A 54,904-nucleotide genomic window follows, 5' to 3' on the forward strand; every position below is an offset into this window, starting at 1 on the left:
TCGAACTCCAGACCTCGCGGACAGACGAGTTCGGGACGCTCTACGACGCCTTCGACAACATGCGGGCGAACCTCCGTGAGCAGATTTCGGAGGCCGAGACGGCCCGCGAGGAGGCCGAACGCGCCAAGCGCGAGGCGGAGGAAGCGAAGACCGAGGTCGAACAGGAGCGCAACGAGATGCAGGCGCTCAGCGGGCACCTCGAACTGAAAGCCGACGAGTACAGCGACGCGTTGGGGGCGGCGGCCGATGGCGACCTCACCGCTCGCGTCGACGAAGAGAGCATGAGCGACGCGATGGCCGACGTCGGGCGTGAAATCAACGCCACCCTCGACGCCCTCGAGGACACCATCGCGGACATGAAGACGTTCGCGGAGAACGTCCTGCAGTCGACCGAGCGGGTGGGGTCGAACGCCGACCGGGTCGACAGGGCGAGTCAGCAGGTATCCTCGTCGATTCAGGAGATATTCGAGGGGACCACCGAGCAGAGCGAACGGTTACAGGAGGCCGCCACCGAGATGGACAACCTCTCGGCGACGGCTGAAGAAGTGGCGGCGTCCGCCCAACAGGTCGCGGACACCTCACAGTCCGCCGCCGATGTGGGCGAGGACGGCCGCGAGGCCGCACAGGCGGCCATCGAGGAGATGGGTGCCATCGAGGCCGAGACGGAGGAGACGGTTGACGAAATAAACGCGCTGGACGAGGAACTGGACGAAATCGGTGAAATCGTCGGCGTCATCACCAACATCGTCGAGCAGACGAACATGTTGGCGCTGAACGCCTCCATCGAGGCCGCTCACGCAGACGGTGACGGGGCCGGTTTCGCCGTCGTCGCCGACGAGATAAAGGGCCTCGCCGAGGAGACCAAGTCCGCCGCCGGCGACATCGAACAGCGCATCGAGCGCCTCCAGGCGCAGGCGGGCGACACCGTCGAGACGATGGAGTCGACGAGCGAGCGCATCACCGAGGGCGTCGAGACGGTCGAGGAGACCGTCGACGCACTGGAGACCATCGTCGAGTACACGGAAGAGGTCGACACCGGTATCCAAGAGATAGACCGTGCGACCGAGGAACAGGCCCGGACCGCACAGGAGGTCATGGGCACCATCGACGACCTCTCGACCATCTCACAGCAGACGGCCACCGAGGCCGACACCGTCGCCGGCGCTGCGGAGGACCAGTCGGCGTCTATCGCTGAGGTGTCCGACTCCGCGGCCGAACTCCGCCAGCGGGCGGACGACCTCGAATCGCTTCTGGACCGCTTCACCGTCGACGCCGGCGCGGACGCCCCCGTCGGCGGTGCGACGGCCGCCACGGACGACTGACAATGGACACGATAACTACCTGGTTCGCGCTGGGACTGTTCGGCGAACTGCTCGGGACGGCCGTGCTGGCCTACGGCTACACGCTCGTCCCCGAAGCGACGCGGAAGCGATACCTGCTGTTGGTGGCGATTCCGGGGGTCGCAATCGTCGCGTACGTCCTGCTGACCCTCGGCGTGGGCAAGGTACAGGCCGCCGGGCACACGGTGTACGTCGTCCGGTACGCTGACTGGCTGGTGACGACGCCCATCAACGTCCTCTATCTGGGACTGCTGGCGCGGGCCGGCAGAGACGACATCACCAAGCTGGTCGGTCTGCAGGCGCTCACCATCGTGTTCGGGTTCGCCGGGACGGTCGTGCCCGACCCGCTGAACTACGGGCTGTTCGCGCTCGGTGCCGCCTGCTTCGGCGGCGTCGTCTACCTCCTGTACGGGACCGTCGGGGACGCCGCCGTCACCGCGCTCTCGGACCTCGAAGTGAGCCTCTACCGGACGCTCAGGAACTTCGTCGTCGTCCTCTGGATGGTGTACCCCGTCGTCTGGCTACTGAATGCCTCGGGTATCGGCCTACTGGACGTCGAGACGGCGTCGCTGGTCATCGTCTACCTCGACGTGGTGACGAAAGTCGGGTTCGGCGTCATCGCGCTCCACGCGTGGACCACGATGAGTGCGGTCACGGTCGGCGACGGCCGCGAGACCGTCACCGCCGACTAGCCGGTCGGCGCGTCGGAAAATCGAGACGGAACGGAGACGGCGCGGGCCTCAGTGGATGCCCATCGCTTCGATTTGCTCTTGATACCGGTTCCGGATGGTGACTTCCGTCACCTGCGCCACGTCGGCTACCTCTCGCTGTGTCTTCTTCTCGTTACAGAGCAGCGAGGCGGCGTAGATGGCGGCGGCGGCGTACCCGGTCGGGGACTTCCCCGAGAGCAGGCCCTGCTCGGCGGTGGTGTCGATTATCTCGTTGGCCTTGGACTGGACCTCCTCCGAGAGGTCGAGTTCGGAGGCGAACCGGGGGACGTACTGCTTGGGGTCCACCGGTTCCATCTTGAGTTCGAGTTCTTGAGCGACGTAGCGGTACGTGCGCCCGATTTCCTTCTGTTCGACACGTGAGACGTCGGACACCTCTTCGAGGCTCCGGGGAATCCCCTCCTGTCGACAGGCGGCGTAGAGACAGGCCGTGGCGACGCCCTCGATGGAGCGGCCGCGGATGAGGTCCTCGTTGAGCGCCCGTCGATAGATGACGGAAGCGACCTCCCGGACCGACCGAGGGACGCCGAGCGCCGAGGCCATCCGGTCGATTTCGGAGAGCGCGAACTGGAGGTTCCGTTCGCCCGCGTCTTTCGTCCGGATTCGTTCCTGCCACTTCCGGAGGCGGTGCATCTGGGAGCGCTTCTCCGAGGAGAGGGACCGACCGTAGGCGTCCTTGTCCTTCCAGTCGATTTGGGTCGTCAACCCCTTGTCGTGCATCGTCTGGGTCGTCGGCGCCCCGACGCGCGACTTCGACTGACGCTCCGAGTGGTTGAACGCCCGCCACTCGGGTCCGCGGTCGATGTTCTCGTCTTCGATGACCAGCCCACAGTCCTCGCAGACGAGTTCCCCCCCGCCGTCACTGGAGATGTTCTCCGACTCACACTCGGGACAGGTCTGCTGGCCTGTGTCCTCGGACTCCTGCTCACGCTCCTGTTGGTCCGTATCCCGCTGGCGCGTCGGCCGTTCCATGTGTTCTTTTACGGAGAAAGGACCATTACGTATAAATGTTTGGGTGGTTGGGACCGCTTACGGGGGGTAAAACCCGCCTACTGGGGTGGAATCGTGGGGCGAGTAAAGCCTTAACCGGGGGCGTGCGGTGGATGTGGCATGGACGTGGCCGTACTTGGGGCCGGCACGCGCGGACGAACGGTAACCTGGCGCTGCGTGCGCGCAGGCCACGCAGTCCGACCGAACGACGACCCCGCGAACGCCGTGATGAACAGCGTCGACGCGGTCTGTCACGGTGGCGTTCAAGCGAGTCTGGGTGACCACGTCGGCGATTCCGACAGCAAATGACCGAGGAAACAGCACCCGAGGAGGGCGACGATGGCATCAAGGAGTTGTTCGACGAACTGGAGGAACTAGAGGCCATCGTCGACTCGCCCGAGGAGCGGAGACAGGTCCGAGAAGCGATGCGGGCGGCCACCGAGGCCCAGGACGCCGACCCGGTGGTCTTCGGCCGGGTCATCTACGGGTTCGACCGCGAGGACCTCGCCGAGTCGGTCCTCGGGTCGCTCCTGTTCGGGATACCGATGGCCGTCGAGAGCGGGACGGTGGACGCAGGCCGCCACGTCGCACAGCACCCGCTGTACCTGCTCGGAACGCTGGTGGCGGCGATACTGACAGTCGTCGGCATCCTCTACGTCGCCGACTTTCAGGACGTCCGCGTCGCCGACCGGATTCTCGGCGTCGTCCCGCGCCGCCTCGCCGGCGTGACGCTGACCGCCTTCTTCGTCTCGATAGCGCTGCTGACTGGATGGGGGGTCGTCGAGTGGTCCGCGGACCCCGCCGTCGTCTGGACATCGTTCTGTGTCTGCAGCGTGGCGTTCGTGCCGATGGCTATCGGCGCGGCACTCGGCGACATCCTGCCGGGGAGCTGAGTGTGTCACACACGCCCACGGAGGCGACGACGTTTGGCAACCGTTAAAAGCCGCGGTCGGATACGGGGAGGTATGAGCGAGAGCCAGCAAAAGCGGACGCAGAAGTGCGTCTCGTGTGGCATCAACATTGCCGGCACGAACGCCGCCGCGTTCAAGTGTCCGGACTGCGGTCACCAGATTTACCGGTGTCCGAACTGCCGGAAGCAGAGTAACCTGTACAAGTGCCCCGACTGCGGATTCACGGGACCGTAACGATGGGAAAGGTAGCCGCCAAAATCAAGATAATGCCGCAGAGCCCGGAAGTCGACCTCGACGAACTGCAGGAGCGTCTCGAGGGGGCACTTCCCGAAGGAGCGAAGATCAAGGGTTTCGAGCGTGACGACGTCGCGTTCGGTCTGGTCGCCCTCCTCCCGACGGTCATCGTCCCCGACGACACCGGTGGGACCGAAGCGGTCGAAGAGGCCTTCGCCGACGTCGACGGCGTCGAGTCCGTCGAAGTCGACACCGTCGGTCGCCTGTAGGTACTGGCTCCCGTTTTCGCGTTCCCCGAACTCGGTAGCGACGGCGCCGCGAGAACCCGTCACGCCCCAATCGTGGAACGCACGTTTTATTAGGGCGACCGGACAAGCGATGAGCAAGAATGCCTAGTTCGAACGGCCCTCTCGAAGGAACTCGTGACAAACTCAAGAACAACCCCCGAGACCGTGGTACTTCGCCGCCCCAGCGCGCCGTCGAGCAGTTCGAAGCCGGCGAGAAGGTCCACCTGAAAATCGACCCCTCGGTACCTGACGGTCGGTTCCACCCCCGATTCAACGGGCAGACCGGGACCGTGCAGGGCGAGCAGGGGTCGGCCTACAAGGTCGAAATCGTCGACGGCGGCAAGCCGAAGACGGTCGTCGTCAAGCCCGCCCACCTGCGCCGGCAAGAGAACTGAGCGATGACCATCTTCAAAGAGAAGGTCGACGAGGAGTATCTGACCCTCGCCGAGACCAAAGACATCCTCGCGGACCTCGAGATGGAGCGGGCGGCCGACGAGGAGCGCGAGATGCGCTACGAACTCAAGCGTGCCATCGAACACGTCAACCGCTTCGCGCTCCTCGACCCAGAGGAGTCGCTGGAGTTCGTCGAGCAACTGCAGGAACTCGAGAAGGTGGACGAGGCGACGGCCTACAAGATTGCGAATCTCCGTCCCCTCGACCGGGACGAACTCCGCGCCGTCTTCGCACAGGAGCGATACTCCCTGTCTGGCGACGAACTCGACGACATTCTCGACGTCGTCAAGCAGTACGCCTGAGTAGTCCGTGACGGCCACCGGGCGTAGCCTGTCTATCCATCGCCATTAAGTGTGTTCTCGTCGTACCGCGGTACATGAGCAGCACGGAGAGCGGTAGTGACGACATGGTCGCGGCAGTGCTCGATGTCCTCCCACACGGGCGGAGCGACGACGACCGACCCCAACACCAGAAAGAACCGCTCGCGTACGCCCTCGGTATCGAGGAGTTCTACATCTACGAACTGACACTCTCGGACGACGCGGACATCGCTTTCGGAGACCGTATCGACCTGACCGAGTTCGGTCGGGTCCGGGAGCGAGAGTTCGACGACCTGCCGAGCGGTGCCCGCTCGGAACTGGAGTACGCCGTCGAAGAGATAGTCGAGGCGGACGAAGAGCGGTTCGTCGACTTCTACAACGACGCTCAGCCCATCACGCTTCGCCTCCACCAGTTGAACCTCCTGCCGGGCATCGGGAAGAAACTCCGCAACACCATCCTCGACGAGCGAAAGCGCAAGCCCTTCGAGAGCTTCGAGGAGTTAGAGGACCGAGTCAGCGGCCTCCACAACCCGAGGGAAGTCCTCGTCGAGCGCATCCTCGAAGAACTTCGCGAGGACGACCTGAAGTATCGGTTGTTCGTTCGCCGGAGCGAGCAAGGCGAGGGTGAGTGACGCGAGGACGACTGCGGGGAGTCCTCGGCCCGTCCGAACGGGGTGCGAAGCGACCCGTGAGTAGAACGGCCCTCGTAGCGACGCGGTCCGAGTAGGCGCGCTTTTCAACCGCCGACCGTCTACGGAGTCACAATGACCGAGACGCCGACAGGGAGTCGCGACCCGGACGCCCTCGTCCGCCGGGCGGGCAAACGGGCCGACACCCGACAGGACCAGCACTTCCTCGTCGACGACCGGGTCCTCGACCGCATCCCGACGTACGCCGTCGACGCGGGGATGGACCTCGCGCACGTCCTCGAAATCGGTGGCGGCCCGGGTGCGCTCACGGACCGTCTGCTACCCGTCGCGGACCGGGTCACCGTCGTCGAACGGGACCCGGACTTCGCGGCGCACTTGCGCGAGGAGTTCGCCGACGAAATCGAGGCGGGTCGCCTGACCGTCGTTCAGGGGGACGCACTCGACGTGGACCTGCCGGAGTTCACGGCGAGCGTCTCGAACCTCCCGTACGGCGCGTCCTCTGAGATAGCGTTCCGACTCCTCCCCGAAGGGCGACCGCTCGTCCTGATGTTCCAGCAGGAGTTCGCCGAACGGATGGCCGCCGACCCCGGAACCGACGACTACGGCAGACTCTCGGTGACCGCGGGCCACTACGCAGACGTCGACGTGGTCGAGACAGTTCCGAAGCAGGCGTTCGACCCCCAGCCACGCGTCACGAGCGCGCTCGTACGGACGACGCCCCGAGAACCGGACTACACCGTGCCGGACGACGACTTCTTCATGGACTTCCTGAAGGCCGTGTTCACCCAGCGCCGGAAGACGATGCGCAACGCCGTCCGGAACACGGCCCACATCTCGGGGCTGGGCGACCCGGACGCCGTCGTCGAGGCCGCCGACGAGGACCTGATGAGCGCCCGGGCCGGGACCCTCACCCCGGCGGACTTCGCCGACCTCGCCACGCTGGCCCACGACGTGGGCGACCCGGAGGAGTGAGCGATGAGCGAGGAGGAGTCGAACGGGTCGGGCCGTCCCGCGCTGGCCGACCGGCGAGGCGTCGAGTCCGTGTATCAACCTGCGGAAGACTCCGCGTTGCTCGCGCGGACGGCGAGCGAACGCGTCGAGGAGGGCGACCGGACGCTGGACGTGGGTACTGGGTCCGGGTTCGTCGCGGCGGCGATGGCCGAGGCGGGTGCGGCCGCCGTCGGCGTGGACGTGAACCCGCTCGCGTGTCGGCAGGCGCGGGGCCGGGGGGTCGCGGCCGTCCGCGGGAACCTCGTGGACCCGTTCCGAGACGACGCCTTCGACGTCGTCGCGTTCAACCCGCCCTACCTCCCGACGCCCGCCGAGAAAGAGTGGGACGACTGGATGGAACACGCCCTCTCGGGCGGCGAGGACGGGCGACGACTCGTCGACCCGTTCCTCGAATCGGTCGGCCGAGTCCTCGCGCCGGACGGCGAGGCGCTCCTTCTCGTCAGCAGCCTCACCGACCCCGAAGCGGTCCGCGAGTACGCCCGCGAGTGTGGGCTAGTCGGCGAGCGTATCGCTAGCGAGAAGCACCCGTACGAACTGCTCGTCGTCCTTCGCTTCGAGCGAGGGTGATTACTGTTAGGCATTTTCTTGAATAGGAAATATTAAAGCCCGTCATTTCGTAGCCGAGTGCAATGACACAGATAGTCGCCACGACACCCGGCCTGTTCCCGCTGCCGGACTGGGCCAAGGACGAACTGTCTGACCTGAAGGGTCACCAGAAGACCGACCTCATCAGCGGTGACGAGGGCGCCGAAATCGTCGACGCCTACGACCGCGCCCGCGAGGAAGTCGTCTCGCTCCAACAGGAGGCCGGCCTCGAGCGCGTCGTCGAGGGGCAACTGCGCTGGGACGACATGCTCGCCCACCCGCTGGCAGTCCACGACAGCGTCGAGACCCGCGGCATCGTCCGGTACTACGACAACAACAACTTCTACCGAGAGCCAGTCGTGCAGGGCGACCTGACGCCGGACGGCGACGTCGCCGCCGAACTCGACGCGGCCGCCGAACTGGTCGACGACGGCCTGCAGGCGGTCCTGCCGGGCCCGTACTCGCTGGCCGACCTCGCGACGGACGAACACTACGGCGACGAGGCCGCGTTCCTCGACGCCATCGCGGAGTTCCTCGCCGGCGAAGTCGACCAGTTCCCCGACGTCGAGACGCTGTTCCTGCTGGAACCGTCGCTCGTCGAGAACGACCCCGATGACGGGACGGACGAACGAGTCAGCGAGGCCATCGACGCCGTCGCCAGCGCCACCGACGCCGACGTCGTCGCCCACACCTACTGGGGCGCAATCGAGGAGAAGACCTACGCGCACCTGATGGACGCGGACGTCGACGCCATCGGCTTCGACCTCGTCTCCGACCACGACAGCAACGTCTACAACGTGCAGGAGTACGGGACGAAGGACGACGTGGCGCTGGGCGTCGTCGACGGCCAGAACACGCTCGTCGAGTCCCCCGAGACCATCCGCGACCGCATCGACTGGTTCGAACAGCAGACCAACACGGTGTACGACACCGTCTACGCCACCGCGAACACCGAACTGTTCTATCTCCCCGTCAACAAGTTCGCGGACAAACTCGAATCGCTTGCGAACGCCGCCGACCTCGAAGAGGTGGAAGCATGACTGGCCCACGAGAGCAGTTCCGACCGGAGAATCACGAGAACGACCACTTCCTGCTGACGACCGTCGTCGGTTCCTACCCCAAACCGAAGTGGCACGACCGCGCCCGCGAGATGTTCGAGGACGAGGACGCCGACTTCGGCGAGAAGGAGTGGGAGGAGTCGAAGGACGACGCCTCGCGACTCATCACCCACGAGCACGAGCGCTGTGGACTGGACGTCATCTGTGACGGCGAGATGCGCCGCAACGAGATGGTCGAGTACTTCGCCCACCGCATCGACGGCTACGAGTTCAACGGCCGCGTGAAGGTGTGGGGTCACAACTACTTCGACAAGCCGTCGGTCGCCGACGAAGTCGAGTACGGCGAACAGTGGCTGGTCGAGGAGTTCGAGTTCACCGACGAGGTGGCCGAACGCCCCGTCAAAGTCCCGATTACCGGCCCGTACACGCTCGCGAACTGGTCGTTCAACGAGGTATACGAGAGCGAGGAGCAACTGGCCTACGAACTGGCCGACCTCGTCAACGAGGAGATAGAGGCGCTGGTCGACGCCGGTGCGCGCTACATCCAGATAGACGAACCGGCGCTGGCGACGACGCCCGACGACCACGCCATCGTCGGGGAGTGTCTCGAACGCATCGTCGACGAGATTCCTGACGACGTCCGTCTCGGCCTCCACGTCTGTTACGGCGACTACTCCCGCATCTACCCCGAGATTCTGGACTACCCCGTCCACGAGTACGACCTCGAACTCGCAAACGGCGACTTCGACCAACTGGACGTGTTCAAGGAACACGAGTTCACGAAGGACTTCGCGATGGGCGTCCTGGACGCCCACACCGCCGAAGTCGAGTCCGTCGAGGAGATAAAGGAGAACATCAAGAAGGGACTCGAAGTCGTCCCGCCGGAGCGACTCACCGTCTCCCCGGACTGCGGCGTGAAACTCCTGCCCCGCGAAGTCGCGTACGGCAAGATGGAGAACATGGTGCAGGCGGCCCGCGAAATCGAAGAGGAACTCGACGCCGGCGAGATAGACGTCGTCGCGAACGGTGCGGAAGCGAGCGCGGACGACTAGCGACGCGATTGCATCGGCCGCGTCGGCGGCAAACCACTAACCGAGCCGGTCCTTTTCCAACCGTCCCGAAGACGAGACGGACAGCGGTCCGTCTCTCCCGAGCCATCGCCGACAACCAGATGATACTCCCCGGTGGTCACACGGGAGAAAATTCGACGTCGGACGAAAGTCCAATCGACCAGCGCAGAAATATTGTTGTTGCTTGTTGTCAATTTAGTCCACAACAGATTTCTCCAAATATACTCTTTGTTGCATTTCTAGGGTCTATACCTCGCAATTCCTTCGTGAAATCATATAGTTGTACGAACACGAGAATCTGGGAAAGAGTTTAGTCACAGTCAGGAGATGGTCACCCTGAGAGCACCATGACAGAGGACACACACCTCCGGGCGGAACTGTATCTTCGCGGAGACACCTACGGTACGTTCGACGCCCAACAGCAGGTGCTGAACCGAGTCAAGCGGCTCGAAGCCAACGGGGTCTTCACCGACTCGATGGTCGCGGGCGAGTGGCAGCGCATCCGGACGATGGCCGAGGACAAACGCTCGGGCGCGCTGGCGACCTACGAGGAGTTCCGCGACTGGGCGGAGCGGAACGGTTCCTCACTGGAACCGGCCTTCGAGCGACGGACGCGCAGTTACGTCGGTCTGGACCGGGTCGACGACGTTGTCGTGTTCCCCGTCGTCTCGCTGGCTATCTACGACGACACGCAGTTGCAGGCCGTCTTCCCCTGTACCGACGGCGACATGACGTACACGGTGGGCGACGCGCTGGAGGCGTTCGAGCGCGGCGACGAGGACTGGCTGGTGCAGTTCGACTCCGTCACCGTCGGCCGCACGGAACCGTGGCTCGAACCCGGCGTCGAGACGACGCCCTAGCCTCGCAGCGCTTCGACCGGTTCTTCACTCGCCGCTTTCCACGCCGGATAGAGGCCGCTGACGATACTGGTCACGACGGCGAACCCGAAGGCGGCGAGCAGGTACCACGCGTTGGCGAGGCGAAACACCGCCGTCGCGTCGTCGACAGTGTAGTGGTTGATTGCCAGTCCGGCACCGAGGCTGAGGACGACGCCGACCAGACCGCCGACGACGCCCAGTAGCGTGGCCTCCGTCAGCATCACCTTCAGCACGTCGCGCTTCTGGTAGCCGACGGCGCGGAGGACGCCGATTTCCTCGCGGCGCTCAACGGTGGACATCAACATCACGTTGAGGATGGAGATGCCGGCCACCAGCAGAGAGATGGAGGCGATACCCACCAGCACGGTGTTGATTATCTGGAACTGCTGTTCGATGGTATCCACGAGCGACCCGAGTTCGTTCACCGTCACCCGTTGCTGTCGGTCGTTGAGCGCGCCCCTGATTGCCATCGCCGTCTCGTTGGCCTGCGTCCCGGAGTCGGCCGTGACGTACACCTGCGCGTAGCCGCGCTCGTCGAAGTGCGAGGCCGGCAGAATGACGCGGTTGTCGGGGTTCAGCTGCGAGAAGGCGTCGCCCGATTCGAGGACCGCCCGGACGCGGACCGTGGTCCCGTTGACGGCGATGGTACTGCCGGGGTGTAAGTCGTGTTCCTCGGCGACGCTCGTGCCGACGAGGACCCCCGAGCGGAACGGTTCCGGGATGCGACCCTCGCTGGCGTTGTACACCTCCGCTGGCTGTTCCAGTCCGTAGACGAACTCCGACGTGTTCCGTTTACGGTCGTACGCGATGGGTTCGATACCCTGTTTGACCGGCGAGACGGTCACGCCCGGGCCGGCGACGCGCCGAATCTCCCGAACGTCGCGCTCTGAGAGGCTGGTGACCCCGGCGTCCTGATTCGGCGACACCGTCACCTGGTTACCGAGGTCACCGAGGTTCTGTGTGAACGAGTACTGCAGGGCGACGCCGAACATCCCCAGCGAGGCGATGGCGATGACCCCGATGACGATGCCAAGCGAGGCCAGTAGCGACCGCATCTTCGTCCGCGTGAGGTTCCGCCGCGCCATCAACACCGCCGGGAAGCGGCGGTACAGCGGGTCAAGCATCGAGTACCTCCTTGCCGACGGTCCCGTCGACGAGGTGGACCGTCCGGTCGACGTACTCGTTGACGAGTTCGTCGTGGGTCACCGCGACGATGGCGACATCCTGTTCGTCGGCGATGCGTCGGAACTCGTCGAGAATCTGGCGACCGGTGTCCCGGTCGAGGCTCCCGGTCGGTTCGTCGGCGAGGACGATGGCCGGGTCGTTGATGAGCGACCGGGCGATGGCGACCCGCTGTTTCTGCCCGCCCGATAGCTCGTCCGGACGGTGGTCGAATCGGTCACCCAATCCCACGCGAGTCAGGAGGTCCTTGGCGCGGGCGGCCCGGTTCGGGTCGCGGTCGAACAGTCGGGGCACCTCGACGTTCTCGACGGCGGACAGCGTCGGCAGGAGGTAGAAGTGCTGGAAGACGAAGCCGATGGTCTGCTTTCGCAGGCGCGTCCGCTTCCGGTCGCCGAGGTCTGTCACGTCCCGTCCGTTCAGGCGGACGCGTCCCTCCGTCGGCGTCGACAGCAGTCCGAGGATGTTCAGGAGGGTCGTCTTGCCGCTCCCGCTCGGTCCCATGATGGAGACGAACTCGCCGGCCGACAGCGAGAAGTCGACGCCGCCGAGGGCCTCCAGCGTCTCGCCGCCGGTCCGGTACCGCTTGACGACGTTCTGGGCGTCGATGACCGTCATATCTCGACGTCGTCTTCGCCGTCGCGCCTGTACCTGCGGACGAGGATGACCGCGACGACGACGAGTGCGAGAGCCCCCACGGCGACGACGGGGAGGAGGCCGCTCCCGCTACTCCGGTCGGTCGGCGTTCGTTCGGCGTCGGCACCGGTCGTGCCGATTGCCACCGGAATCGTCCGGCGCTTGCGGTCGCCGTCCACGAGGTAGGACACCTCGACCGGCACCGACGAGACGTTCCCGTCGGTGCGGGCCGTCAGGTCGAAGGAGACGAAGTCGCTGGCCGGGACGGTGCCGACGAAGTAGTCCCGGTTCGGCTCCGCCGGTTCGACGCCCTCTGTGGGCACGACGCTGAGGACGACGCTGTCGGCCGTCGTCATCCCGACGTTGCTCGCGCTCCCGGTAATCTGGACCACGCCGCCCTGTCTGGCGACCGAGAGGCCGGTCAGTCTGATTGCGCCCGGTACCGACCGGAGTACCGCCGTCGTCGACGCCGTTCGCTGTTCGGTTCCGACCTCGTACCGAGCGTCGACGGAGACGTCGGCCCGCGGTTCGGACATCGTGACGTTCAAGCGCACGCGTTCCGAGGACCCAGCGGGAATCGTCTGGACGATAGCGCGGCGGAACGTCGCGTTCTCGGACGACGCCGTGACGACGACGTTCGCTACCGGAGCGTTCCCCTGATTGAGTACGTCGACGGCCAACGCTCGGTCGTCACCGCTCCCCACGCCCGTCGCGTCGAGGACGACGCCCTCTCTGAGCGGGTCGCTTCGAACCGTCGTCGTCCGGGTCACCGTCCGCTCGGTGTCGTTGGCGACGGTGTAGGAGAGCGTCGCCCGGAGTTCGTGGGGGCCCTCGCTCTCCGGGCGGAATCGGAACGGTGCGGTGGCCGTCTCTCCCTGTGGGAGCGACGCCAGCACGGTCCGCTCTTCGAGCATGGTGACTCCGTCGCCGGAGACGGTCACCTCGACGTTCGAGACGTCGGTGTCGAGGCCGTTAGCGACCGTCACCGTCCCGGAGGACGGGACGCCGGCGACGGAGTCGTTGGCCCGGACGTCCAGTTGGGGGTGGCGCTCGCGGACGGACACCGAGACGGGGTATCGGAGTTGGACCGACTCGTCCGTGTTGGGGTTGTAGGCGTAGACGAAGACGCGCAGGTCCCGCGTCCCTTCGGACTCGAAGGAGTGAGTCAGGGGGACACGTATCTCGGCCCCCGGCGAGAGCGTCCCGACGTTTCGAACCCGGGCGTACTCCGTGACACCGCCCCCGCCGGCCCGACGGAGCGCGACGTCCCGAATCGCCAAGGGGTCGCTGCTGCTCTGGAGGTTCCGTATCGTCGGCGTGAACGTGATGGTCTCGCCGGGAGCGGGGCCGGATGGCGAGACGGCTACTCCGGTGACGGACGCGTTGACGCCAGCGCCGGCCGCGGTCATCGGGACGGCGGTGGCGAGGACGACGAGTGCGAGGAGCGTTACGCGACGCATCGCTCCGCCCGTATCGACCGAACGTTCGTTTGGAAGGCGGCGCGTGGAGAGTGCATTCGACAGGAGGGGACCACTGTCATGCGGGTGAGTGCACGGAGCGGCGAGTTAAACCTGCTGAATCTTGTGGCCGATTCGGCGGCGTATTTTTCTCTGCAAACCCCGGAGTGGGCGTCTAACCGACGCCGGCCGGTTCGAGTGGCGCGACCGAGCGCCGTGCCGACGTTCAGGACGGAATCGCCTCGATGAGGCGCTCGAACTGCTGGCGGTACTGGGCCTCGGCGCGCGCCCGTGCCAGCCCGGACGACTCCGCGAAGGCCGCCTCGAACCCCGCCATCCGCCACAGCAGGGTCGAGAGCTGGTACAGCGGCCGGCGCTCTGCGTACCCGTCCTCGAAGGCCATGTGGCGGTGCGAGCGATAGCCCTCGTGGAACTCTGTGCGGAGCGTCTCGCGTATCTCCGGGTCGCTAAACGAGGAGTCGATAAAGAGGAACTCCGTCTGTGCGAGGTTGTACTCCGGCAGGGCCGCGAGGACGTCCTGCCAGTCCAGCACGGCCGTAATCGGGGCCTCGTCCTCGGCGTCGAACAGGAGGTTCGCCGGGCGGAAGTCGTCGTGGACGAGTCGGGGGACGCCGTCCTCGGGGACGACGTCCAACGCCGGGTCGACGCGGCCCGCCGCCCGGTCCGCGACGTCCTCGAACCGGGTGTCGTCCAGTCGAGCGATGTGGGTTCGGGTGAGCTGTTCGAAGTACTCCCGCCAACTCCCCATCCAGTCGCGGACGATGAGACGGCCGTCGTGGAGGTCCAGTCGACCGAACGCCTCGAATCCGATTTCGGAGTGCATGTCGCCGAGGACGCCGCCGGCCTGCCGCATGACCCGCTGTCGGTGGGCCGTCGAGAGACCGGCGAACTCCTCGGCGAGGTTCTGGCCGTGGACGCGTTCGGTGACGAAGTAGGGGGGCACGTCGACGGCGGGGTCCTGCTTGAACACGAGGATGCGCGGCACGGGCACCTCGGTACGGTTGGCGACGTACTCGTGGAGTTTGGGTTCGACGGCGAAGGGGACGTCACCCGCCGGTTTGAACTTCACCACCACCTCGTACTGCTCGCCGCCGTGGTCGAGCGTCACCAGATACACGTCGCTCTGGTGGCCACCGCCCGGCGTCTCGAAGGAGAACCCGTCGTGGTCGGGCCCGGACTCGTCGAGAACCGCTTCGATGTCCCGTTCCGGCGTCGACACACTCACCGGCTAAGCGGGAGGGCTAAATAAAACTGTCAGTCCACACGGTATCTCATCCGCCGGGTTAGCCACCCCGAACGTTCCACCCAAGGGACCACCGGAAGTGGAGGGACTATGTGCGAGCAGTCCTGAGTCCCGGCTATGCGCACGGTCGACATCGACGGCCTCCCGGTGGGGGACGGCCACCCCACGCGAGTCATGAGCGTGTTGAACATGAGTTCGAACTCGGGGTACGAGCCGAGCGTCTATCTCGACCCGGCCGAGGCCGCCGAGGCCATCGAACAGACCCTCGTCCCCGCGGGGGCGGACATCGTCGACGTCGGCCTCCAGTCGGCCAACCCGAAGTACGAGTCCAAGCCCGTCGAGAAGGAACTGGACAGACTGGCGGAGGTCGCACCGCTCGTGGACGAACTCGACGCCGACGTGCCCCTCTCGCTGGAGACGCGCTACGCCGAGGTGGCCGAGGAGGCTATCGGCTACGGGTTCGACCTCATCAACGACGTCTGTGGCTTCGCGGACCCGGACATGCGGTCGGTCGTCGAGGCCCACGACATGCCGGTCGTGAAGATGGCGAGTCCGCCGGACCTCTCTGCGCCCGGCGCGCTGAAGACGATGGACGAACTGTTCGAGGCCCTGCAACGGGACGGGTTCACCGACCAGACCATCATCGACCCGGCCTTCGGCGGGTGGTACGACGGCAAGGAGTTCGAGGACAACTGGGAGATGTTCCGCCGCCTGCGGGAGTTCCGCGCGTTCGGCCGACCGATGCTCACCGCGACCAACCGCGAGGACTTCCTCGGCGACCTCGCCGGCCGCCCGGAGACGGAGGACCAACTGGCCGTCAGCCTCGCGGCGGCCACGATGGAGGCCGAACGCGGGTCCCACATCATCCGCACCCACGACACGCAGGAGACCCACGACGTGGTCCGGGTGGCCGACGCACTCGGCGACGAACGAACGGTGCGGCCACAGACCGACGCCGGCCCGACCGTCGCCGAACTGACCGACGTGACCCTCAGAGAGGTCGAGCGCAACCAGTCGCTCGGCGAGACGCTGGCCGGCGACACCGAGGATGGGGCGACGCTCACCTTCCTGCTCGGTGACCTCGCCGAGGACGAAGCGGCGAGCGTCCGGGCCGTCGCGGACGTGGTGGACGTGGTGCTGGTAGAGAAGTCGAGCGGCGCCCTGTATCTGGGCGGGTCGGCGGCCGCTACGAAAGTGGTCGCCGACAGCCTCGCCGAGGACGGCCACCGCGAACTGGCCGGCGAGATACGGGCGTCGCTCTCGCGGCGCGTCTGAGCGGCCGCGAACCCCACAGCGTTATTGCGTCGGCGTCGGTGGGCCGGACATGGTCCGGGGAGCGTGGGGGTTGCGCCTGCGGATGGTCGTGATACTCGCCGTTCTCGCCCTCGTTGTGCTCGTAGTGCCCGTGCTCGCGGTGGTGGGCGGTCTACTGATGACGCTTCAGCTACTCCTGTTGGTCGCTATCGCCGTCGAGAACGTGACCACGGTGGCCTCGATACCGCCGGAGTGGCTCGCGGTCACCGTCGTCCTCGGAACTGTCGTAGGGACGGGTGTCATCCTCCGGGACGTGTGGCGACTGTCGGTGAGCGGCGGCGAATCGATACTCGCCGACGTCGAGACGGAGCCCGCGAGTCCGGGCCTGGTCCGGACCGTCGAGCGACTCGCACAGCAGGTCGACTGCCGGCCGCCGACGGTTCGAGTGACCGACGCCGACGTCGGCGGGGCGATGACCGTCGGAACCCGTCCCTCGTCGTCGACGCTCGTCCTCTCCGGCAGGGCGGTCGATAGGTTAGACGACAGGGAACTGCGCGCGGTCGTCGCTCACGAACTCGCGCATCTCTCGAACAGGGACGCCGCAGTCCTGACGCTGGCCTCGAAACCGCTCGTCGTGCAGGCGGACGACGCAGACGATTCGACCCGACTCTGGGGGGCGACGGTCAGCGAACTGCTGGTCGCGTGGCTCTCGCGGACCCGCGAACTCGCGGCCGACCGGGGGGCCGTCGCGGCGACCGGTGACCCGGCGGCGCTGGCCAGCGCACTGGAGGCGCTGGAGGACGGGACCGGAGCGCCGAACGAAGACCTGCGGACGACCACGCACGCGGCGTTCGGCATCGTCCCGCCGGACGACGAGCGGACGGTCGGCTACGACCCGTCGTGGCCCCGGGAACCGCTGTTCTGGTCGGCCCGAAAGCCGATTCGAAAGGCGCGCGCCGCGCTCAGAGCGACCCACCCCCGCACCGAGGACCGCATCGAACGCCTCCGGGAGATGGCCGAGTCCGCCGAGGCGTAGCCGAGTCCCCGCTACGACGCTTCGCTATGCCAGTTCGTCCACGAGGTCGTGGAACGACCCGATGGTCAGGTCGGGGTCGCCGGCGAAGGAGTCCCACGGGCCGTCGTCACGGTTGACCCACACGCCCTGCATCCCGGCGTGCATCGCGCCGTAGACGTCGAAGTAGCCCGCGGTGACGTGCGCGATTTCGTCGATTGGCGTCCCAGTCCGGGCGGCGGCGTGGCGGTACAGTTCGGCCTCGGGCTTGAACGTCGCTATCTCGTCGGCGCTTATCGCGTCCTCGAGGAGGCCGCCGATGCCGGCGTGGTCGACCATCGACTCCAGCATCTCCGGGTTGCCGTTCGAGACGACGTAAAGGTCGTACCCGGCGTCGTGGAGGCGGTCCATCCCGTCGCGCACGTCGTCGAAGACGTCGAGTTCGTGGTAGACGGCCAGAATCTCGTCGCGCTCTTCGGTGGAGACGTCGACGCCGTGGGCGTCCAGCGCGTACTGGAGAGCGTCGCGGTTCATCTCGTAGAACGGCTTGTACGCGTCGACGGCGTTGGCGACGAACGTGTAGGCGAGCGACCGGGAGCGCCAGAGCCGGGACACTGGCCGTGGGTCCGGCACCCGCTCTCGAAGCGCGTTCTCCGCGGCCTCGACGTCGACGATGGTGCTGTACGAGTCGAAGGTTATCGTGGTGACGCGGTCCGGGTCGAACGACATGCCGGCAGGTACGCCCTCCCGACTGAAAAGAACCGTCGGGAGATTGAACTCCGTTTCCACGCCGCGACCCCGACGCGCCTGTGGGTTTATGCCACGCGCGGCCGGAGTGCGGGCCATGCCGGACAGGTTCAGCGTCGAGGGGCCAGCGGTAGTCACCGGCGCGTCGAGAGGTATCGGTCGGGCCGTCGCCGCGACGTTCGCGGCCGACGGAGCGGACGTGGCCATCTGTTCGCGCGACGAGGAAGAGATTACCGAGACGGCGGCGACCCTCTCGGCGGACCACCCGGGAGACGTCATCGGCGTCGAGTGCGACGTCCGCGACCGGGACAGCGTCGAGGCTCTGGTCGAGGCGGCAATCGAGTCGTTCGGCGGCCTCGGCGTGTTGGTGAACAACGCCGGTGCCTCGTTCGTGGCGTCGTTCGAGGACATCTCGCCGAACGGGTGGCAGTCCGTCGTGGACGTCAACCTCACGGGGACGGTCAACTGCGCGCAGGCGGCCAGTGACCATCTGGCCGGCGGCGGCAGCGTCGTCAACGTCGCCAGCGTCGCCGGACGGGACGGCGCGCCGTACATGAGCCACTACGCCGCCTCGAAGGCCGCCGTCGTCAACCTCACGCGCTCGCTGGCCTACGAGTGGGCCGGCGACGACGTGCGCGTGAACTGCGTCGCACCCGGGTACGTCGCGACGCCGGGCCTCGAATCGCAGATGGGCATCAGCGCCGAGGAAATCGACCGCGACGACGTGGACCGCAACGTCGGCGTCAGCGAGGAGATTGCGGACGTGGTCCGGTTTCTCGCCAGCGACGCCGCATCCTTCGTCACCGGCCAGACGCTGTCGCCGCGTGGCGTGCCGCCGATAGAGGAGACCCCAGACCTATGACAGTCAGAGACATCTACCTCCCAGTCGCCGCACAGCCCTCCGTCGAGACGCTCGTCGGGATGAGCCAACTCGCCGAAGACGCCGGCTACGAACGCGTCTGGCTCCCGGAGACGTGGGGCCGGGACGCCGTCACCACCCTGTCGAGCATCGCCGAACACACCGACGACGTGGGCATCGGGACGTCGGTGATGAACGTCTACTCCCGGTCGCCGGCCCTCATCGGCCAGACGGCGGCCACGTTGCAGGAAGTCTCGGAGGGCCGCCTCCGACTGGGCGTCGGCCCGTCCGGCCCCATCGTCGTCGAGGGGTGGCACGGCGTCGATTTCGAGCGACCGCTCCGCCGCACCCGCGAGACCATCGACGTCGTCAAGCAGGTGCTCGCCGGGGAGACGGTGAACTACGACGGCGACGTCTTCCAGCTATCCGGGTTCCGCCTGCGGTGTGACCCGCCGGACCCCGTCCCGCCGGTGGACGCCGGTGGTCTCGGGCCGAAGTCCGTCGAACTCGCCGGCCGGTTCGCCGACGGGTGGCACGCGCTCCTCCTGACCCGGGACGGCCTCGAAGACCGACTGGACGACTTCGAGCGAGGGACGGAACTGGGTGACAGGGACCGCGAGAGTCAGCGAGTGACCCTGTCCCTTCCCTGCTGTGCGCTCGACGACCGGGAGCGAGCACGTGACCTGACGCGCCAGCACGTCGCCTTCTACATCGGCGGGATGGGTACCTACTACCGGGACGCCCTCGCCAGACAGGGCTACGAAGAGACGGCCTACGAGGTGGCCGAGAAGTGGGCCTCCGGCGACCAGGACGGTGCCACCGACGCCATCGGCGACGACCTGTTGGACGCCATCGCCGTCGCGGGGACCCCCGAGGAGTGTCGGGACCAAATCGGTCGGTTCGAGTCGTTGGCCGGCGTCGACGCCATCAACGTCTCGTTCCCGCGGGCGGCCGACCGGGAGGTCATCGACGCGACTATCGACGTGCTGGCACCCTGACCGTCGTCCGGACCCGCACTACCGCGGACTGACGATTGGGTCGATGGCGTCCCGCCGCCCGTCGAGGACCGCGAACCGCTCGCCGCGACGGAGTTCCAGCCAGTACAGGAGTCGTTCGGCCCACGCCAGTTTCCGCCGTTTCTCGGCCCCGAGTGACGAGTCGTCGAAGTCCCACCCGACGAACCGGAGCGAGTCGGCCCCGAAGTGGTCGGCGAAGAACGCCGCCCGGTCGCCGTCGGTGAACCCCCCGAAGTTGTGGACCGTCTCGGTGGGCGCGGCCTGCGTCGTCGGGACGACGAACCCCGCGTCGTACGTCGGGACGTGGTCCTCGACGGCGGGGACGTTGTCCCCGTGGGCGTGGACCAGCACCGGCGTCCCCGACTCGGTGAGTGCCCGGCCGGTCTCGGGGTTCTTGTCGAGGTCGGTCACCATGCAGTCGACGGAGACGCCCGCCTCACGCAGTCGGTCGGCGGCCGTCGAGGCGGCGAGAACCACGTCCGCGTCGGCGGCGCGGTCGGCCTCGGCCTCCAGCGACGGCCCGGCACCGGCGATGGCCACCGTCTTCGACCCGAGAGCGAGGCGTTCCGGTCGGTACGTCTCGCTGTCGGCGAGCAACGCGTCCAGTGTGTCACGGGCCCGTTCGTCGCCGTCCCGACCGTAGCCGAAGTCGGCGAGGATGGCGTCGTAGACGGGCTCCCACGTGTCGAATTCCATAGCTGTCGCTGTGCGGTAAGTTCCAGATAAACCGGGTTGAGCCGAAATGGCACGTCCGTGTACCCCTACCCGGGTGCCCTTTCGGCTTTCAGTCAGGTATTCTGACGCCTCCGGTATAAGCTTTCTCTTACTACCACCTGTATGGCGGCGACTCACCGGTTAGTTACCACGCTCACGACAACCTCAAGGCCCATACGGTCCAACGACACGAGGATGGAAGCGCCGAGTGCCGACACACTCCCGGACTCGCTGGTCGTCGTCTCGAACCGCCAACCCTACAGTCACGAGTGGGTGTCGGACCCCGTAGACGGCCCCGTCGAGGACGTCCGCGTCACCGAGGCCACGGGCGGCGTCACCAGTGCGCTCGACCCCCTGATGCGCGCCCGCGGCGGGACGTGGGTGGCGTGGGCCAGCGGCGACGCCGACATGGCCGTCGCCGACGACGGCGTCGTCGACGTCCCACCCGGCGAGGCGTCCTATCGGCTGAAACGGGTTCCGCTGTCGGACGAGGCCATCGAGGGCTACTACCACGGCTACTCGAATCAGGTCCTCTGGCCGCTCTGTCACGAGGACACCGGACGGATGTGGGGCGAACCCGCCTTCTGGGAGCAGTACCGCGCCGTCAACGACCGGTTCGCCGACGCCGTTCGGAGCGTCACCGACGCCGACGAACTGGTCTGGTTTCAGGACTACCACCTCGCACTGGCCCCCCGTTCGGTGCGGACGGCTCGCCCCGACGCCACCCTGCACCACTTCTGGCACATCCCGTGGCCGGCCCCGTCGGTGTTCAGTCACTGCCCGCACGCCGAACCGATTCTCGACGGCCTGTTGGCCTGCGACGTCGTGGGCTTTCACACGGAGACGTTCGTCACCCGGTTCCTCCGGTGCGTGGCGGCCGTGCTGCCCGACGCGACGGTCGACGAGGACCGAGGCGTGGTCCACTACGACGGTGCGTCTACCCACGTCGTAGCGAACCCCCTCGGAATCGACGTCGAGGGCGTCCGCGGACGGGCCGAAGCGGCCGACCCTGCGGCGGTCCGGCGGCGCGTCCTCGGCGAAACGGTTCCGGACCCGTCGATTCCCCTCGTCCTCGGCGTCGAGCGTCTCGACTACTCGAAGGGGATTCCCGAACGCATCGCCGCACTCGACCACCTCTGGGAACGGCGGCCGGACCTCCGCGGGGCGTTCACCTACGTCCAGAAGGCCAGTCGGACCAGAGAGGGCATCGCCACGTACCGCCGGTATCGACAGGACGTGGTAGCCGAGATTCAGCACGTGAACGACCGCTACGCCACCGACGACTGGCAACCGATAGCCTACACCGAGCGGAAACTCAGCGCCGAGACGCTAGACGGCCTCTACCGCGTCGCGGACGTGGCCCTCGTCACGCCCCACCGCGACGGGATGAACCTCGTCGCCCACGAGTACCCGACGGCCTGCGTCGACGGCGAGGGTGCCCTCGTACTGAGCGAACTCGCCGGGGCCGCGACGCAACTCGACGGAGCCCTGACCGTCAACCCCCACGACATCGCCGGCATCGCCGACACGCTCGAGCGGGCGCTCGAACTCGACCCGTCGGAGCGACGGGAGCGACTCGAACGGTTACAAGAGAGCGTCGCGGCGCTGGACAGTCGGCACTGGGTCGACCGCCAGTTCGCCGCCGGCCCCGAATGAGGGTGTTTGTTTCACTCGACCTTGTGCCGTATCCACACGATAGGGAGTTTCTATATCGAATAATCTGACGTTTCGCTTCCCAAAGTTCGAGAAACACCCCGTAGATATATGTCGTATTAAAGTCTACTATTAGACATGAGTACCAGACAGACACTCCAATCGGAGATACTCGGGCGGCACGTCACATTCGACTACTCGGAGACGTGGGTCGGCTACTCGCTGTTCCTCCTGCGCATCGTGATGGGCTGGACGCTGTTCCAGGGCGGCGTGACGAAACTCATCACGTACCTCGACGGGAACCCGGAGAACAACTGGACGGCGGCCGGCTTCCTCGCCAACGCCATCCCCGAAGGTAACCCCTTCACCGGGATGTTCACGGCGATGGCCGGGAACCCGCTCATCGACTGGTTGAACATGCTGGGCCTGACGCTGGCCGGGTTGGCGCTCCTGCTGGGCGCGCTGGTCCGTTTCGCCGCGTTCTGGGGCGCCGTGATGATGCTGTTCTACTGGCTCGCGTCGCTACAGGGCGGCCTGCTGGCCGGCCTCCCCGTGGCCCACGGCTGGGTCGTCGACGACCACATCGTCTACGCCGCTCTGCTGTTCGGCCTCGGCGCGTTCGGTGCCGGCCGCATCCTCGGCCTCGACAGCTATCTGGAGGACCTCTCGGTCGTCCAGAACAACCGGTGGCTCCGCCTGCTCCTCGGGTAGGCACAACACCGCGCTCTTTTAGTCTCGCTGCCGACTACGGCGGCGTATGGCCAAGGTCAACATCGGACTGCGGGGTTGGCGGTTCGACGAGGACGTGCTGAACGACGAGGGGAAGGTCCGTCCGCTGAAGACGATGGAACCGGAGGTGCGCCAGCGCATCCTCGTGCTGGCAGAACGGGTCGTAGACCCCTGTGACGCCTGTTGGCTCGTCCACGGGGAGGACGACGTCGACCAGTGTAACGTCGCAGAGGTCATCTACGGCGAACCGCGGGGGGAAGTCGTGCTCTGTTCCGCCCACGAACCGGACTTCCTGTACTGGTTCCGAGAGGCGGGCGGCGAGGCGTACGCCGGCGAACTCGAACTCGGTGACGCGTTCCACGCGTGGTTCGACGCGGGCAACCGCGCACCCGAGGACTACGAGGGACTCGAACACGTCGACGAGGACCCCACGGCGCTCCCAGAGGCGCCCGACCGCTCCGAGGCGGTCCCGGGGCTCGAAGAGGAAGTCGAGCAGTTCGACGAGGAGGACCTCGACGCGATTGACGTGGACCTCGGCGACCTCGACGTATGATTACCGTCGCCGTCGTCGACGCCGAGACGCCGGGCAACGTCGGCACCATCGCCCGGTCGATGAAGAACTTCGGTCTCTCGGAGTTACTGCTCGTGGACCCGCCGGAACTGGACCGCGACGGCGAGGCCTACGGATTCGCCGGTCAGGCCCGCGAGGACATCCTGCCCGAGGCACGCGAAGTCACGTTCGACCACCTCGTCGAGAACTACCACACGGTCGCCTGCACCGCGACGACGAACGAGGACCCCTCCAGCCACGTCCGCTATCCGGCGAAGACGCCCGCTGAACTGGCCGACTCGCTGGCCGGCGTCGACAGCGACACGTGCGTCGTCTTCGGTCGGGAACGTGTCGGCCTCACGAACGACGAACTCGCCCGTCTCGACGAGGTCTGCTCGATTCCGGCGAGCGCAGACTACCCCGTGTTGAACCTCGGACAGGCCGCCACCATCGTCCTGTACGAGCTCCGCACGGTGACCGTAGAGCGCGACCAACACCCCGAGGAACTCCACGCCAGAGCGGACGAGCGGTCGGTCGAAGGGCTACACGGCGAGTTTGAGCGGTTCCTCGAAACTATCGGTCATCCGGCGGAGAAGCGGCCGAAGACCCAGCGGATGTTCCGCCGGGTGCTGGGGCGGGCCCACCCGACCGGTCGGGAGACGCGGACGCTCAGAGGGCTGTTCCGACGGGCACGACAGCGAATCGACCGGACAGGAGGCGAGACAGACGCAGACGGAGACGCTGGCGGTCCGACCTAATCAGTCGGTCGCCGGTTCTCGGCCGCGGGTGCCGTCCGAGGCGGCGTACGTCTCCGCGAGGTACGCGTCGAGTCGCCGGACGATGTCCCGGTCGTAGGTCCAGAGCCCCTCGAACTCGCTGCTCTCCCCCCGTTCGACGGCGAGCAACGCCGCCGGTCGTCCGGCGTCGCCAGCGCCGTCGAAGACCACGAACCACGATTCGGTCAGTTCGGTGTCGTCCCCGGCGTGGACGGTGACGCCCGGGAGCGTCGCGTCGACGTCGCCCTCCCCGTAGACGTGCACGTCGATGCCGCTGTCGGCCAGTCGTTCGTAGATGCGGGCGCTCTGCGGGTCGTCGACCAAGCGCGATAGCTGTTGGAATCCCGCGTGTAGCCGTCCCGACCCGACGCGGTTCGCGAGGAGTTCGATGGTGTGGCTCACGTCGAGGAGCAGGGACGTATCCGCCGAAGCGGCCCCGAACACCGAGCGGTCCAACTGCGTCAGCAGGTCGCTGGTCCGACGCCTCGCGAAGGGGTCGTCGGCGTCCTCCCCTTCGATGTCGATGGCCGCCGCCAACGACGGTACCGTCTCGCTCGCGAGGAGGTCGTCCCCGTGGTGGAGGAGTGCGATAGAGCTGGGTTCGGCCACGTCCAGCGACGCCTCGCGGACGGCCACCCCGTGCCGGTCGAAGTAGCGTTCGACCACTGCGAGCGTCTCCGGAGGGCCGTCGTAGTTACACACCGTCAGTGTCGGCGAGTCCCGTCGCACCGACTCCAGCACCGACCGGAGCGAGTCGGGGACCGTGACGTCGGCAGTCGAAACCGGACCCGGTTTCTCGGGGGGAGCGACCTCACCGCCCGTCGGGTCGAAGGCGGCCCACTCGGTCGTCCCAGAGTCGATGCCCCGGACGCGCAGTTCTGTGCGGCCCTCGGCCTCCCTGACCTCGACGACGCCGTCGACGAACGACCGGAGGCGCTGGAGGTGTTCGGGGTCCATCGTGTTGGAGTGAGCGACGACGAACCCGACGCCGTCGGCGTCGCTGATACGGTTGGTGACGACGTGGAGGAATCTGACCACCTGTTCCGGGGAGGCGTACAGCGACATCGTCGTCAGCGAGAAGAGTCCGAAGCGAATCCGCGTCGAGTGGTCGGTGTAGAGGGTTTCGAGCAGACGAGTCAGTTCCATCCCGATGCCCGTCAGGTCTGCGGGAGAACTCACGCGACTGTCCAGCGGCCCCAGTCCGACGTCCCCGTGAGCGTCGCCGACGCAGTCGACGACGCCGAGCGGCAGGTCATCGGTCGGCCGACCCGCGGACTCGCTCAGCGAGTCCCGCACCTCGTCAGCGCTCGTGTCCGTCGAGACGACGGCGACGGCTTCCCCGTCTTCGAAGCCGCGCGCGAGCAGTCGCGTCGTGAGGGTCCGCTTCCCGGTCATCGGCGGGCCGACCACCAGCACCGTCGACCCGGGGTCGAGAGTATCGACCGGGAGGAGACCCCCAATATCGTACATACCGCAGGTACGTGCGGCGGGGATAGAAGTGTACCGGCTCGAACTGTCTTCGAGCGTGTATTTCAGGCCCGCTTCTGTATCTCCTCGCGGAGGACGTCGCTGACCGTGTCGCCGTCGGCCTTCCCACGGAGCGCGCCCATGCACTCGCCCATGAGCGCCGAGAACGCGCCCATCCCCTCCTCGGCGACCTGTCCCTCGTGACGCTCGACGACGTCGACGACGGCCTCGCGGACCTCGTCCTCGCCGACCCCGCCGAGGTCCTCCTGCTCGACGGCCTCCTCGGCCGTGAGCGAGGGGGTCTCCGCCAGCGCCGTCAGCAACTCCTCGATACCTTCGCGCGGTACCTCCCCGCTGTCGACGAGCGCCAGCGTCTCGCGGAGGTGGTCGTCGGAGAGGGCCCCGACCGGCACGTCGTCGCGACGCAGTTCCGTCAGCGTCGATTCGAGGGTGCCCGCCGCGAGCGTCGCGTCGACGCCGTCGGCGACGACGGCCTCGAACAGCGGCCAGCGCTGGCCGTACGCCACCTGCTCTGCCAGCCCCGAATCGAGGCCGAACTCGTCCTCGTATCGGGCGACCTTCTCGGTGAGCAGTTCCGGCGTCTCGACCTCGCTCACGTCGGGTTCGACCGGCGGCACGTCCGTCTCGGGGTACATCCGGGCCGCGCCGGGGAGCGGCCGGAGGTAGCGAGAAGTCCCGTCTTCGAGGGCGTCCCGGGTCTCCTCGGGGACGCCCTCGAGTGCCGTCTCCGCCCGTTCGACGACGGCTTCGATGGCGAGTTCGGCCGTCTCCGGGTCGTCGGCGACGAGGGCGACGGCGTCCTCGGGGCCTGCGCCGACCGCCTCTCGGAGCGCCTCGACTTCGGCCTCGGTGACGCCGTAGGCCGGCAGTTCGTCCGTGTGGAAGATGCCGCCCGCACCGTGGCGCTTGGCGTGGTCGGAGAACTCCGTCCCGAGGCGGCGGTCCGGCTGAATCTCCCGGCCGACGAGGCCGTCGAACCCGGAGAGCAGGACCGCCTGCACGCGTCCGCCGCTGTCGAGAGCGCCGCCGATGACGCTCGACTCGGTGCCCTCGAACGTCTCGGTCACGTCCTGCGGGTCGCCGACGGCCGCGCCGCGGGCCTGCAGTTCCTCGGCGACGTCGAGGAGTTCGACCTGCCGGCGGACCTCGTTGCGGACGAGGTCGTCGATGTCGTCCAGACTCTGGACACCCTTGAGTTCGATGCGTGCGCCCTCGGCGATGGAGACGTTGACGTCCTGCCGGATGGTGCCGAGGCCGCGCTTGACCTTCCCCGTCGAGCGCAGCAACATCCCGATTCGTTCGGCGGCCTCGCGGGCCTGTTCGGGCGAGCGGATGTCCGGCTTGGTGCCGATTTCGACCAGCGGGATGCCGAGGCGGTCCAGCGAGAAGCGCACGCCCTCGTCCGTCTCCTCGACGCGCTGGCAGGACTCCTCCTCCAGTAGCATGTCCTCGATGCCGACCGGCCCGTCGCTCGTCTCGATTTCGCCGTCGTTGGCGACCAGCATGGAGCGCTGGAACCCGGTGGTGTTCGACCCGTCGACGACGATTTTCCGCATGACGTTGACCTGGTCGACAACGTGCATGTCCATGAGTTGGCCTATCTCCATGGCCGTCTCCATGGCCTCGCGGTCGACCCGGTGGGGGGGTTCGTCGTCCTCCTCGACCAGACAGGTGGTGTCGTAGGCGAGGTACTCGAACTCCCGGTCGACCATGCTCTCCTCTAAGGCCGCGTCGTCTATCTCGCCGAGTTCGCTCTTGGTCGGGTGGAGGTACCGCGTGAACGAGCGCTCGGACGCCTCCGGTTCCCGCAGTTCCGTCGGGCAGTTACAGAACAGTTTGGTGGCCGTGTCGAGTTGCTGGTGTATCTCCAGCCCGGCCACGAGCCCCAAATCCTCGTAGTCGAAGTCGGCAGCAGTCATTGTCAGCGTGTCCGTGACCGGGGGCCAAAAAACGCTCCCTTCCGCCCCTCGGACTTTTGCCCGCTCCGCCCCATCCTGTCGTGTGCCTCGACACCTCGCACTCCTCGCGGGTCTGCTCGTGGTTACGGCGGGGTGTAGCGGCCTCGCCGACCTCGGCGAGGGAGCGGACCGGTCGTCGACCGTCACGCCAGCGCCCGTTCCCGCGTCGCCGACGCCGACACCCACGGAGCCGCCGGCAGGCATCGGCACGGACGGTGTCCTGCGAGTCCAGACGCTGGCGGCGGACCACCGGACGGCGCTGTGGAACCGTTCGTACACGTTCTACGAACGGTTCGAGCGGACGGGCGAGACGCCGAACGGCACCGTCACCGTCGTCCGGAACGAGGCCACGCGGGTCGCCGGCCCGCGGCGGTATCTCCACCGCCTGCACCGCCAGCGGTATCGCCACAACGAGACGCTCGAACAGTACGAGCAGACGACGTTCGCCGACGGGGAGCAGTGGTACGAGCGCCGGGCCGGCGACAGCGTCACCGAGACGTCGGGGACGCTCCGGTTCACGAAGGACCAGTTCGCCTACGAGTCGACGTTCTACATAGAGCGCTACGTTACAGTTCGGGAGAGTCGGACCCGACGAGTACAACGTGACGGCGACGTGTTCTTCCGCGTGACCGGATGGAACGGGACGCCGCCCTCCGGCGAGGAGGTCCAGTCGTACACCGTCTCGTTCCTCGTCGACCCCGAAGGACTCGTCCACCGCTTCGAGGTGCGCTACCGGACGGACACCGAGACGGTCAGCTACGGGTTCTGGTACCGGAACATCGGCGAAACCGGCGTCTCGCCGCCGTGGTGGCTGACGGTCGACGACGGCTGAACGGGGCGGCGGTCAGGCCGGGTCTAACCGGACCAGTGCTCGGTCGCCCCCGCCCGAGTCTCGCCGGGAACCGTGCCGCGTCGAGGGCCGTTCCGTACAGATGCGCCCCTCGCTACTCTCGCGGTTCACTTCGTTCACCGCGTCGCTTTTTCGAGGGCCTTCACCCCGTTCGGGCCCTCGCTGCTCACGGCTCGCTGTCGCTCGCCGTTTGCGCTTTCCGGAGAAACCGAACGGGGTTCGGTTTCTCCCTACTCGTCCCCGAGGATGCCGCGCTCGGTCATCTTCGCCGGGTCCAGCACCTCGTCGACCTCGTCCTCGTCGAGGTACCCCTCTTCGAGGACGACTTCCCGGATGGTCTTGTCCTCGGCGAGGGCCTTCTTCGCCACCTTGCTGGCCTTGTCGTAGCCGATGGCCGGGTTGAGCGCCGTCGCCAGCGCCATGCTCTGCTCGACGCGCTCTGCGCAGTACTCCTCGTCGGCTTCGAGTTTGGCGACGAACTTCTCGGCGAACACCTCGCTCCCGTTGGCGATGATGCGGGCCGACTGGAGGAAGTTCGAGGCCAGCACCGGCTTGTAGAGGTTGAGGTCTATCTGGCCCTCGGCGGCGCCGGCGGAGACGGCGGCGTCGTTGCCGACGACCTGCTTGTGGACCTGATTGACCGCTTCGGCGACGACCGGGTTTATCTTGCCGGGCATGATGGACGACCCGGGCTGGTTCTCCGGTTGGTCGAGTTCGCCGAGGCCGTTGCGCGGCCCGGAGGCGAGCAGTCGGAGGTCGTTGGCAATCTTGTTCAGCGACCCGGCGACGGTCCGCAGGGCCCCGTGGGCCTCCGACATCGCGTCGTGGGCGGCTTGGGCCTCGAAGTGGTTGTCGGCCTCGCGGAACTCGAGGTCAGTCTCCTGACTGATGTACTCGGCGGCCTTCGCGGGGAACTCGGGGTGGGTGTTGAGTCCCGTCCCGACGGCCGTCCCGCCGAGGGCGAGTTCCGAGAGGCGACTGCGCGTGTCTTGCACGCGCGAGATGCCCTTCTCGACCTGTGTGCGGTACCCCGAGAACTCCTGTCCGAGCATGATGGGCGTCGCGTCCTGCAGGTGGGTCCGCCCGGTCTTGACGACGTTCTCGAACTCGTCTTCCTTCGCGGCGAGTGCGTCGCGCAGGCTCTTCAGCGCGGGCACCACGTCCTTCTCGACGGCCTCCAGCGAGGCGACGTGCATCGCCGTGGGGACGACGTCGTTCGAGGACTGCCCGAAGTTGACGTGGTCGTTCGGGTGAATCTCGCGCGTCCCGATTTCGCCGCCGTACAGTTCCGTGGCACGGTTCGAGATGACCTCGTTGGCGTTCATGTTCGAGGATGTCCCCGACCCGGTCTGGAACACGTCGACGGGGAACTGGTCGTCGTGGTCGCCCGCGATGACCTCGTCGGCGGCCTCGATGATACACTCGGCCTTGTCCTCGGGAACCGTCCCGAGGTCGCGGTTGGCCTGCGCGGCGGCCTTCTTGACGACGCCGAGGGCCCGGACGAACCGACGGCCGAAAGTGACCTGACTGATGGGGAAGTTCTGTATCGCTCGCTGGGTCTGTGCCCCCCAGTAGGCGTCGGCCGGAACTTCCATCTCACCGAGACTGTCCCGTTCGGTCCTGAACTCGTCGCTCATACGTACGGGGAGTCGAACGCCCGCGCGTAAAACCCACCGGTCCGCCGCCCATCGACCCGCCGAGTCTGCGCCCGCGGAAATTTGTTACGTACTACTACATCATGTCCTATCCCGCTCCAGTCGAAACCGAGGTCGTCGAACGACAGTCTCGACCACCTCCTCATCGAGACAGTCACTCGATATCGAGTTAATAATTCTCACCTGCGATACCGACGTATAATCCCGTTAGAGCGGCCAGCAAGTGTGAAATCCATATAGTGACACAAACTAACACACCAACATTTATTGCATTTTCTTACCCACACCAAATAAGCCCGAGAACGCCGAATTCGGGCGTTTCAGGCCCCGAGTGACATGCATGAATATTCGGAACCATTAAGTGTTACGTGTATCCACTTAGGATGAGTTCGACTCCACGGTGACGACCATGACTGACGACCCCGTTTCACGCCCGTCGCGTTCTCGCACTGTCGGTGCGGGAGCGGTGGCTGGCGTGTTCACCTTCGCCGGGGACGACGGGCACGCGGCGGCGCCGCGTCGCCGTCCCGGCGGAGCGAGGACGGGTGACAGTGGTACACCAGCGGCTAAGACGGCAGGCACGTGCGTTCACTGGTGGGTGAACGACGCGACGACGAGGGGAGCGCGGCCCGCGCGACGGCGGGCCGACCCGCCTTCGTTCGTCGCAGCCTCGTTCCCGTCGGGGCGGCGACACATCCCGACGATACCGCCCGTGACAGGGCGTCGTTCCGCGGACGGACTGCGGGACGCCCGCGCCGCCGAGACGGTGTACGACGAACTCACGTCCGCGTACGACTGACACAACTATGCGCGAGATACTCAATAGACTCAGAACTGCCGGAGATACACTCCGGTCGGTGGTATCGAGAGACGAATCGGACGGGAACGAACTGGCGACAGACGGGGGAACCCAGACGGCGGTGGGGGAGCGACGACGCGACGTCCTGCGGAACACGCTCCCCGTCGAGTGGGAACTCGTCGAATCGGCACCGTTCTGGCTCCCGCCAGTGTTGCTTGCGGCGTTCTTCGTCTACGGCGCTATCGCTTGGAACGCCGTCCTCTCGCTGACGGACTTCCAAGGCCTCGGTGAGCCCAGTTACGGCCAACTGGACTTCAGCATGTATACCCAGATGGCGACGGACGGCGCGTTCTGGCAGGCCACGCAGAACACCCTCGTTTTGCTGGTGGTGTTCACGATACTCTGCCTGGCGCTCGGGCTACTGGTCGCCATCCTCGTCGACCAGAATATCCGGTTCGAGAACACCTTCCGAACCATCTACCTGCTCCCGATGGCCCTATCGTTCGTCGTGACTGCGACGATGTGGTCGTGGGTGTACAACGCCAAGAACGGTGTGTTCAACCAGCTCCTTCGACTGTTCAACCTCGAAGGGGTCGCCATGACGGTCCTGAGGCCCGCGACTGTGAACGCCGAAGTGGTTCAGTGGCTATCGTGGCACACGACGGCACTGGCGGCAGTCATTTTCGCGCTCATCTGGCAGTTCAGCGGCTACGCGATGGTCGTGTTCCTCGCTGGATTGCGCGCGATTCCGACCGAACACTACGAGGCCGCACGCGTCGACGGCGCATCGACGGTGCGGATGTACATGCGCGTCATCATCCCGCAACTGCGGGCGTCGGCCGTCTCGGCGTCCGTCGTCCTGATGGTGTTCGCGCTGAAGGCGTTCGACTTCATCTACGCGCTCCGTGGCTCTCAGCCGGGTGCGAACATGGACATCCTCGCGACGATGATGTACCGCGTGGCGTTCGACAGCCTCCGATGGGCGTACGGGTCGGCCATCGCTATCGTGCTGTTCCTGCTCGCCCTGCTGGTCATCGGACCGTATCTCTACAGCGAATACCGCCGAGGTGAACTATGAGTACCGAGAGTCGTAACCCCCTGTCGAAGTTACAGGAGATGGAGAAGAGTCGCATCGGGCTGTACGTCGTCTTGCTGTTCGGTCTCGTCTTCTACCTCTTCCCGGTGGAGACGGCTGTGATGACGATGTTCAAGACGCAGCAGTCGTTCATCCAGACGGTCCCGTTCGCCCCACCGGGCCCCGACGGCTTCACGCTCGACGCCCTCACGACGGCGTGGAACACCCTCCGGCCAGGCCTCGTCAACTCGATGGTGATGGCCATCCCGGCGACCATTCTCTCGGCGCTGTTCGGCAGTCTCACTGCCTACGGCCTGACGACGATTAGCTGGCGGGGACAGGTCGGCGTCGTCGTGTTCATCATCGCCGGCATCTTCATCCCATATCAGGCGGTGCTGGTGCCGCTCGCACAGTTCTGGTACCAGATTCTGCCGGACCTGCTCAACGGCTTCGTCAACACCGTCTTCGGCTTCGTGACCGGCGGTAACTGGCAGTACCCTACCCGTAACGGGTATCTGCAGTTGTTCCAGCTCTCGGTGACCCACGCGGCTTACGGTATCCCCATCTGTACGCTTCTGTTCCGGTCGTACTACCAGAGCATCTCCGACGAGATGATAGAGGCCGCGCGTCTCGACGGCGCGACGGCGTTCAGCATCTACAAGAACATCATCCTGCCGCTGTCGCTCCCGATGTTCGCCGTGACCCTCATCTACCAGTTCACGCAGGTCTACAACGACCTGCTGTTCGCGCTGGTGCTGGTCAACGAGCCCTCGTCGCAGGTGGCGACCCAGCGACTAGCCGCGCTGACCGGCGGCGTCGTCCAGTCGTTCAACACCACGATGGCCGGTGCCATCGTCGCAGCACTCCCGACGCTGCTCGTGTACATCGTCTTCGGTGAGCAGTTCGCGAAGGGTGTCGCAGGAGAGACGTAACGGAGGAATACACAATGGCACAACTCACACTCGACGACGTAACGAAAATCTTCCACGACGACGAGGGCGAAATCGTCGCCGTCGACAACGTCTCCGTCGACATCGAGGACGGCGAGTTCCTCTGTGTCGTCGGGCCGTCCGGTTGCGGGAAGTCGACCACCCTGCGGATGATTGCCGGCCTCGAAGACATCAGCTCCGGCGAGATTCGACTGGGCAGTCAGGTCATCAACGACCAACCCCCCGCGCGGCGTGACGTGGCGATGGTGTTCCAGTCCTACGCGCTGTACCCGCACATGACCGTGCAGGAGAACATGGCGTTCGGACTGGAGCAGTCCACGAACATGTCCGACGCGGAAATCGACGAGCGGGTACAGGAGGCGACCGACCTGCTGGGCATCGACGACCTCATCGACCGGAAACCCGGCGAACTCTCCGGTGGCCAGCAACAGCGCGTGGCGCTGGGCCGGGCTATCGTCCGTGACCCCGAGGTGTTCCTGATGGACGAACCGCTGGCGAATCTGGACGCCAAACTGCGGGCGGAGATGCGGACGGAGCTCCAGCATCTACAGGAGCGACTCGACGTCACTACCGTCTACGTCACTCACGACCAGACGGAGGCGATGACGATGTCCGACCGCATCGCCATCCTCAACGACGGGAAACTCCAGCAGGCCGCCTCGCCGCTGGAGTGTTACCACGAACCGAACAACCTGTTCGTCGCCGGGTTCATCGGCGAACCGTCGATGAACTTCTTCCCGGTCGAACGACAGGGGACCACCCTCGTCGCCGACGACTTCGAGTACGACCTCTCGGAGTCGACCGCCCGCGAACTCGGCGACCGAACTGACCTCACGCTCGGCATCCGTCCGGAGGACATCGAAGTCGTCGACTCCGGGACCGGCCCCCACGCCTACGAGGGTGTCGTCGACGTGGTCGAACCGCGGGGGAGCGAGAACACGGTCCACATGACGTTCGATTCGAGCGACAGCGCGAACTTCGTCGCCACCGTCGACGGGATGCGCGACATCGACAGGGGACAGCACGTCACCGTCCAGTTCCCCGAGGACGCCATCCACGTCTTCGACGCGACGACCGGCGAAGCCGTCCGGAACCGCGAACTCGACTCCGTCGAGAAGGTCGAGTCGGTCGTCTGAGGCCGCCGTCGATTCGACGGGCCTAGGTCCAGCGGTCCAACCCCGTCTGCACCACCGATTCTTCGATGCGCTCGAACCCGCGAGCGACTTCTTCGGGGTCGACTTCCCACTCCTCCGTGACGAACCGTCGCGCGGCGTCTACGTCGGGGTCGAGGTCGGTCGAGACGTCGTAGTCGTCGGTGACCGCTGGGTCGAGGAACAGGGAGCGAATCCGGTCGGCGTGGTCGATGTGCTCGCCGCGGGCCTCCAGGACCCCGTAGAGGTCGCCGTGTTCGTGAATCGCTTTGACGGCCGTCTTCGGACCGATGCCGGAGATGCCCTCGTTGAAGTCCGTGCCCATGAGGATGGCCGCGTCGACGAGTTGCTCCCACGTCAGGTCGTGGCTCTCCAGCGTCGCCTCGAAGTCCATCAGTTCGGGGTCCCCGCTGGAGGTGAGTTGTCGGAGCGTGTATGGTGCCCCGAACAGGAGCGCGTCGTAGTCCTCGGTGCCGACGTAGTCGGCGTCGCCCTGCCGAGCCATGTACGCGGCCTGTCCCTCACCTTCGGCCGGTGCGTCGACGACGGGTACGTCCAGCAGTCCGAGCAGTTCGCGGGTCGTCTCGACGATGGTGTCCGTGAGTCGCTGGGTGCGCGAGTCGAGCGTCGCGACGCGCGTGGCGTCGCCCGCCTCGCGGGCCGCTTCGAGTTCTGCCTCGTAGCGCTCGCGCTGTTCGCGCCGTTTCTCCACTTCGTCGTCCTTGAGTTCGGTGACCGCGCCGTCGAAGACGAACACCGGCGTCAGGCCGTGCTCGAAGAACTTCGGGAGGCCCTGCACGACGCCGATGAGGTTCGCCACCTCCTCGCCGTCGGCCGTGGTGTACTTCGCGTCGCTCGTGAACTTCACCGTCGTCGTCAGATAGCGATAGAGCCAGTTGTGGGCGTCGACGGCGACGACGCTCCCGTCGAGGTCCTCGAACGACACGTCCTCGATGGCCGCCAGCGAGCGGAGGTCTGCGTTTCCCATTGGCGTTCGTTGGGCGGACAGCGGTTTGAATCTCCCGGGACGAGCAAGATTCAACTGGACTGCGAGCGCATTGCTACGGGATGACAGTACTGGACCGACTGCGACGGCCGGAGTACACCGGGGAGAATCGGTGTGTCCCGTGTACGGTCCTCAACGGCCTCGTCACTGTGTCGCTTGCGGGCCTCGCGGCCAGCATCGCGCTCTGGGTCGACCTGCCGTCGCTGGCGGTGCTCGCCGCACTCGCCGTCGCCCTGCCGTCGGCGGCCGCCATCTACCTTCGCGGGTACCTCGTCCCCGGCACGCCGACGCTGACCAAGCGGTACCTCCCCGCGTCGGTGCTGGCGCTGTTCGGCAAGGGGCCGGTGGCGACGACCGACGACGCAGGCGACCGAGCCGAATTCGACGTCGAGTCGGTTCTGCTGGCGGTCGGTGCGCTCGAACCCTGCGGGGACGACCTCTGCCTCACGGAGTGGTACAGCGAGGCGTGGCGCGACGCTCTCGCTGCCACCGACGCCGACCGCGAGGCGTTGCTCGCGCAACTGGACGCGGACGCGTCGGCCGTCGAGTTCGAGGAGTACGGCGACGCGTTCCGGGCCCGCGTCCCGGAGGGGTACGTCGGGACGTGGGAGTCACGGCCCGCCTTCGAGGCCGACGTCGCCGCCGCGACGGTGCTATCAGAGGCCTACGACGACTGGGACCGGCTCTCGGTTCCCCAGCGCGGACAACTGCTCAACGGTCTCAGATTGTTCGTCGAGACGTGTCCGCGCTGTGGCGGAACGCCGACGTTCGGGACCGAGACGGTCGAGTCGTGCTGTCACGAACACGACGTGGCCGCCGTCACCTGCGAGAACTGCGAGGCGCGCCTGTTCGAGTCCGAACCCCTCTAGACCGGTGCTGTGACGACCTCCGGGGGGTCGACGCCTCGTTTCGCTTCGAGGAAGGACGTCTCCTCGGGCGAGAGGTCCCGCTCTCGGAACGCGTCGAGGCCGGCCTGATACCGGTCGGTGCTTCGGTCGCCCGGCCACTCGAGGGCCAGTTCGCCGAGACCCTGCTCGGTGCCGGTGAAACAGAACCCTGCCCGGTAGGCCGCCTGATACGAGAAGGGGTTGTTGACGCCGATGGTCACGCGCTCGTAGCCGCGCTCGCTCGCCCGGTCGCGGACGAACCGGAGCAGGCGCGACCCGAGGCGGTCGCCCTGTCGGTCGACTCTGACGGTGACGTACCGGATGCAGAGGGTGTCGTCGTCCGTCCGGTCCGCGTCGAACGCCGCGGCCGCCACCACGCCGTCGTCCCCGACGACGGCCTTCCCCGTCGAGGTCATCACGAACTTCCCGGCGTAGGCGAACCGTTCGTGGTCGAGGCGGAGTCGGTGGCCGTCCTCGGGCCATCCCAGCAGGGCGAACTCCATACGTGGACACGTACGTCCCGGCGGGTTGTAAGCACCGGCGCCCGAGCGACTTAGTGGTCGGTCGCTCAAGCGAGTGGCATGCACGGCGACGTCGGCCCGTTCGACCGCTTCGCGCCCCTGTACGACCTCGTGATGCCACCGGCGCGAGCGAGCAAACTCCGCAGTGGGCTGGCTCTCGCGACCCGAGACGTCGAACGGGTCGTAGACGTGGGCGGGGGGCCTGGTCGAGCAGTCAGACGGCTCGACCTGCCCGAGCGAGTCGTCGTCGACGCCGCATCCGGGATGCGCAGACAGGCGCGCAGTCACGGCCTCGACGCCGTCGCCGGCGACGCGGGGCGGCTTCCGTTGGCGACGGGGAGCGTCGACGCGTTGCTCGTCGTCGACGCGCTCCACCACATGGCGGCCGTCGACGACGTGCTGGCAGAGGCCAGACGGGTCCTGCGCCCCGGCGGCGTCCTCGTCGTCCGCGAGTTCGACCCGTCCACTCTCCGCGGGCGTGGGCTAGCCGCCGCAGAGCACCTCGTCGGGTTCGACTCTGTGTTCTTCACGCCGGACGAACTGGCGACGCGGATAGCGGCGACGGGCCTGACCCCGACAGTCCTCGAACGGGGCTTCGGGTACACCGTCGCGGCCGTGGCGGAAAACGGGACTGAGAAGTGACCGGGGGTCGAACGGGAGGGCATGAGCCTCTCGACGATGGACCGCGAGCGCATCGACCTCTCTGGGACGACGGCCGTGCTGGCGGTCGGTGACGTCGCCGCGATACTGCTGTTCGTCGGGGTCGGAGAGTTCACCCACGGGTACAACCCGTTCGTCTACGTGGGTCGCTTCGTCGGAACCGCTGTCCCGTTCCTCGTCGGGTGGGGCCTCGTCGCCGGACTGAGCGGCGCCTACGCCCGCGACGCGACGGCGAGTCTCAAGCGGAACCTGAGCGTGACGGCCGTGAGTTGGGTGCTGGCCGTTGTCGTCGCACAGGCGCTCCGCGCGACGGCGTACTTCCACGGGGACGCCGCGCTCACGTTCGCGCTCGTCTCGGTGTTCGTCGGCGGTGGACTGCTGTGTCTGTGGCGCACGGCGGCGACGCTGGTCCGCGGGTAGCGAGGAAAAATCGGGAGACGAGTAGCGGTGGCAGTGTCAGTTGCCGTCGTCAGCCGACGTGCCCGCGGCGGGCGGGCGAGGTGCCACGGTCACCGAAGTTCGTCTACGTCGAGCGACACTGTCGACTGAATCCACGCCTGATGGTTCTCTCGGTCGTAGATGACGAACTCTTCGTCACCGATGTTCAGCTCGGCGTATCGCCGTGCCGATTCGTCCGTCGCGGCGTCACTCGTGTTGTCCGTGGCGTTCGTACTCATGGTCCTGAGGGTAGTGGGCAACGCGGCCTCTCTGCCCCTCCATAACGACCTATTTTACCGTAGTTAATAAGCACTCTCCCCCAGTTATCACTCCAGAAAATCGAGGAGGCACCGCTTAACGAGTCGGAAAATTCGTTCTCAATAACTGAAAACCGGACGAAGACGACGGTCGCCCGCGCGTCGTGTGTGCTGTGTCGTGCCCGCGCGGCCAGACCCCCACTCGGGGTGCCGTTCGCAGAGGCATCCGACCAGCGTGTCAGACGTGGTGAGATAGTGGGTTTGACGCCGGCCCGTACGACCGATGAACGGTGCTCTAAACCCCCTCTAACGGACCATTAACGTTGATATTCGGGAGGCGAGTGGATTCATAAGTTATGGAAATTATTTCTCAATCCACTCCACTGAGTACCGAGTGCCTACATAGAATACTATCCAAGGTTTACGGGAAACACTTATGTACCCATACCACGAAGTATAATTCACACTTATGACGGGTTACTACGACGTTGTTCTCGGACTCATTCCGCTCGCAATGGCTGGAATCACCGGCGTCCTCACGGTCGCTGGCTTCGCCCTGACGACGGCGATTCCGATGGCGTCGGTCGTCGCCGTCGGCCTCATCGGCCACGCGATGTTCGTCCGCGCCCCAGTCGACCCGGTGCCGGTCGAGACCGGCCCCAAGACGGACCCCGTCCAGACTGCGGACTGAGAGCACACACCCCGTCAATCCTTCTCTGCTGTCCACGTCGCCACCGAGGTTAAGACCCGGACGCCCGAACACCGGGACATGTCGACCGACGCGACAGCGCTGTTCCTCACGAGCGACGAGATAGCTGACCTCGCCGACCCGGCGGAGTACGTCGACCCCGTCCGGGAGGGGTACCGAGAGCGGGGCAACGGGGCCCCCGCAGAACCTCGGACGACACTGTTCAACGACGCACCGGCGGGGATGCTCACGGGCTACCTCGCCATTCTCCCGGAGACCGGTGCGATGGGAGGATATACGTACGCCGCCGGTTTCGAGGGCCGGGACGCACACTTCGCGCTCCCAATCTTCGACGCTGACTCGGGAGCACCGCTCGCCTTGCTCGACGGCGCCAGCATGAATCCACTGAAGACCGGGGCCGCGGGTGCCGTCGGCGTCGACGCGCTTGCACGGGCCGACGTGAGCGACCTCGCTATCATCGGAAGCGGGACGCAGGCACGCGGACAGGTGCGCGCGGCGGCGTCTGTTCGGGACTTCGACCGCGTGGAGGTGTACTCGCCGACGCAGGAGCACCGGCAGTCCTTCGCCGCCGAGATGAACGAGACGCTCGACGCCACCGTCGCCGCCGTCGCGTCCTCGGCCGCGGCCGTGGAGGGCGCGGACGTGGTCATCACGGCGACGAACGCGAGCGACCCGGTCTTCGACGGCGAGGTGCTCGAACCCGGGACCCACGTCACCGCGATGGGGCAGTACAACCCCGCGAAACGCGAACTCGACACGACGACCATCGAGCGCGCCACGTACGTCCCGGACCTGCGCGCCCGCGTGACGCAGGACGCGGGGTCGTTCATCCACGCGATGGAGGAGGGCGTCGTCGACGAGGACCACGTCCACGCAGAACTGGGCGAGGTGTTGGTCGGCGACGCACCCGGTCGGGAGTCCCCGGAGGACGTCACCATCTTCGACTCCGGCGGTACCGCCATCGAGACGGTGGCGGCGGGGAAGATGCTGTACGACCGCGCCCGCGAGGCCGGCGTCGGCGAGGAGATTCCGTTCGCGCCCGCGAGCAGGGCGATGGACTAGAGGTACGGGGCGAGACCCAGCGCCTCGACGAGTTCGATACCCACGGCGAGCGACCCGACGAGGTACCCCGCTATCGTCCCGCCGTTGAGGAGGGGGAGGCCGGCGTGGGCGCGCCCTTTGAGGACCATCCACAGGAGAACCACGAGGCCGGCGAAGGTGCCGACCATCGCGGTCAGGGCCGGCACCGGGACGCCGAAGACGCTCTCGACAGTCTCCGGCGCGAAGAACGCGGCGCTCGCCACGAGTACCGTGGGGATGACGGCGTCCCCGAGGCCGATGAACAGCGCGTCACGTTCGAGGGGACCGGCGCCGACGTCCTCGGCGTCCACACCCGAGTCCTCGTCTGTGGCCCCGTCACCGCCGTCCGGGGCGGCGTCGCTGTCGCTCGTCGGGTCCGGCGTCGTCGCGTCGAGGAACGAGTACGACAGCGAGAGCGGGATGACGAGGACGACGGGCACCTTGAGGTCCATCACGCCCGAGGCCAGCGTCAGCATGTGTTCGGTGCCGTAGACGCTGATGGCGTCGTAGACGGCCAGCACCGTCAGCAGGACGAGCGCGGGGAGGACGCCGAAACTGATTCCGAAGAGGCCGGCGCCGGCGGCGCCCATCACGGCCCCGGCGGCGTCGATGACGTACCACTCCGGGTGGACGAGCAGACCGAGACCCAGCAGGGCGGCCAGACCGACCGCGAGGACGTTCACGCCGCCGTAGACGACGACCGGTGGAACCAGCACGCGGAACACGTACAGCGAGAGCCACGCCCCGGAGAAGACGATGAGCCCCCGAATCAGTTGGTCGGCGTCGTAGCGGAACGCGAGCAACATCACGGCCGTCGCCACGAGGATGCCGGCGATGTAGAGGAGGCTGTTGGTGGGGTCCGAGGGGTCCTCGACGGCCTGATACCCCGCCGATTTGAACGGTTCGACCAGTGCCAGCGCACCGACCTGCACGAAGAGGAAGATGAGTGCGATGAGCCCACAACCCGCGACAGCACGCCAGCGCCTATCCATGCGGACACGTCCGACAGGACCGGGTTTGAGCGTTACGGAGGCGCCCGGGCGGTCAGCGAGCGTACAGCGCCGCCCCGACGAGCGACGGGAGGTGGACCCCGTCGGCCGGCGAGACGGCGACGTACGGGCGCTCTACGGGCCCGAACACGTCGACGACGTCGCCGACGGACTCCAGTTGCTCGTCGACGAGCGGCGTCCCGATGCCGGGGTGGCTCTCGTCGGGCGACCGGACGACCGCCAACCCCTGTGCGGTCCTGACGACGGAGCCGACTCGCTTCATTCGCGGAGCGCCTGCATGTACGCGGCCACGGCCCCGAGCAGGTCCGTCTTCGTCGCGTCGTCGGCGTTCTTGACGAGGACGCGCCCGCGCGTCTCGTACTCACGCGGGTACGCCTTGTCCCGTTCGATGACCGCGTCGTAGCCCACCTGCTGGACGGCCTTGGCTATCTCGTCCACCGTCGGTTCCTCGACGGCAAGGTCACGGGGCACGCGACGCCCCTCGCTCCGTGAGCACTCCGAGTCGAACGCTGCCGGCCAGATGACGTTCTCGACCATACCGAGAGTGGCCCCCGCGGGCTTATGTGCCTTTCCGACGGAGGGTCGCAGGACGGAGTAGGGGGAAACTTACATTACCAAATGGGAAGTGAATGAGATACGATGGTCAACAAAACGATGGTGGGTATCTCGGTCGTCGTCGTCGTCGCCGCACTGAGCGTCGGCGTCGTCGTCGGGATGCAACTCGGCGGCCAACCGGCGGCCCCCCAAGAGGACCCCGGTGGCCAGACCGATTCTGGCGCGGACAGCGGCGGAGAGACCGGAGAGGAGGCGACCGCGACGCCGACGAACGAGTCGGCGCCGAACGCCACGAAGACGGACACCGGAACGCAGACGCCGGTGCCGACGGAGACGGCGACGCCGGAGTCGACCGAACGCGAGCCCTACGTGCCCGCGAACTACTACGACGAGACGAAGATAGCCCAGTACGTGGTCGAGTTCATCAACGAGGAGCGCGCCGACCGCGGACTCGACCCGATGTCCGCACAGGGCCGCACCGCGGAGCAAATCGCCGTGATGGCGGGCGGACACAGCGTCGAGATGGCGCAGACCGGCGACGTCCTCCACGAGATAGACGGGGTCGACAGCGCCGACCGGTACCGCCGGAACGACCTCTACGAGACGTGTAAGTTCCAAGCCGCCGGGAAGTCGTACATCCGGCGTCCGGACGGTAACAACTTCGAGGCTATCGGCCGCACTGTCGCCGGCAGAACGTACACCGAAGACGGACAGGAACGGTTCAACGCGGGCAACCGCGAGGTGGCCCGGGCCCTCGTGGACGACTGGTTCGAGACGCGGACGTACCGCGAACGCCTGACGTACCGCAACGCGGCCCGGATGGGCGTCGGCGTCAACGTCACCGACCAAGGGCGTGTCTACGCGACCGCCAACGTCTGCGGATAACGGCGGTCTCTTTCTCCGGTTCGTCGGTAGGTTTAAGTTCTACCGGACGGACAACCATGTTACACGGTACCATGCAACAACCAAACGCCGAGCCGCCGACCCCAGTAGACCGGGTACTGCTCGGGACGCTCGCCGAGAGCGGCCCGAACGCACCGACCGTCCTCGCGGAGCGAAGTCCCGTCACAGTCGACGCGCCGCGGACTCGGTGCGACCGACTCGCACGAGCGGGGCTCGTAGAACGGGTCACCGCCGAACCGGTTTACCGACTCACCGCAGACGGCCGGCAGGAACTCGCAGTCGCCGACCCGACAGCGCAGTCGGTGACCGGCGACTAGCGGCGCCGCCAGAGGACCTGACCGACCATCGACAGCACCGTCTCGCCCGCGTCGGTGGTGGTGGTGATTTCCGTCGCCACCCGCCCACGGTCCTCGTCCCACACCTCTTTCTCGACGACCTCGGTCCTGACCGAGAGCGTATCGCCCGGACGGACCGGAGTCGGCCACCGCAGGGAATCGACGCCGAGTGCACCCATCGCCCCCGAGTCGGATAGCTGGTTGTCCACCAGCATCCGCATCGTCATCGCCGCCGTGTGCCACCCGCTGGCGACCAGTCCGCCGAACATCGAGTCCGCGGCCGCCGCCTCGTCCGTGTGGAAGGGCTGGGGGTCGTACTGTCCGGCGAAGGTCGTTATCTCCTCGCGCGTCACCTCGTACGCGCCGAAGGTCGTCGAGTCGCCCACCGAGAGGTCCTCGAAATACTCCATAGCGGACGCACTCGGCCGCGACGCCTAACAGTTGCGGCGAGAGAGCCGGCGAAAATCAGTTACTCGTCTCGTTCTGCTGGGACCCGTTCTGCGAACCGCCGCTCTGTTGGCTCTGGTTCGACACCCACTGGTCGTACTCGTCCTGGGGCATCACCTGCACTGTGCCGAGCATCTTCGAGTGGCCCGAGCCACAGTACTCGGCGCAGTAGAGCTGGTAGCTACCGGTTTCGGTCGGGACCGTCCGGAGGCGGTTGTACTGTCCGGGGAACGCGTCGGCTTTCAGGCCGAGGCTGGGGACGTGGAAGGCGTGGAGCCAGTCCTCAGACGTCACTCGCAACACCACGGGTTTGTCCGCGGGTAGTCTGAGCGTCCCGGTCGACGTCGTCTGGGCGGAGTCGCTGAAACTCGACCCGTTGTAGTAGAACGTCCAGCCGTAGCGGTAGGCGTGGACCTCGATGTGTTCGGGGTTCTCCTCCTGCAGGTCGGCTTGGTCGGCGGCCTCGGCGGTGACGTACGGACTCGCCATCACCTGATAGGAGGCGACGCCGACGAACAGCAGGATGATGGCCGTCGCGATGGTCCACGTGATTTCGAGGCGACGGTTCTCCATCGTCGGGAGTGGCTCCTCCTGATTGCGGAAGCGCCAGACCGTGTAGATGAGAATCCCCTCGACGAGGACGGTAATCGGGATGGCGACGTACAGCAGGTTCAGGTTGAGTTCCCAAATCTGCTCTACGGTCGTCGAGGCGGACGGCTGTGCTGCGACCGGTTCGGCGGCGAGCGCGAGTAACGCAGCGCCGAACAGAGCGACCAGACCGGCGCGTCTCCGGGTCATGTGCGCGGCTTAGGATTTCGGGGATAAATAACTGCTGTCTTGGCCCTCAACCGCCCTCCGTCACCGACTCGCTGGCCGGCGCTGTGTCCGCCGGTTCGACCGCGAGCGTCTGCTCTGGCGGGGTTCGGAACCCTTCGCCGGCGGGGGCGAAAAGCGAGGAGTCTAAGTGCCCGCCGCCGAACGCTACACTAATGGCAGAGAGCAGGACGTTCTCGGGACTACTGGCCGCCACGGCCGTCGGCGTCTATCTGTTGGTCATCGCCGGCGCGACGGCCGCCATCACCGACGCGGTGGCGGCCTGTACGACGTGGCCGCTGTGTCAGGGACCGGTCACACTCGAGGACCCGTCCCTGCTCGTCGCTCGCGGGCACCGACTGACGGCCGCGGCCGTCGGCCTCCTCACGGTCGGCACCGTCGCGCTCGGACTCAGGACGGCGACTCGTCGCCGTGTCAAGGCGGCGCTGGTGGTCGGCCTCGCGCTGTACCCGGTGCAGGTCGCACTCGGTGCGTTCGTCGCCACGACGGGGGCCGCTGGCCAACTCCCCAGCGCCCATCTGGCGACGGGGATGGCGATATTCACCGCGTTCACGCTCGCGCTCGCGTGGCACCTCGAAGCGGAGACTGGGAGCGACGACGAAGAGCGCGTGGCGAACCCCTCGCCCGACCCGATGCCGGAGACGGCCGAGGAACCCACGCCGCGGGCCGCGCTCTCGACCCGGGAGCGCCTCGTCGCCACCGCCGGCGCGTACTTCCGTCTGACGAAACCGCGCTTGATGTGGCTCCTGTGTCTGGTCGCCGCCGCCGGGATGGCGCTCAAAGCCGGCCCGTCCCTCAGCGTTCGGACGGTGGTGCTGACGCTGGGCGGCGGCGTCCTCGCAATCGGCGCGTCCGGCACGTTCAACCACGTCCTCGAACGCGACATCGACAAGCGGATGGACCGGACCTCCGACCGCCCGATAGCGACCCACCAGATTCCGGTCCGGAACGCGCTGGCGTTCGGCGTCGCCCTCGCGCTGGCCGCGATGGCGCTGTTCTGGCAGGTCAACGTCCTCGCCGCCGCCCTCGGACTGGCGGCCATCCTCTTCTACAGCGTCGTCTACACGCTCCTCCTGAAGCCCAACACCGTCCAGAACACGGTCATCGGCGGGGCGGCGGGCGCGCTCCCGGCGCTCATCGGGTGGGCCGCCGTCGACGGGACCATCGGCCTCCCGGGACTGGCGCTGGCCGGTGTCATCTTCCTCTGGACGCCGGCGCACTTCTACAACCTCGCGCTCGCGTACAAGGACGACTACCAGTCCGGCGGGTTCCCGATGATGCCCGTCGTCCGCGGAGAGACCGAGACCCGAAAGCACATCGTCTACTACCTCGGGGCGACGCTCGTCGCCTCCGGCGTGCTGGCGTCGCTCACCTCGCTCGGGGCGCTGTACGCCCTCACGTCGGCGGCCCTCGGCGGCGTCTTCCTCTGGGCGGTCGTTCGGCTCCACCGGGAACAGACCGAGTCGGCCGCCTTCCGCGCGTTCCACGCTTCCAACGCCTACCTCGGGGCGCTGTTGCTCGCCATCGTCGTCGACGCCCTCGTCCTATGAGCACACTCACCCACCGACCCGACATGTCGTTCGACCGCGGGACCATGCTGTACGCGGCGCTCGTGTTGAACACGGAGTTGCTACTGGTCACGCTCCACGTCTTCTTCGGCGGCACCGACGCTACCTCGTGGCAGGGGGTCTTCCAGTACGTCTACCCGCTGGTCTGGATAAACGCCGGGTTGCTGGCGGTCCTGAAGGCGAAGACGCCGCCCGTGTCCGCGAAACAGCGCCGTCGGGCGCTCGTCGTCGGGGTGCTGTACTTCCTCGTGCTGGCGGCCATCGGCGGCATCGTCCGTCCGGGGTCGCCAGAGATACAGTCGTACGTCCAGTTCAACCTCCTCTACCTCCCGCCCGGGTGGAACCCCATGCTGGCGTACTTCGGGCAGATAGTGTCGGTGACGCTCATCCCCTACAAACTCGTGGGGTACGGGGCGCTGTCGTACCTCGTCTACGTGATGGTGCTCGACACCTCCGGCATCTCGCTCGGGAGCCTCACGGGCCTGTTCTCCTGTGTCTCCTGTGTCCTCGGGATACTCGTCCCCACGGTGTCGAGCGTCCTCGGCGGGACGGCCGCCGTCGTCGGTCAGTTGGTCCCGCAGTCCTACGGCGCGGCGACCGTGGTGTACCTCGTCTCGCTGGGCCTGCTGTACTGGCGTCCTATCAGACGGTGAAGCACGGAGTTTTACCCGAGGCCGGTCAAGACCCGGGTATGTCCGAAGTCGAAATCGAGTACTGCGTCCCGTGTGGGTTCCGCGAACGAGCGCTGGACGTCGAGCGAGCCATCCTGAACGGCGTCGAAGGAGACTTGGACAGGATGTCCCTCGTCATGGGCGCTCACGGCGTGTTCCGCGTGGACGTCGACGGCGAGACGGTGTACGACAAGGACGAACACGACTACGACGTAGACGCCATCGTCCGACGGGTCCGCGACCGACTCTGACCGGCGGGAGAGCGGAACGGCTTTCGGCGGCGATGCCCGACGGTGAGATATGGACGAGGTACTCGTCGCGGAGGATGTCCGCCGGACCTACGGCGACACCGTCGCGCTCGACGGGGTGTCGCTGTCGGCGACGGCGGGAGAGGTGTTGGCGCTGGTGGGGCCGAACGGGGCGGGGAAGACGACGCTCGTGCGGGCCCTGACGGGGACCACCGACGCGGAGGGACGCGTCGAGTTGTTCGGTGAGTCGCCGACCGCGGTCGACCGCGACCGCATCGGCCTCTTGCCACAGTCGTTTGCCCCCCACGAGCGATTGACCGCCCGCGAACTCGTCGCGTACTACGCCGGCCTGTACGACGAGACGCGCGACGTGGACCGGGTCCTCGCGGACGTGGGCCTCGCCGACACCGCCGACACCACCTACGAGAACCTCTCGGGCGGCCAACAGCGCCGGACCTGCGTGGCGACGGCGCTCATCAACGACCCGGACCTCCTCTTTCTCGACGAACCGACGACGGGCATCGACCCCGCCGGGCGACAGGCCCTCTGGGACCTGTTGGAGGGCCTCGTCGACCGGGGGGTCACCATCGTCGTCACGACCCACTACATGGAGGAGGCCCGCCGACTCGCCGACAGAGTCGGCCTGCTCTCGGAGGGCCGACTCGTGGCGCTGGACCGCCCCGAGGCGCTGATAGCGGCCCACGGCGGCGACAGCCAACTCCTCGTCGAGGGGACGTTCGACGAGACGACGCTAGAGGACGTCGACTACCCGGCCCGGACGGCGCTTCGGAACGGGACGCTGGTCGTCTACGGGGTCAGGCCCGAGTCCATCGGGAACGTCGTCGACGAACTCGACGCCGCCGGCGTCGGCTACGACAGTCTGACGTGGACCGAACCGGACCTCGAAGCCGTCTACCTCGAACTGACCGGGACGGGCGTGGGGCAGAGCGGCGACCCGAAACCGGACGAGGCGACGACGGGGGGTGTCCGATGAGCCGTCTCGGACGACTTCGCTCGGAGTCTCGCGCGGCCGCCCTCGCCTTCCTCCGGCGACGGACCGCCGTCTTCTTCACGTTCTTCTTCCCGCTCATCATCGTCGTCATCTTCGGCGTCCTCGTCCAGACGCGCCCGGGCGGCGGCGGCCTGTTCACGGAATCGCCGGCGTACTACTCGCCGGGCTATCTGGCCGTCGTCGTCCTGTTCACGCCGCTCTCGCGGGTGGGGAGCGAAGTCGCGCGCCACCGCGACGGCAACCGCTTCGAGAAACTGGCGACGACGCCGCTGACCCGGCCAGAGTGGCTGTTGGCCCAGACGCTGGTGAACGTCGTCATCATCGGCCTCGCCGGCATCGTCCTCCTCGGGTTGATGGTCGTGCTCACGGGCGCACAGATAGCGTTCTCGCCGCTGTTGCTCCCGTTCGTCGTCCTCGGCGTGGCGCTGTTCTGCGGCGTCGGCGCGATGCTCGGAAGTCTGGCCGACTCGCAGGACGGCGTCATCTCCGCGAGCAACGGCATCGCACTGCCTCTCCTGTTCCTCTCGGAGACGTTCGTCCCGCCGACGCTCCTGCCGGGGTGGCTCCCGACGTGGCTCTCGCCGCTGACGTACTTCTCCCGGGGCGTGCGTGCCGTGACGACGGGAAGCGGCGACCCACTGGTCCCTCTCGCCGTGCTGACCGTCTGTGCCGTCGTCGGGTTCCTCGTCGGCGCCCGACTCCTTCCCCGGACGGACTGACTCGGCGTCACGCAGGCCGGGACCGCCCCCCGAACGTCGGTGTATCGGTCGTGTCGCGCGAGCCTCACTCGGTCGCGCCATCACTATATTCGGTGGTCCGTGTCCGTGATTTAATGTATTCATCCGGGAGCGAAAAATACGTCGAAAGCCTGACAACAAAGCTACCGAGCGCCTAGAGAGTTCACATGTGCCGATTCTGCCGGCTCCAGAAAAACATATCCCCTAATACACAAATTATTGATGGGTTCTGCCTGTAACGTTTTGGGAAAGATTTACTATTATAATTGTTGTTCGCTTCAATCGGCATGGTAGACTGGCACAGTCACGGTGCGGACAGCGCGGTAGACAGGCGAGATTTCCTCGGTGGGCTAACGGGGCTGCTGGCGGCGGCGTACTCGCTCGAAGTGCCGGACGAGGTGGCGGCACAGGTGACGTCCGGGGACGACTCCGACACACAGACGGTGACGTCGCCGGACGGCAGTATCGAGGTGACGGTGGACGTCTCGACAGGCGTCCCAGAGTACAGCGTCGCCTACGGTGGAACGACCTACATCGACCCGTCGCCCATCGGGTTCAACTTCGCGGGGCAGGACGCCTTCGGGACGGCCATCAGCGGGTCCGGGCCCGACATCACGGTGACCGGCAGCGAGAGTGGGACGACCACGGAGACGTGGGAACCCGAGTGGGGAGACTTCGCCTCCGTCTCGGAGGACTACGACTACCTCCGACTCGGCCTCGAAGAGACGAGCAGTCCGGGCCGGTCCGCGAACCTCGAGGTCAGGGTGTTCGACGACGGCCTCGGGTTCCGGGTGGTGTTCGACGACGACTTCGGCGACTTCACCATCGACTCGGAGAACACGGAGTTCAACTTCAGCGGGGACTACACGTCGTGGTGGATAGAGAACGAGTGGGTCAACCCACGCTTCGAGCAGGAGTACACCGAGTCGAGCCTGAGCGACATCCCCTCGGGCGACGGGACGACGCGACCCAACGACAACTACGTCCGGAAAGGTGCACACACGCCGCTGACGATGGAGACTGGTGATGGGACGTATCTCAGCGTCCACGAGTCGAACCTCGACGACTACTCGACGCTCTCGCTGGCCTCCCAAGCCGACAGCGGGAGCCGCAAGTTCGCGGCCGAACTCGCGCCGCTCCCGGACGGCTCCTCGGTGCAGGCGACGGCACCGCACGTGACGCCGTGGCGCACCGTCCAAATCGGCGACAGCCCCGGTGACTTGGTGGAGTCACAGCTCGTTCCGCTGCTCGCCGACCCACTGGACGAGTCGGCGTTCCCGACCACCTCCGACGGTTCGGTGGACACCTCGTGGCTGGAGAACGGGCGCAAGTACGTGGGCATCTGGTGGACGATGATTGCCGGCAGCGCGAAGTGGGAGTACAAGTCCGACGCCGAAATCTCGAACGACGGCAACGACCCCTCCTCCTACATCCACGGTGCGCGCACCGAGCGGATGAAGCGGTACATGAAGTTCGCCAGCGAGCACAGCATCGACAGCGTGCTGGTTGAGGGCTGGAATCGGGGCTGGGACACGTACCCCGGCGACGGCACCGGGTTCGAGATGGGAGTGAACGACTCCTACCCGGACTTCGACGTGCCGACGGTCACCGACTACGGGGCGAACCTCTCGACCCCCGTGGAGATGACCATCCACAACGAGACGGCCGGCAACGTCGTCGTCTACGAGGACGAGATACAGAACCAGAACATCTTCCCGGGCTACGAGAACGAGGGCATCCGCTCCATCAAGAACGGCTACGTCAAAGACCCCGGACTGGGCTTCGAGGGCGACGGCTCCGCGGCGAGTCACACCCAGCACTGTCAGCGGTCGGTGAACCACCACCGGATGGTCATCAAGAACGCCGCCGCGAACCGGCAGATGCTGGAGATTCACGAGGGCATCAAACCGACCGGCGAGATTCGGACCTACCCGAACGTCGCCGCCCGCGAGGTCGTCAAGGCACAGGAGTACGACGGCTTCGGCGAACTCGGGGCCGACGTGGGTCGGGACCACCACGTGAAACTGCCGTTCACCCGGATGCTCGCCGGACCCACGAGCTACCAGCCCGGTATCTTCGACATCACCTTCAACGACAACGACGCCGGGCAGATTCAGACCACACGGGCCAAGCAACTCGCCATGTACCCGGCCTACCTCGGCGGCCTCCAGATGGCGGCCGACCGCATTGAGGCCTACGTCGACAACACGCTCGAAGTCGGCGAGTTCGTGCAGGCCCAGTCGGGCGACCTCGACGGGATGATTACCGCCGACAAGTGGCGCAACAGCTACGGCGGGCACTACGTCCCCGTCGACGCCAACCGCGAACTGGACGGGGCGACGGCGACGTTCAGGGTCAGGAACGTCCCGAGTGAGGGCACCTACGACCTGCACCTCCGGTACGCCAGCGACTCCAGCGAGAACGCACAGGCCGTCGTCGACAACGGCAACCCCGAACTGACGCTGGTGGTCAACGGGAGCGAACGCCAACTCACGCCGTCGTTCACCGACTACTGGGACGACTGGGACGTCCACACCGTCTCGGTCGACCTCGAATCGGGCGACAACACCGTCGCGCTCAAACTGGGCTCGAACGACGTCGGCGGTCTGAACGTCAACACCGTCGCCGTCAGCCAGGCCGGCGCTGGCTCACCCGTCGCCGCGAACTACGCCGACGTCGACCCGAGCAAGGAGAACTTCGACACGGAACCGGAGTTCGACTTCATCGAGAACGTCCCGGTCAGTTGGGATGAGACCGTCGTCGTCGACGCCGCCGTCGGCGAGTACATCGTCGTCGCGAAGCGCAGCGGCGACGAGTGGTACCTCGGCGCGATGACCGACGGCAACGCCCGCGACCTCACGGTGCCGCTCGACTTCCTCTCCAGCCAGTCCGACGGCTGGGCGGTCACGGAGTACGCCGACGCGGACGGTACCGACGTGGACACCAACCCCACGGAAGTCGAAATCAGCGACTACCGCGTCTCCGCGGGCGACTCGGTCGCCATCTCGATGGGTGCCAGCGGTGGGACGGCCATGTGCATCCGGCCCGCGAGTTCGGCGGGCGTGACCGTCGCCAGCCTCTCGGACGACGCCGGCGACGACGCCGGGCCCGGACCGTACACGTACCCGACAGACAGTTCCTTCGAGGACGGGGCCTTCGACCTACTGTCCTTCGACGTCGTCGAGTACGACGCCAGCTACGAGTTCACCTTCGAGGTGGCCAACCTCTACGACGCCTACGACTCCGGGAACTTCTCGCCGCACTTCGTCACGGTGTGGCTGCGCGACCCGTCGAAGTCCGGCGGGTCCACGACGGAGAACGGCGACCTCTCGGTCAGCGCGGCGTTCGCCGACGCGTGGCACTACCGCGTCGCCGCCAGCGGCTACGACCAAGGAGTTATCGACGCGGCCGGCAACAGCCTCAGCACGCCCAACATGACCGTCGACCTCAGCGCGAACACGGTGACCCTCACCGTGAGCAAGAGCACCATCGACATCGACATCAGCAACACCGAGGTGGTGCCGGTCGTCGGGTCCGAGGACTACGGTGCGTTCCGTGAGGTCCGAGAGAGCGCGACGCAGTGGAAGTTCGGCGGGGCGAAGTCCGGTGCGGTCGACAACGCGCCCAGCGTCGTCGATCTGCTCACCCCCGACGGCGTGAGCCAGTCCGACGCGCTGGCCTACGACGGCACCACGCTGGCCCAGCTACCGTTCGTCCGACTGTAACGGCCGCTCGACTGCCCGTTTTCGGCACCGAGAGTCGCGCTTCTGAACAATCGAGTTTCTCACCATGGTCCGTCGATTCCCGGTTCTATACCGTCCTGTGCGATTTGAACCGTTGCTATACAGGCATTGTCATTAATGTCTATAACCGTTGGATTTATGTTGTACAACTTGTCTTACTGAGATGGAAATGGTTGGTAGACAATCTCAACAATCATCCAACGGGCTCGCCCGTCGGGAGTTCCTCGGCGGCGTGGCGTCGTTGCTCGCCGCGGCGGCGTACACGCAAGACGTGCCCGAAGAAGTGGCCGCACAGGTCACAGGTGGGGACGACAGTGACACGCAGACAGTCACGTCACCCGACGGTAGCATCGGGGTAACCGTCGACGTGTCGGGGGGGACGCCGGCGTACAGCGTCGCGTTCAACGACACGACGTACGTACGCTCGTCGAGCCTCGGATTCGACTTCCAGAATCAGGCGACGTTCGGCGCTGGTTCCGACGGTGGCACCGGTACCAGCATCACCGTCACGGGCAGCGAGAGCGGGACCGAGACGGAGAACTGGACACCGGAGTGGGACCAGTACGACAGCGTCTCGCAGGACTACAACTACCTGCGACTCGGATTGGAGGAAGCGGGTAGTCCCGGCCGGTCCGGAAATCTGGAGGTCCGCGTCTTCAACGACGGCCTCGGGTTCCGCTTCGTCTTCGACGAGGACTTCGCCGCCAACAGCGGGAACCTCGTCGTCAGTTCCGAGAACACGGAGTTCAACTTCGCCGGAGACTACACGGCGTGGTGGATCAAGAACGAGTTCGTCAACCCCCGCTTCGAACAGGAGTACACGGAGTCGAGTCTCAGCGAAATCGACGCGGGGACGCGGACCATCCGCCCGAACGACAACGAGATTCGGACGGGTGCACACACGCCGCTGACCATCAAGGCGGGTCAGAACGCGTACATGAGCGTTCACGAGGCCGACCTAGACGACTACTCGACGGCCTCGATAGTCGCCCAGTCCGACAGCGGCGGGACGGAGTTCACGACGCAACTCGCGCCCCTCCCGGACGGCACGAAAGCGTCCTTGCAGGCCCCGAACGCGACGCCGTGGCGGACCATCCAGTTCGCCACGAGCCCCGGAAAACTCGTCGAATCCTCGGTCGTTCCGCTGTTGAACGAAGACCGGGACGACGCCGCACTACCGGCCGACGGCAACGGCGGCGTCGACACGAGTTGGTTGGCGCCCCGGAAGTACATCGGCATCTGGTGGACGATGATTGCCGGGAACGCGAAGTGGCCCTACGACGCCAACGGCGGACCGGGGTACATCCACGGTGCGCGCACCGAGCGGATGAAGCGGTACATGAACTTCGCCAGCCAGAACGGTATCGACAGCGTCCTCGCCGAGGGGTGGAATCAGGGCTGGGACTCCTACGGGTCCGACGCCAGCGACACCGGCGCCTCGCTGGAGATGGGCGTCGCCGACTCCTACCCGGACTTCGACGTTACAGAAATCACGGACTACGGGGCGACCCTCTCGAATCCCGTCGAGTTCACCGTCCACAACGAGACGTCCGGAAACCTGCCGAACTACGAGAACGAGATACTGAGCGACGGCATCTTCTCGGAGTACGACGACGCTGGAATCCGTTCTATCAAGAACGGCTACGTCTCCGACCCCGGCCTGTTCGGTGACAACCAGTCCAGTCCGAGTCACAACCAGCACTGTCAACTGGCGGTCAACCACCACCGGACCGTCATCGAGGAGGCCGCCGGGGAACGCCAGATGCTGGAGATTCACGAGGGCATCAAACCGACCGGTGAGCGCCGAACCTACCCGAACGTCGCCGCCCGCGAAGTCGTCAAGGCGCAGGAGTACGACGGCTTCGGTGCGCTGGGGTCGAACGTCGGCCGCGACCACCACGTCACGCTTCCGTTCACGCGGATGCTCGCCGGACCGACGAGCTATCAGCCCGGCATCTTCGACATCACGTTCAACGACGACACCGGCGACCAGATTCAGACGACCCGGGCCAAGCAACTCGCGATGTACCCGAGTTACAACGCAGGTATCCAGATGGCCGCCGACCGAGTCGAGGCGTACATCAACGAGGAGATGGAAGTCGGTCAGTACGTACAGGCCCCGTCGGGCGAACTCGACGGGATGATTACGAGCGACGACTGGCGCGACGCTTTCGGCACGCACTACGTCCCTGTCGACCCGAACCGCGAAGCGTCCGGGTCGACGGTGTCGTTCACAGTCACGAACGTCCCGAGCGACGGGACGTACACGCTTCACCTACGCTACGCCTGCGACGAGGAGGAGAACGCCTCTCGCGTCACGAACAACGGCGAAGGGCAGGCGACGCTCAAGGTCGACGGCTCACCGTACGACGGTAAACAGGGCAAGATTACCCCCCAGTTCACGAACTACTGGGACGACTGGCAGATTCACGCGGTGGACGTCCCGCTGACGCAGGGGGACAACACCGTCATCATCGAACTGAACTACACGACCGACAGCGACGGGAACTGGACCGGCGGCGACGTCGGTGGGTTCAACGTCAACACGGTCGGCGTCACCGCACAGGGCGACAGCGCACCGTTCCCGGCAGACTACACGGCGCTCACCGACGAACAGGTCGCCAACGAGAACGTCGACGCTAAGGCCGACTTCGAGTACGTCGAACAGGTTCCGGCCGGTGGCTGGGACGACACCGTCGTCGTCGACGCCGCCATCGGCGAGTACGTCGTCACCGCCCGTCGCAAGGGCGATGAGTGGTACGTCGGCGCGATGACCGACGGGAGCGGACGGGCCATCGAGGCGACGCTCGACTTCCTCGCGAGTAAGTCCAACGGCTGGAAGATGGAGATGTACACCGACGCCGCCGGGACGGACGTCGACACCGAACCGACCGAGGTTCGTCGGAGCGAGTCAGTCGTCAATTCGGGCGACACCGTGCTGGCGACGATGGGGCGTAGCGGCGGGGTCGCTCTCAGACTGACGCCGGCGACGTCGA

General features: G+C 66.5%; 58 protein-coding genes (2 of these 58 only partly in view). 40 read left to right on the forward strand and 18 right to left on the reverse strand.

All coding sequences use genetic code 11. The features are described 5' to 3' along the window. Both Hhyl6_RS01930 and Hhyl6_RS01935 read left to right on the forward strand, forming a co-directional pair. Positions 1-1,322, forward strand: the 3' portion of a protein-coding gene (locus Hhyl6_RS01930) for a methyl-accepting chemotaxis protein (protein ID WP_483737535.1). It extends 1,000 nt beyond the left edge of the window; 1,322 of the gene's 2,322 nt are visible here — the last part of the coding sequence; its start codon lies off the left edge, out of view; its stop codon occupies positions 1,320-1,322. A gap of 2 nt (positions 1,323-1,324) precedes the next feature. Continuing rightward, on the forward strand, positions 1,325-2,032 hold the full coding sequence (locus Hhyl6_RS01935) for a bacteriorhodopsin (RefSeq protein ID WP_483737536.1): 708 nt from the start codon (positions 1,325-1,327) through the stop codon (positions 2,030-2,032). A 48-nt stretch (positions 2,033-2,080) separates the two neighbouring features. On the opposite strand, the gene Hhyl6_RS01940 is transcribed toward Hhyl6_RS01935, so the two are convergent. Beyond that, positions 2,081-3,040 (reverse strand): transcription initiation factor IIB, encoded by a 960-nt coding sequence (locus Hhyl6_RS01940; RefSeq protein WP_483737537.1) that lies wholly within the window; start codon positions 3,038-3,040, stop codon positions 2,081-2,083. 323 nt (positions 3,041-3,363) lie between these two features. On the opposite strand from Hhyl6_RS01940, the gene Hhyl6_RS01945 reads away from it, so the two are divergent. The 11 genes from Hhyl6_RS01945 (at position 3,364) to Hhyl6_RS01995 (ending at position 10,497) form a co-directional block, all read left to right on the forward strand. Further along, positions 3,364-3,951 (forward strand): DUF2391 domain-containing protein, encoded by a 588-nt coding sequence (locus Hhyl6_RS01945; RefSeq protein WP_483737538.1) that lies wholly within the window; start codon positions 3,364-3,366, stop codon positions 3,949-3,951. 72 nt (positions 3,952-4,023) lie between these two features. Then, complete coding sequence (locus Hhyl6_RS01950; protein ID WP_483737539.1) at positions 4,024-4,203, forward strand: HVO_2753 family zinc finger protein; 180 nt, start codon at positions 4,024-4,026, stop codon at positions 4,201-4,203. Between the two features lie 2 nt (positions 4,204-4,205). Next, positions 4,206-4,472 carry an elongation factor 1-beta gene (locus Hhyl6_RS01955; protein ID WP_483737540.1) on the forward strand — a complete coding sequence of 89 codons (267 nt, stop codon included), beginning with the start codon at positions 4,206-4,208 and terminating at the stop codon, positions 4,470-4,472. A 119-nt stretch (positions 4,473-4,591) separates the two neighbouring features. After that, complete coding sequence (locus tag Hhyl6_RS01960) at positions 4,592-4,885, forward strand: 50S ribosomal protein L21e (protein ID WP_483737541.1); 294 nt, start codon at positions 4,592-4,594, stop codon at positions 4,883-4,885. A 3-nt stretch (positions 4,886-4,888) separates the two neighbouring features. Further along, a complete protein-coding gene (locus Hhyl6_RS01965) occupies positions 4,889-5,245 on the forward strand; it encodes an RNA polymerase Rpb4 family protein (RefSeq protein ID WP_483737542.1) in 357 nt (118 codons plus the stop codon). A 74-nt stretch (positions 5,246-5,319) separates the two neighbouring features. Next, positions 5,320-5,895 carry a DUF655 domain-containing protein gene (locus Hhyl6_RS01970; protein WP_483737543.1) on the forward strand — a complete coding sequence of 192 codons (576 nt, stop codon included), beginning with the start codon at positions 5,320-5,322 and terminating at the stop codon, positions 5,893-5,895. Positions 5,896-6,027: 132 nt separating this feature from the next. After that, complete coding sequence (locus tag Hhyl6_RS01975) at positions 6,028-6,885, forward strand: 16S ribosomal RNA methyltransferase A (protein WP_483737544.1); 858 nt, start codon at positions 6,028-6,030, stop codon at positions 6,883-6,885. 3 nt (positions 6,886-6,888) lie between these two features. Continuing rightward, positions 6,889-7,491, forward strand: coding sequence for a HemK2/MTQ2 family protein methyltransferase (locus Hhyl6_RS01980; RefSeq protein ID WP_483737545.1), 603 nt, complete (start codon positions 6,889-6,891; stop codon positions 7,489-7,491). A gap of 62 nt (positions 7,492-7,553) precedes the next feature. Continuing rightward, a complete protein-coding gene (locus tag Hhyl6_RS01985; protein ID WP_483737546.1) occupies positions 7,554-8,549 on the forward strand; it encodes a 5-methyltetrahydropteroyltriglutamate--homocysteine methyltransferase in 996 nt (331 codons plus the stop codon). After that, positions 8,546-9,619, forward strand: coding sequence for a methionine synthase (locus Hhyl6_RS01990; protein WP_483737547.1), 1,074 nt, complete (start codon positions 8,546-8,548; stop codon positions 9,617-9,619). The genes Hhyl6_RS01985 and Hhyl6_RS01990 overlap by 4 nt, the downstream gene beginning before the upstream one ends. A gap of 365 nt (positions 9,620-9,984) precedes the next feature. After that, positions 9,985-10,497, forward strand: coding sequence for an HTH domain-containing protein (locus tag Hhyl6_RS01995; protein ID WP_483737548.1), 513 nt, complete (start codon positions 9,985-9,987; stop codon positions 10,495-10,497). Here Hhyl6_RS01995 and Hhyl6_RS02000 read toward each other — a convergent pair. The 4 genes from Hhyl6_RS02000 to Hhyl6_RS02015 all read right to left on the reverse strand — a co-directional run bounded on the left by Hhyl6_RS02000 (position 10,494) and on the right by Hhyl6_RS02015 (position 15,027). Continuing rightward, a complete protein-coding gene (locus Hhyl6_RS02000; RefSeq protein WP_483737549.1) occupies positions 10,494-11,639 on the reverse strand; it encodes an ABC transporter permease in 1,146 nt (381 codons plus the stop codon). The genes Hhyl6_RS01995 and Hhyl6_RS02000 overlap by 4 nt on opposite strands. Beyond that, on the reverse strand, positions 11,632-12,312 hold the full coding sequence (locus Hhyl6_RS02005) for an ABC transporter ATP-binding protein (protein ID WP_483737550.1): 681 nt from the start codon (positions 12,310-12,312) through the stop codon (positions 11,632-11,634). The genes Hhyl6_RS02000 and Hhyl6_RS02005 overlap by 8 nt, the downstream gene beginning before the upstream one ends. After that, positions 12,309-13,790, reverse strand: a complete 1,482-nt coding sequence (locus Hhyl6_RS02010; protein ID WP_483737551.1) for a COG1361 family protein — start codon at positions 13,788-13,790, stop codon at positions 12,309-12,311. Before Hhyl6_RS02010 ends, Hhyl6_RS02005 begins: the two co-directional genes overlap by 4 nt. A 223-nt stretch (positions 13,791-14,013) precedes the next feature. After that, entirely contained in the window at positions 14,014-15,027 is a 1,014-nt protein-coding gene (locus tag Hhyl6_RS02015; RefSeq protein WP_483737552.1) for a phosphotransferase family protein, read from the reverse strand. 141 nt (positions 15,028-15,168) lie between these two features. On the opposite strand from Hhyl6_RS02015, the gene Hhyl6_RS02020 reads away from it, so the two are divergent. Both Hhyl6_RS02020 and Hhyl6_RS02025 read left to right on the forward strand, forming a co-directional pair. Further along, a complete protein-coding gene (locus tag Hhyl6_RS02020) occupies positions 15,169-16,326 on the forward strand; it encodes a dihydropteroate synthase (protein ID WP_483737553.1) in 1,158 nt (385 codons plus the stop codon). 49 nt (positions 16,327-16,375) lie between these two features. Next, complete coding sequence (locus Hhyl6_RS02025; protein ID WP_483737554.1) at positions 16,376-17,341, forward strand: M48 family metallopeptidase; 966 nt, start codon at positions 16,376-16,378, stop codon at positions 17,339-17,341. Positions 17,342-17,365: 24 nt separating this feature from the next. Here the strand turns inward: Hhyl6_RS02025 and Hhyl6_RS02030 are convergent, their stop codons facing one another. Then, positions 17,366-18,046, reverse strand: coding sequence for a haloacid dehalogenase type II (locus Hhyl6_RS02030; protein WP_483737555.1), 681 nt, complete (start codon positions 18,044-18,046; stop codon positions 17,366-17,368). Between the two features lie 115 nt (positions 18,047-18,161). On the opposite strand from Hhyl6_RS02030, the gene Hhyl6_RS02035 reads away from it, so the two are divergent. Together Hhyl6_RS02035 and Hhyl6_RS02040 are read left to right on the forward strand one after the other, a co-directional pair. Next, positions 18,162-18,926: an SDR family NAD(P)-dependent oxidoreductase gene (locus Hhyl6_RS02035; RefSeq protein ID WP_483737556.1), complete on the forward strand. Its 765-nt coding sequence runs from the start codon at positions 18,162-18,164 to the stop codon at positions 18,924-18,926. Then, positions 18,923-19,921: a TIGR04024 family LLM class F420-dependent oxidoreductase gene (locus tag Hhyl6_RS02040; protein ID WP_483737557.1), complete on the forward strand. Its 999-nt coding sequence runs from the start codon at positions 18,923-18,925 to the stop codon at positions 19,919-19,921. Before Hhyl6_RS02035 ends, Hhyl6_RS02040 begins: the two co-directional genes overlap by 4 nt. 18 nt (positions 19,922-19,939) lie before the next feature. Here the strand turns inward: Hhyl6_RS02040 and Hhyl6_RS02045 are convergent, their stop codons facing one another. Next, positions 19,940-20,635, reverse strand: a complete 696-nt coding sequence (locus Hhyl6_RS02045) for a 6-hydroxymethylpterin diphosphokinase MptE-like protein (RefSeq protein WP_483737558.1) — start codon at positions 20,633-20,635, stop codon at positions 19,940-19,942. 213 nt (positions 20,636-20,848) lie between these two features. On the opposite strand from Hhyl6_RS02045, the gene Hhyl6_RS02050 reads away from it, so the two are divergent. The 4 genes from Hhyl6_RS02050 to Hhyl6_RS02065 all read left to right on the forward strand — a co-directional run bounded on the left by Hhyl6_RS02050 (position 20,849) and on the right by Hhyl6_RS02065 (position 24,343). After that, entirely contained in the window at positions 20,849-22,309 is a 1,461-nt protein-coding gene (locus Hhyl6_RS02050) for an alpha,alpha-trehalose-phosphate synthase (UDP-forming) (RefSeq protein WP_483737559.1), read from the forward strand. A gap of 135 nt (positions 22,310-22,444) precedes the next feature. Further along, a complete protein-coding gene (locus Hhyl6_RS02055) occupies positions 22,445-23,017 on the forward strand; it encodes a DoxX family membrane protein (RefSeq protein WP_483737560.1) in 573 nt (190 codons plus the stop codon). Between the two features lie 46 nt (positions 23,018-23,063). Then, entirely contained in the window at positions 23,064-23,588 is a 525-nt protein-coding gene (locus Hhyl6_RS02060) for a DUF8114 family protein (RefSeq protein ID WP_483737561.1), read from the forward strand. Then, a complete protein-coding gene (locus Hhyl6_RS02065; RefSeq protein WP_483737562.1) occupies positions 23,585-24,343 on the forward strand; it encodes an RNA methyltransferase in 759 nt (252 codons plus the stop codon). Before Hhyl6_RS02060 ends, Hhyl6_RS02065 begins: the two co-directional genes overlap by 4 nt. Here Hhyl6_RS02065 and Hhyl6_RS02070 read toward each other — a convergent pair whose 3' ends face one another. Both Hhyl6_RS02070 and gatE read right to left on the reverse strand, forming a co-directional pair. Next, positions 24,344-25,831, reverse strand: coding sequence for a DUF7504 family protein (locus Hhyl6_RS02070; RefSeq protein ID WP_483737563.1), 1,488 nt, complete (start codon positions 25,829-25,831; stop codon positions 24,344-24,346). A 62-nt stretch (positions 25,832-25,893) separates the two neighbouring features. Beyond that, positions 25,894-27,768, reverse strand: a complete 1,875-nt coding sequence (gene gatE, locus Hhyl6_RS02075) for a Glu-tRNA(Gln) amidotransferase subunit GatE (RefSeq protein WP_483737564.1) — start codon at positions 27,766-27,768, stop codon at positions 25,894-25,896. A gap of 82 nt (positions 27,769-27,850) precedes the next feature. Between gatE and Hhyl6_RS02080 the strand changes: the two genes are divergently transcribed. Further along, on the forward strand, positions 27,851-28,639 hold the full coding sequence (locus Hhyl6_RS02080; RefSeq protein ID WP_483737565.1) for a DUF7537 family lipoprotein: 789 nt from the start codon (positions 27,851-27,853) through the stop codon (positions 28,637-28,639). Between the two features lie 248 nt (positions 28,640-28,887). Here the strand turns inward: Hhyl6_RS02080 and Hhyl6_RS02085 are convergent, their stop codons facing one another. Further along, positions 28,888-30,294 carry a class II fumarate hydratase gene (locus tag Hhyl6_RS02085; protein ID WP_483737566.1) on the reverse strand — a complete coding sequence of 469 codons (1,407 nt, stop codon included), beginning with the start codon at positions 30,292-30,294 and terminating at the stop codon, positions 28,888-28,890. A 616-nt stretch (positions 30,295-30,910) separates the two neighbouring features. On the opposite strand from Hhyl6_RS02085, the gene Hhyl6_RS02090 reads away from it, so the two are divergent. From Hhyl6_RS02090 to Hhyl6_RS02105, 4 genes are read left to right on the forward strand one after another with little or no spacing between them, the layout of a single operon-like run. Further along, positions 30,911-31,111, forward strand: a complete 201-nt coding sequence (locus Hhyl6_RS02090) for a hypothetical protein (RefSeq protein ID WP_483737567.1) — start codon at positions 30,911-30,913, stop codon at positions 31,109-31,111. A 7-nt stretch (positions 31,112-31,118) separates the two neighbouring features. Beyond that, the gene (locus Hhyl6_RS02095; protein ID WP_483737568.1) at positions 31,119-32,189 is read left to right on the forward strand and encodes a carbohydrate ABC transporter permease; all 1,071 of its coding nucleotides are present in this window, start codon (positions 31,119-31,121) and stop codon (positions 32,187-32,189) included. Beyond that, a complete protein-coding gene (locus Hhyl6_RS02100) occupies positions 32,186-33,118 on the forward strand; it encodes a carbohydrate ABC transporter permease (RefSeq protein WP_483737569.1) in 933 nt (310 codons plus the stop codon). Before Hhyl6_RS02095 ends, Hhyl6_RS02100 begins: the two co-directional genes overlap by 4 nt. A gap of 14 nt (positions 33,119-33,132) precedes the next feature. Continuing rightward, the gene (locus Hhyl6_RS02105; protein ID WP_483737570.1) at positions 33,133-34,272 is read left to right on the forward strand and encodes an ABC transporter ATP-binding protein; all 1,140 of its coding nucleotides are present in this window, start codon (positions 33,133-33,135) and stop codon (positions 34,270-34,272) included. Between the two features lie 22 nt (positions 34,273-34,294). Here the strand turns inward: Hhyl6_RS02105 and fen are convergent, their stop codons facing one another. Continuing rightward, positions 34,295-35,275, reverse strand: a complete 981-nt coding sequence (gene fen / locus Hhyl6_RS02110) for a flap endonuclease-1 (RefSeq protein WP_483737571.1) — start codon at positions 35,273-35,275, stop codon at positions 34,295-34,297. An 80-nt stretch (positions 35,276-35,355) separates the two neighbouring features. Between fen and Hhyl6_RS02115 the strand changes: the two genes are divergently transcribed. Next, on the forward strand, positions 35,356-36,162 hold the full coding sequence (locus tag Hhyl6_RS02115; RefSeq protein ID WP_483737572.1) for a DUF8054 domain-containing protein: 807 nt from the start codon (positions 35,356-35,358) through the stop codon (positions 36,160-36,162). On the opposite strand, the gene Hhyl6_RS02120 is transcribed toward Hhyl6_RS02115, so the two are convergent. Next, entirely contained in the window at positions 36,159-36,683 is a 525-nt protein-coding gene (locus Hhyl6_RS02120) for a GNAT family N-acetyltransferase (RefSeq protein WP_483737573.1), read from the reverse strand. The two genes, Hhyl6_RS02115 and Hhyl6_RS02120, sit on opposite strands and share 4 nt — an antisense overlap. A gap of 78 nt (positions 36,684-36,761) precedes the next feature. Between Hhyl6_RS02120 and Hhyl6_RS02125 the strand changes: the two genes are divergently transcribed. After that, positions 36,762-37,343, forward strand: coding sequence for a class I SAM-dependent methyltransferase (locus Hhyl6_RS02125; protein WP_483737574.1), 582 nt, complete (start codon positions 36,762-36,764; stop codon positions 37,341-37,343). 21 nt (positions 37,344-37,364) lie between these two features. Beyond that, a complete protein-coding gene (locus Hhyl6_RS02130; RefSeq protein WP_483737575.1) occupies positions 37,365-37,781 on the forward strand; it encodes a DUF3054 domain-containing protein in 417 nt (138 codons plus the stop codon). A gap of 89 nt (positions 37,782-37,870) precedes the next feature. Here Hhyl6_RS02130 and Hhyl6_RS02135 read toward each other — a convergent pair whose 3' ends face one another. Next, entirely contained in the window at positions 37,871-38,038 is a 168-nt protein-coding gene (locus Hhyl6_RS02135; RefSeq protein WP_483737576.1) for a DUF7331 family protein, read from the reverse strand. A gap of 487 nt (positions 38,039-38,525) precedes the next feature. Here Hhyl6_RS02135 and Hhyl6_RS02140 point away from each other — a divergent pair, with 487 nt between their 5' ends. After that, positions 38,526-38,747, forward strand: a complete 222-nt coding sequence (locus tag Hhyl6_RS02140) for a DUF8015 family protein (RefSeq protein WP_483737577.1) — start codon at positions 38,526-38,528, stop codon at positions 38,745-38,747. Positions 38,748-38,825: 78 nt separating this feature from the next. After that, a complete protein-coding gene (locus Hhyl6_RS02145; RefSeq protein WP_483737578.1) occupies positions 38,826-39,827 on the forward strand; it encodes an ornithine cyclodeaminase family protein in 1,002 nt (333 codons plus the stop codon). Here Hhyl6_RS02145 and Hhyl6_RS02150 read toward each other — a convergent pair. The 3 genes from Hhyl6_RS02150 to srp19 are packed head-to-tail and all read right to left on the reverse strand — an operon-like array spanning position 39,824 to position 41,392. Continuing rightward, positions 39,824-40,837 (reverse strand): presenilin family intramembrane aspartyl protease PSH, encoded by a 1,014-nt coding sequence (locus Hhyl6_RS02150; protein ID WP_483737579.1) that lies wholly within the window; start codon positions 40,835-40,837, stop codon positions 39,824-39,826. The two genes, Hhyl6_RS02145 and Hhyl6_RS02150, sit on opposite strands and share 4 nt — an antisense overlap. Before the next feature lie 52 nt (positions 40,838-40,889). Beyond that, positions 40,890-41,117, reverse strand: a complete 228-nt coding sequence (locus Hhyl6_RS02155) for an H/ACA ribonucleoprotein complex subunit GAR1 (protein WP_483737580.1) — start codon at positions 41,115-41,117, stop codon at positions 40,890-40,892. Further along, a complete protein-coding gene (srp19, locus tag Hhyl6_RS02160) occupies positions 41,114-41,392 on the reverse strand; it encodes a signal recognition particle subunit SRP19 (RefSeq protein WP_483737581.1) in 279 nt (92 codons plus the stop codon). Before srp19 ends, Hhyl6_RS02155 begins: the two co-directional genes overlap by 4 nt. Positions 41,393-41,494: 102 nt before the next feature. On the opposite strand from srp19, the gene Hhyl6_RS02165 reads away from it, so the two are divergent. Further along, complete coding sequence (locus Hhyl6_RS02165) at positions 41,495-42,295, forward strand: CAP domain-containing protein (RefSeq protein ID WP_483737582.1); 801 nt, start codon at positions 41,495-41,497, stop codon at positions 42,293-42,295. Positions 42,296-42,366: 71 nt separating this feature from the next. Continuing rightward, positions 42,367-42,630 (forward strand): winged helix-turn-helix domain-containing protein, encoded by a 264-nt coding sequence (locus tag Hhyl6_RS02170; RefSeq protein ID WP_483737583.1) that lies wholly within the window; start codon positions 42,367-42,369, stop codon positions 42,628-42,630. Here Hhyl6_RS02170 and Hhyl6_RS02175 read toward each other — a convergent pair. Beyond that, on the reverse strand, positions 42,627-43,058 hold the full coding sequence (locus Hhyl6_RS02175) for a MaoC family dehydratase (protein ID WP_483737584.1): 432 nt from the start codon (positions 43,056-43,058) through the stop codon (positions 42,627-42,629). The two genes, Hhyl6_RS02170 and Hhyl6_RS02175, sit on opposite strands and share 4 nt — an antisense overlap. A gap of 55 nt (positions 43,059-43,113) precedes the next feature. Next, complete coding sequence (coxB, locus tag Hhyl6_RS02180; protein ID WP_483737585.1) at positions 43,114-43,893, reverse strand: cytochrome c oxidase subunit II; 780 nt, start codon at positions 43,891-43,893, stop codon at positions 43,114-43,116. Positions 43,894-44,084: 191 nt separating this feature from the next. Between coxB and Hhyl6_RS02185 the strand changes: the two genes are divergently transcribed. From Hhyl6_RS02185 to Hhyl6_RS02215, 7 genes are all read left to right on the forward strand, one after another. Next, the gene (locus Hhyl6_RS02185) at positions 44,085-45,479 is read left to right on the forward strand and encodes a heme o synthase (protein ID WP_483737586.1); all 1,395 of its coding nucleotides are present in this window, start codon (positions 44,085-44,087) and stop codon (positions 45,477-45,479) included. Next, on the forward strand, positions 45,476-46,150 hold the full coding sequence (locus tag Hhyl6_RS02190) for a DUF7546 family protein (RefSeq protein ID WP_483737587.1): 675 nt from the start codon (positions 45,476-45,478) through the stop codon (positions 46,148-46,150). The genes Hhyl6_RS02185 and Hhyl6_RS02190 overlap by 4 nt, the downstream gene beginning before the upstream one ends. A gap of 38 nt (positions 46,151-46,188) precedes the next feature. Further along, positions 46,189-46,419 carry an Rdx family protein gene (locus tag Hhyl6_RS02195; RefSeq protein ID WP_483737588.1) on the forward strand — a complete coding sequence of 77 codons (231 nt, stop codon included), beginning with the start codon at positions 46,189-46,191 and terminating at the stop codon, positions 46,417-46,419. A gap of 49 nt (positions 46,420-46,468) precedes the next feature. Further along, a complete protein-coding gene (locus tag Hhyl6_RS02200; protein WP_483737589.1) occupies positions 46,469-47,410 on the forward strand; it encodes an ABC transporter ATP-binding protein in 942 nt (313 codons plus the stop codon). Further along, positions 47,407-48,147 (forward strand): ABC transporter permease, encoded by a 741-nt coding sequence (locus Hhyl6_RS02205; protein WP_483737590.1) that lies wholly within the window; start codon positions 47,407-47,409, stop codon positions 48,145-48,147. The genes Hhyl6_RS02200 and Hhyl6_RS02205 overlap by 4 nt, the downstream gene beginning before the upstream one ends. A gap of 305 nt (positions 48,148-48,452) precedes the next feature. Further along, complete coding sequence (locus tag Hhyl6_RS02210) at positions 48,453-51,890, forward strand: glycoside hydrolase family 97 N-terminal domain-containing protein (RefSeq protein ID WP_483737591.1); 3,438 nt, start codon at positions 48,453-48,455, stop codon at positions 51,888-51,890. 187 nt (positions 51,891-52,077) lie between these two features. Continuing rightward, positions 52,078-54,904: the 5' portion of a glucodextranase DOMON-like domain-containing protein gene (locus Hhyl6_RS02215; RefSeq protein WP_483737592.1), read on the forward strand. It continues 2,012 nt past the right edge of the window; the window shows 2,827 of its 4,839 coding nt (coding positions 1-2,827); its start codon is at positions 52,078-52,080; its stop codon lies beyond the right edge, outside the window.

The organism is Haloarcula sp. H-hyl6 (genome assembly GCF_056934455.1).

Coding starts and splice junctions, on each gene's coding strand:
- Hhyl6_RS02070 (WP_483737563.1), bottom strand. CDS start 25,831: ATGTACGATATTGGGGGTCTCCTCCCGGTCGATACTCTCGACCCCGGG.
- gatE (WP_483737564.1), bottom strand. CDS start 27,768: ATGACTGCTGCCGACTTCGACTACGAGGATTTGGGGCTCGTGGCCGGG.
- Hhyl6_RS02050 (WP_483737559.1), top strand. CDS start 20,849: ATGGAAGCGCCGAGTGCCGACACACTCCCGGACTCGCTGGTCGTCGTC.
- Hhyl6_RS02135 (WP_483737576.1), bottom strand. CDS start 38,038: ATGAGTACGAACGCCACGGACAACACGAGTGACGCCGCGACGGACGAA.
- Hhyl6_RS02030 (WP_483737555.1), bottom strand. CDS start 18,046: ATGTCGTTCGACCCGGACCGCGTCACCACGATAACCTTCGACTCGTAC.
- Hhyl6_RS02100 (WP_483737569.1), top strand. CDS start 32,186: ATGAGTACCGAGAGTCGTAACCCCCTGTCGAAGTTACAGGAGATGGAG.
- Hhyl6_RS02035 (WP_483737556.1), top strand. CDS start 18,162: ATGCCGGACAGGTTCAGCGTCGAGGGGCCAGCGGTAGTCACCGGCGCG.
- Hhyl6_RS01945 (WP_483737538.1), top strand. CDS start 3,364: ATGACCGAGGAAACAGCACCCGAGGAGGGCGACGATGGCATCAAGGAG.
- Hhyl6_RS02190 (WP_483737587.1), top strand. CDS start 45,476: ATGAGCACACTCACCCACCGACCCGACATGTCGTTCGACCGCGGGACC.
- Hhyl6_RS02165 (WP_483737582.1), top strand. CDS start 41,495: ATGGTCAACAAAACGATGGTGGGTATCTCGGTCGTCGTCGTCGTCGCC.
- fen (WP_483737571.1), bottom strand. CDS start 35,275: ATGGGAAACGCAGACCTCCGCTCGCTGGCGGCCATCGAGGACGTGTCG.
- Hhyl6_RS02150 (WP_483737579.1), bottom strand. CDS start 40,837: ATGGATAGGCGCTGGCGTGCTGTCGCGGGTTGTGGGCTCATCGCACTC.
- Hhyl6_RS01985 (WP_483737546.1), top strand. CDS start 7,554: ATGACACAGATAGTCGCCACGACACCCGGCCTGTTCCCGCTGCCGGAC.
- Hhyl6_RS01935 (WP_483737536.1), top strand. CDS start 1,325: ATGGACACGATAACTACCTGGTTCGCGCTGGGACTGTTCGGCGAACTG.
- Hhyl6_RS01950 (WP_483737539.1), top strand. CDS start 4,024: ATGAGCGAGAGCCAGCAAAAGCGGACGCAGAAGTGCGTCTCGTGTGGC.
- Hhyl6_RS02210 (WP_483737591.1), top strand. CDS start 48,453: ATGGTAGACTGGCACAGTCACGGTGCGGACAGCGCGGTAGACAGGCGA.
- Hhyl6_RS02140 (WP_483737577.1), top strand. CDS start 38,526: ATGACGGGTTACTACGACGTTGTTCTCGGACTCATTCCGCTCGCAATG.
- Hhyl6_RS01960 (WP_483737541.1), top strand. CDS start 4,592: ATGCCTAGTTCGAACGGCCCTCTCGAAGGAACTCGTGACAAACTCAAG.
- Hhyl6_RS02095 (WP_483737568.1), top strand. CDS start 31,119: ATGCGCGAGATACTCAATAGACTCAGAACTGCCGGAGATACACTCCGG.
- Hhyl6_RS02055 (WP_483737560.1), top strand. CDS start 22,445: ATGAGTACCAGACAGACACTCCAATCGGAGATACTCGGGCGGCACGTC.
- Hhyl6_RS02185 (WP_483737586.1), top strand. CDS start 44,085: ATGGCAGAGAGCAGGACGTTCTCGGGACTACTGGCCGCCACGGCCGTC.
- Hhyl6_RS01990 (WP_483737547.1), top strand. CDS start 8,546: ATGACTGGCCCACGAGAGCAGTTCCGACCGGAGAATCACGAGAACGAC.
- Hhyl6_RS02045 (WP_483737558.1), bottom strand. CDS start 20,635: ATGGAATTCGACACGTGGGAGCCCGTCTACGACGCCATCCTCGCCGAC.
- Hhyl6_RS01970 (WP_483737543.1), top strand. CDS start 5,320: ATGAGCAGCACGGAGAGCGGTAGTGACGACATGGTCGCGGCAGTGCTC.
- Hhyl6_RS02085 (WP_483737566.1), bottom strand. CDS start 30,294: ATGAGCGACGAGTTCAGGACCGAACGGGACAGTCTCGGTGAGATGGAA.
- Hhyl6_RS02155 (WP_483737580.1), bottom strand. CDS start 41,117: ATGAAGCGAGTCGGCTCCGTCGTCAGGACCGCACAGGGGTTGGCGGTC.
- Hhyl6_RS02205 (WP_483737590.1), top strand. CDS start 47,407: ATGAGCCGTCTCGGACGACTTCGCTCGGAGTCTCGCGCGGCCGCCCTC.
- Hhyl6_RS02025 (WP_483737554.1), top strand. CDS start 16,376: ATGGTCCGGGGAGCGTGGGGGTTGCGCCTGCGGATGGTCGTGATACTC.
- Hhyl6_RS02040 (WP_483737557.1), top strand. CDS start 18,923: ATGACAGTCAGAGACATCTACCTCCCAGTCGCCGCACAGCCCTCCGTC.
- Hhyl6_RS02175 (WP_483737584.1), bottom strand. CDS start 43,058: ATGGAGTATTTCGAGGACCTCTCGGTGGGCGACTCGACGACCTTCGGC.
- Hhyl6_RS02005 (WP_483737550.1), bottom strand. CDS start 12,312: ATGACGGTCATCGACGCCCAGAACGTCGTCAAGCGGTACCGGACCGGC.
- Hhyl6_RS02060 (WP_483737561.1), top strand. CDS start 23,064: ATGGCCAAGGTCAACATCGGACTGCGGGGTTGGCGGTTCGACGAGGAC.
- Hhyl6_RS01980 (WP_483737545.1), top strand. CDS start 6,889: ATGAGCGAGGAGGAGTCGAACGGGTCGGGCCGTCCCGCGCTGGCCGAC.
- Hhyl6_RS01955 (WP_483737540.1), top strand. CDS start 4,206: ATGGGAAAGGTAGCCGCCAAAATCAAGATAATGCCGCAGAGCCCGGAA.
- Hhyl6_RS02010 (WP_483737551.1), bottom strand. CDS start 13,790: ATGCGTCGCGTAACGCTCCTCGCACTCGTCGTCCTCGCCACCGCCGTC.
- Hhyl6_RS01940 (WP_483737537.1), bottom strand. CDS start 3,040: ATGGAACGGCCGACGCGCCAGCGGGATACGGACCAACAGGAGCGTGAG.
- coxB (WP_483737585.1), bottom strand. CDS start 43,893: ATGACCCGGAGACGCGCCGGTCTGGTCGCTCTGTTCGGCGCTGCGTTA.
- Hhyl6_RS01995 (WP_483737548.1), top strand. CDS start 9,985: ATGACAGAGGACACACACCTCCGGGCGGAACTGTATCTTCGCGGAGAC.
- Hhyl6_RS02130 (WP_483737575.1), top strand. CDS start 37,365: ATGAGCCTCTCGACGATGGACCGCGAGCGCATCGACCTCTCTGGGACG.
- Hhyl6_RS02125 (WP_483737574.1), top strand. CDS start 36,762: ATGCACGGCGACGTCGGCCCGTTCGACCGCTTCGCGCCCCTGTACGAC.
- Hhyl6_RS01965 (WP_483737542.1), top strand. CDS start 4,889: ATGACCATCTTCAAAGAGAAGGTCGACGAGGAGTATCTGACCCTCGCC.
- Hhyl6_RS02065 (WP_483737562.1), top strand. CDS start 23,585: ATGATTACCGTCGCCGTCGTCGACGCCGAGACGCCGGGCAACGTCGGC.
- Hhyl6_RS02195 (WP_483737588.1), top strand. CDS start 46,189: ATGTCCGAAGTCGAAATCGAGTACTGCGTCCCGTGTGGGTTCCGCGAA.
- Hhyl6_RS02120 (WP_483737573.1), bottom strand. CDS start 36,683: ATGGAGTTCGCCCTGCTGGGATGGCCCGAGGACGGCCACCGACTCCGC.
- Hhyl6_RS01975 (WP_483737544.1), top strand. CDS start 6,028: ATGACCGAGACGCCGACAGGGAGTCGCGACCCGGACGCCCTCGTCCGC.
- Hhyl6_RS02020 (WP_483737553.1), top strand. CDS start 15,169: ATGCGCACGGTCGACATCGACGGCCTCCCGGTGGGGGACGGCCACCCC.
- Hhyl6_RS02000 (WP_483737549.1), bottom strand. CDS start 11,639: ATGCTTGACCCGCTGTACCGCCGCTTCCCGGCGGTGTTGATGGCGCGG.
- Hhyl6_RS02200 (WP_483737589.1), top strand. CDS start 46,469: ATGGACGAGGTACTCGTCGCGGAGGATGTCCGCCGGACCTACGGCGAC.
- Hhyl6_RS02170 (WP_483737583.1), top strand. CDS start 42,367: ATGCAACAACCAAACGCCGAGCCGCCGACCCCAGTAGACCGGGTACTG.
- srp19 (WP_483737581.1), bottom strand. CDS start 41,392: ATGGTCGAGAACGTCATCTGGCCGGCAGCGTTCGACTCGGAGTGCTCA.
- Hhyl6_RS02115 (WP_483737572.1), top strand. CDS start 35,356: ATGACAGTACTGGACCGACTGCGACGGCCGGAGTACACCGGGGAGAAT.
- Hhyl6_RS02105 (WP_483737570.1), top strand. CDS start 33,133: ATGGCACAACTCACACTCGACGACGTAACGAAAATCTTCCACGACGAC.
- Hhyl6_RS02145 (WP_483737578.1), top strand. CDS start 38,826: ATGTCGACCGACGCGACAGCGCTGTTCCTCACGAGCGACGAGATAGCT.